General features: G+C 68.8%; 52 protein-coding genes and 2 tRNA genes (1 of these 54 running past the window's edge). 29 read left to right on the plus strand and 25 right to left on the minus strand.

Annotated features, from left to right (window positions below):
• Positions 1 to 376: 376 nt before the first annotated feature.
• Genes DDF67_RS15620 through cobA form a run of 5 tightly spaced genes read right to left on the minus strand, consistent with a single transcriptional unit; the run spans position 377 to position 4,506 of the window.
• On the minus strand, positions 377 to 1,120 hold the full coding sequence (locus DDF67_RS15620; protein WP_109101787.1) for a phosphoadenylyl-sulfate reductase: 744 nt from the start codon (positions 1,118 to 1,120) through the stop codon (positions 377 to 379).
• Positions 1,120 to 1,644: a DUF934 domain-containing protein gene (locus tag DDF67_RS15625; protein WP_109101788.1), complete on the minus strand. Its 525-nt coding sequence runs from the start codon at positions 1,642 to 1,644 to the stop codon at positions 1,120 to 1,122. Before DDF67_RS15625 ends, DDF67_RS15620 begins: the two co-directional genes overlap by 1 nt.
• Positions 1,628 to 3,286, minus strand: a complete 1,659-nt coding sequence (locus tag DDF67_RS15630; RefSeq protein ID WP_109101789.1) for a nitrite/sulfite reductase — start codon at positions 3,284 to 3,286, stop codon at positions 1,628 to 1,630. The genes DDF67_RS15625 and DDF67_RS15630 overlap by 17 nt, the downstream gene beginning before the upstream one ends.
• 9 nt (positions 3,287 to 3,295) lie before the next feature.
• Complete coding sequence (locus tag DDF67_RS15635) at positions 3,296 to 3,664, minus strand: DUF2849 domain-containing protein (RefSeq protein WP_109101790.1); 369 nt, start codon at positions 3,662 to 3,664, stop codon at positions 3,296 to 3,298.
• Positions 3,661 to 4,506 carry a uroporphyrinogen-III C-methyltransferase gene (cobA, locus tag DDF67_RS15640; RefSeq protein WP_109101791.1) on the minus strand — a complete coding sequence of 282 codons (846 nt, stop codon included), beginning with the start codon at positions 4,504 to 4,506 and terminating at the stop codon, positions 3,661 to 3,663. Before cobA ends, DDF67_RS15635 begins: the two co-directional genes overlap by 4 nt.
• A 218-nt stretch (positions 4,507 to 4,724) precedes the next feature.
• On the opposite strand from cobA, the gene gcvA reads away from it, so the two are divergent.
• The 3 genes from gcvA to DDF67_RS15655 are packed head-to-tail and all read left to right on the plus strand — an operon-like array spanning position 4,725 to position 6,335.
• The gene (gene gcvA / locus DDF67_RS15645; RefSeq protein ID WP_109101792.1) at positions 4,725 to 5,681 is read left to right on the plus strand and encodes a transcriptional regulator GcvA; all 957 of its coding nucleotides are present in this window, start codon (positions 4,725 to 4,727) and stop codon (positions 5,679 to 5,681) included.
• Between the two features lie 37 nt (positions 5,682 to 5,718).
• Positions 5,719 to 6,048: a chorismate mutase gene (locus tag DDF67_RS15650; RefSeq protein WP_109101793.1), complete on the plus strand. Its 330-nt coding sequence runs from the start codon at positions 5,719 to 5,721 to the stop codon at positions 6,046 to 6,048.
• A gap of 2 nt (positions 6,049 to 6,050) precedes the next feature.
• A complete protein-coding gene (locus DDF67_RS15655) occupies positions 6,051 to 6,335 on the plus strand; it encodes a hypothetical protein (protein ID WP_109101794.1) in 285 nt (94 codons plus the stop codon).
• Positions 6,336 to 6,419: 84 nt separating this feature from the next.
• Here DDF67_RS15655 and DDF67_RS15660 read toward each other — a convergent pair whose 3' ends face one another.
• Positions 6,420 to 7,154: a siderophore-interacting protein gene (locus DDF67_RS15660; RefSeq protein ID WP_109101795.1), complete on the minus strand. Its 735-nt coding sequence runs from the start codon at positions 7,152 to 7,154 to the stop codon at positions 6,420 to 6,422.
• 145 nt (positions 7,155 to 7,299) lie between these two features.
• On the opposite strand from DDF67_RS15660, the gene DDF67_RS15665 reads away from it, so the two are divergent.
• Positions 7,300 to 8,112, plus strand: coding sequence for an AraC family transcriptional regulator (locus tag DDF67_RS15665; RefSeq protein WP_109101796.1), 813 nt, complete (start codon positions 7,300 to 7,302; stop codon positions 8,110 to 8,112).
• 2 nt (positions 8,113 to 8,114) lie between these two features.
• Here DDF67_RS15665 and DDF67_RS15670 read toward each other — a convergent pair whose 3' ends face one another.
• On the minus strand, positions 8,115 to 8,453 hold the full coding sequence (locus tag DDF67_RS15670; RefSeq protein ID WP_109101797.1) for an Hpt domain-containing protein: 339 nt from the start codon (positions 8,451 to 8,453) through the stop codon (positions 8,115 to 8,117).
• A gap of 84 nt (positions 8,454 to 8,537) precedes the next feature.
• Here DDF67_RS15670 and DDF67_RS15675 point away from each other — a divergent pair.
• From DDF67_RS15675 to DDF67_RS15685, 3 genes are all read left to right on the plus strand, one after another.
• Positions 8,538 to 8,613: transfer RNA gene (locus tag DDF67_RS15675), tRNA-Lys, on the plus strand.
• A gap of 187 nt (positions 8,614 to 8,800) precedes the next feature.
• Positions 8,801 to 8,876: transfer RNA gene (locus DDF67_RS15680), tRNA-Lys, on the plus strand.
• 181 nt (positions 8,877 to 9,057) lie between these two features.
• Positions 9,058 to 10,389, plus strand: a complete 1,332-nt coding sequence (locus tag DDF67_RS15685; RefSeq protein ID WP_199229254.1) for an MFS transporter — start codon at positions 9,058 to 9,060, stop codon at positions 10,387 to 10,389.
• A 92-nt stretch (positions 10,390 to 10,481) separates the two neighbouring features.
• Here the strand turns inward: DDF67_RS15685 and DDF67_RS15690 are convergent, their stop codons facing one another.
• From DDF67_RS15690 to DDF67_RS15700, 3 genes are all read right to left on the minus strand, one after another.
• A complete protein-coding gene (locus tag DDF67_RS15690; RefSeq protein WP_109101798.1) occupies positions 10,482 to 11,483 on the minus strand; it encodes an MDR family NADP-dependent oxidoreductase in 1,002 nt (333 codons plus the stop codon).
• A gap of 122 nt (positions 11,484 to 11,605) precedes the next feature.
• Complete coding sequence (locus tag DDF67_RS15695; protein WP_109101799.1) at positions 11,606 to 12,445, minus strand: SDR family NAD(P)-dependent oxidoreductase; 840 nt, start codon at positions 12,443 to 12,445, stop codon at positions 11,606 to 11,608.
• A 2-nt stretch (positions 12,446 to 12,447) separates the two neighbouring features.
• Positions 12,448 to 12,762 (minus strand): REDY-like protein HapK, encoded by a 315-nt coding sequence (locus tag DDF67_RS15700; RefSeq protein WP_109101800.1) that lies wholly within the window; start codon positions 12,760 to 12,762, stop codon positions 12,448 to 12,450.
• A 121-nt stretch (positions 12,763 to 12,883) separates the two neighbouring features.
• On the opposite strand from DDF67_RS15700, the gene DDF67_RS15705 reads away from it, so the two are divergent.
• From DDF67_RS15705 to DDF67_RS15750, 10 genes are all read left to right on the plus strand, one after another.
• Positions 12,884 to 13,768 carry a polysaccharide deacetylase family protein gene (locus tag DDF67_RS15705; RefSeq protein ID WP_109101801.1) on the plus strand — a complete coding sequence of 295 codons (885 nt, stop codon included), beginning with the start codon at positions 12,884 to 12,886 and terminating at the stop codon, positions 13,766 to 13,768.
• Between the two features lie 5 nt (positions 13,769 to 13,773).
• Positions 13,774 to 14,574 carry an HpcH/HpaI aldolase/citrate lyase family protein gene (locus DDF67_RS15710; protein WP_109101802.1) on the plus strand — a complete coding sequence of 267 codons (801 nt, stop codon included), beginning with the start codon at positions 13,774 to 13,776 and terminating at the stop codon, positions 14,572 to 14,574.
• Between the two features lie 17 nt (positions 14,575 to 14,591).
• Positions 14,592 to 15,113, plus strand: coding sequence for a MaoC family dehydratase (locus tag DDF67_RS15715; protein ID WP_109101803.1), 522 nt, complete (start codon positions 14,592 to 14,594; stop codon positions 15,111 to 15,113).
• A gap of 1 nt (position 15,114) precedes the next feature.
• Positions 15,115 to 16,296 carry an acyl-CoA dehydrogenase family protein gene (locus DDF67_RS15720; protein WP_109101804.1) on the plus strand — a complete coding sequence of 394 codons (1,182 nt, stop codon included), beginning with the start codon at positions 15,115 to 15,117 and terminating at the stop codon, positions 16,294 to 16,296.
• Positions 16,296 to 17,450, plus strand: coding sequence for a CaiB/BaiF CoA transferase family protein (locus tag DDF67_RS15725; protein WP_109101805.1), 1,155 nt, complete (start codon positions 16,296 to 16,298; stop codon positions 17,448 to 17,450). The genes DDF67_RS15720 and DDF67_RS15725 overlap by 1 nt, the downstream gene beginning before the upstream one ends.
• Positions 17,447 to 18,556 carry a CaiB/BaiF CoA transferase family protein gene (locus DDF67_RS15730; protein ID WP_109101806.1) on the plus strand — a complete coding sequence of 370 codons (1,110 nt, stop codon included), beginning with the start codon at positions 17,447 to 17,449 and terminating at the stop codon, positions 18,554 to 18,556. Before DDF67_RS15725 ends, DDF67_RS15730 begins: the two co-directional genes overlap by 4 nt.
• A 368-nt stretch (positions 18,557 to 18,924) precedes the next feature.
• Positions 18,925 to 20,292, plus strand: a complete 1,368-nt coding sequence (locus DDF67_RS15735) for an MmgE/PrpD family protein (protein WP_109101807.1) — start codon at positions 18,925 to 18,927, stop codon at positions 20,290 to 20,292.
• A gap of 17 nt (positions 20,293 to 20,309) precedes the next feature.
• Positions 20,310 to 21,707 (plus strand): phenylacetate--CoA ligase family protein, encoded by a 1,398-nt coding sequence (locus tag DDF67_RS15740; protein WP_109101808.1) that lies wholly within the window; start codon positions 20,310 to 20,312, stop codon positions 21,705 to 21,707.
• Between the two features lies 1 nt (position 21,708).
• Positions 21,709 to 23,040: an amidase gene (locus tag DDF67_RS15745; RefSeq protein WP_109101809.1), complete on the plus strand. Its 1,332-nt coding sequence runs from the start codon at positions 21,709 to 21,711 to the stop codon at positions 23,038 to 23,040.
• Positions 23,037 to 23,819: an enoyl-CoA hydratase-related protein gene (locus DDF67_RS15750; protein WP_109101810.1), complete on the plus strand. Its 783-nt coding sequence runs from the start codon at positions 23,037 to 23,039 to the stop codon at positions 23,817 to 23,819. The genes DDF67_RS15745 and DDF67_RS15750 overlap by 4 nt, the downstream gene beginning before the upstream one ends.
• A 231-nt stretch (positions 23,820 to 24,050) precedes the next feature.
• On the opposite strand, the gene DDF67_RS15755 is transcribed toward DDF67_RS15750, so the two are convergent.
• On the minus strand, positions 24,051 to 24,773 hold the full coding sequence (locus DDF67_RS15755) for a DUF3108 domain-containing protein (RefSeq protein ID WP_109101811.1): 723 nt from the start codon (positions 24,771 to 24,773) through the stop codon (positions 24,051 to 24,053).
• Between the two features lie 13 nt (positions 24,774 to 24,786).
• Entirely contained in the window at positions 24,787 to 25,977 is a 1,191-nt protein-coding gene (locus tag DDF67_RS15760) for an acyl-CoA dehydrogenase (protein ID WP_109101812.1), read from the minus strand.
• A 118-nt stretch (positions 25,978 to 26,095) separates the two neighbouring features.
• Between DDF67_RS15760 and DDF67_RS15765 the strand changes: the two genes are divergently transcribed.
• The 5 genes from DDF67_RS15765 to DDF67_RS15785 are packed head-to-tail and all read left to right on the plus strand — an operon-like array spanning position 26,096 to position 30,579.
• A complete protein-coding gene (locus DDF67_RS15765; RefSeq protein WP_109101813.1) occupies positions 26,096 to 27,391 on the plus strand; it encodes an aconitase/3-isopropylmalate dehydratase large subunit family protein in 1,296 nt (431 codons plus the stop codon).
• Positions 27,391 to 27,879, plus strand: coding sequence for a LeuD/DmdB family oxidoreductase small subunit (locus DDF67_RS15770; RefSeq protein ID WP_233247672.1), 489 nt, complete (start codon positions 27,391 to 27,393; stop codon positions 27,877 to 27,879). Before DDF67_RS15765 ends, DDF67_RS15770 begins: the two co-directional genes overlap by 1 nt.
• Entirely contained in the window at positions 27,876 to 28,736 is an 861-nt protein-coding gene (locus DDF67_RS15775; RefSeq protein ID WP_109101814.1) for an isocitrate lyase/PEP mutase family protein, read from the plus strand. The genes DDF67_RS15770 and DDF67_RS15775 overlap by 4 nt, the downstream gene beginning before the upstream one ends.
• A 12-nt stretch (positions 28,737 to 28,748) precedes the next feature.
• Entirely contained in the window at positions 28,749 to 29,693 is a 945-nt protein-coding gene (locus tag DDF67_RS15780) for a polysaccharide deacetylase family protein (RefSeq protein WP_109101815.1), read from the plus strand.
• Positions 29,674 to 30,579, plus strand: coding sequence for a polysaccharide deacetylase family protein (locus DDF67_RS15785; protein WP_199229255.1), 906 nt, complete (start codon positions 29,674 to 29,676; stop codon positions 30,577 to 30,579). The genes DDF67_RS15780 and DDF67_RS15785 overlap by 20 nt, the downstream gene beginning before the upstream one ends.
• Before the next feature lie 24 nt (positions 30,580 to 30,603).
• Here DDF67_RS15785 and DDF67_RS15790 read toward each other — a convergent pair whose 3' ends face one another.
• The 7 genes from DDF67_RS15790 to DDF67_RS15820 all read right to left on the minus strand — a co-directional run bounded on the left by DDF67_RS15790 (position 30,604) and on the right by DDF67_RS15820 (position 42,214).
• Entirely contained in the window at positions 30,604 to 31,110 is a 507-nt protein-coding gene (locus tag DDF67_RS15790) for a GNAT family N-acetyltransferase (protein WP_109101816.1), read from the minus strand.
• Positions 31,107 to 32,447 carry an N-succinylarginine dihydrolase gene (locus tag DDF67_RS15795; RefSeq protein ID WP_109101817.1) on the minus strand — a complete coding sequence of 447 codons (1,341 nt, stop codon included), beginning with the start codon at positions 32,445 to 32,447 and terminating at the stop codon, positions 31,107 to 31,109. Before DDF67_RS15795 ends, DDF67_RS15790 begins: the two co-directional genes overlap by 4 nt.
• Positions 32,444 to 33,892 (minus strand): succinylglutamate-semialdehyde dehydrogenase, encoded by a 1,449-nt coding sequence (gene astD, locus DDF67_RS15800; protein ID WP_109101818.1) that lies wholly within the window; start codon positions 33,890 to 33,892, stop codon positions 32,444 to 32,446. Before astD ends, DDF67_RS15795 begins: the two co-directional genes overlap by 4 nt.
• Complete coding sequence (locus DDF67_RS15805) at positions 33,889 to 34,893, minus strand: arginine N-succinyltransferase (RefSeq protein ID WP_109101819.1); 1,005 nt, start codon at positions 34,891 to 34,893, stop codon at positions 33,889 to 33,891. The genes astD and DDF67_RS15805 overlap by 4 nt, the downstream gene beginning before the upstream one ends.
• Positions 34,894 to 36,153, minus strand: coding sequence for a hydrolase (locus DDF67_RS15810; protein ID WP_109101820.1), 1,260 nt, complete (start codon positions 36,151 to 36,153; stop codon positions 34,894 to 34,896).
• Positions 36,154 to 36,263: 110 nt separating this feature from the next.
• Entirely contained in the window at positions 36,264 to 40,436 is a 4,173-nt protein-coding gene (locus DDF67_RS15815; RefSeq protein WP_109101821.1) for a translocation/assembly module TamB domain-containing protein, read from the minus strand.
• Positions 40,433 to 42,214: an autotransporter assembly complex protein TamA gene (locus DDF67_RS15820; protein WP_456297804.1), complete on the minus strand. Its 1,782-nt coding sequence runs from the start codon at positions 42,212 to 42,214 to the stop codon at positions 40,433 to 40,435. The genes DDF67_RS15815 and DDF67_RS15820 overlap by 4 nt, the downstream gene beginning before the upstream one ends.
• A 261-nt stretch (positions 42,215 to 42,475) precedes the next feature.
• Here DDF67_RS15820 and DDF67_RS15825 point away from each other — a divergent pair, with 261 nt between their 5' ends.
• The 3 genes from DDF67_RS15825 to DDF67_RS15835 are packed head-to-tail and all read left to right on the plus strand — an operon-like array spanning position 42,476 to position 45,926.
• Positions 42,476 to 43,999 (plus strand): circularly permuted type 2 ATP-grasp protein, encoded by a 1,524-nt coding sequence (locus DDF67_RS15825; RefSeq protein WP_109101931.1) that lies wholly within the window; start codon positions 42,476 to 42,478, stop codon positions 43,997 to 43,999.
• A complete protein-coding gene (locus DDF67_RS15830; RefSeq protein WP_109101823.1) occupies positions 43,996 to 44,937 on the plus strand; it encodes an alpha-E domain-containing protein in 942 nt (313 codons plus the stop codon). Before DDF67_RS15825 ends, DDF67_RS15830 begins: the two co-directional genes overlap by 4 nt.
• 2 nt (positions 44,938 to 44,939) lie before the next feature.
• Positions 44,940 to 45,926, plus strand: coding sequence for a transglutaminase family protein (locus DDF67_RS15835; RefSeq protein ID WP_109101824.1), 987 nt, complete (start codon positions 44,940 to 44,942; stop codon positions 45,924 to 45,926).
• Between the two features lie 30 nt (positions 45,927 to 45,956).
• Here DDF67_RS15835 and DDF67_RS15840 read toward each other — a convergent pair whose 3' ends face one another.
• From DDF67_RS15840 to cysT, 3 genes are read right to left on the minus strand one after another with little or no spacing between them, the layout of a single operon-like run.
• Complete coding sequence (locus DDF67_RS15840; protein ID WP_109101825.1) at positions 45,957 to 46,976, minus strand: sulfate/molybdate ABC transporter ATP-binding protein; 1,020 nt, start codon at positions 46,974 to 46,976, stop codon at positions 45,957 to 45,959.
• Positions 46,977 to 46,994: 18 nt separating this feature from the next.
• Complete coding sequence (gene cysW, locus DDF67_RS15845; RefSeq protein WP_109101826.1) at positions 46,995 to 47,837, minus strand: sulfate ABC transporter permease subunit CysW; 843 nt, start codon at positions 47,835 to 47,837, stop codon at positions 46,995 to 46,997.
• Positions 47,837 to 48,706 (minus strand): sulfate ABC transporter permease subunit CysT, encoded by an 870-nt coding sequence (gene cysT / locus DDF67_RS15850; protein ID WP_109101827.1) that lies wholly within the window; start codon positions 48,704 to 48,706, stop codon positions 47,837 to 47,839. The genes cysW and cysT overlap by 1 nt, the downstream gene beginning before the upstream one ends.
• A 348-nt stretch (positions 48,707 to 49,054) precedes the next feature.
• Here cysT and DDF67_RS15855 point away from each other — a divergent pair, with 348 nt between their 5' ends.
• Both DDF67_RS15855 and DDF67_RS15860 read left to right on the plus strand, forming a co-directional pair.
• Positions 49,055 to 51,019 (plus strand): rhamnogalacturonan lyase, encoded by a 1,965-nt coding sequence (locus DDF67_RS15855; protein WP_158278064.1) that lies wholly within the window; start codon positions 49,055 to 49,057, stop codon positions 51,017 to 51,019.
• Positions 51,016 to 52,338 carry an oligogalacturonate lyase family protein gene (locus DDF67_RS15860; protein ID WP_109101828.1) on the plus strand — a complete coding sequence of 441 codons (1,323 nt, stop codon included), beginning with the start codon at positions 51,016 to 51,018 and terminating at the stop codon, positions 52,336 to 52,338. Before DDF67_RS15855 ends, DDF67_RS15860 begins: the two co-directional genes overlap by 4 nt.
• Before the next feature lie 60 nt (positions 52,339 to 52,398).
• On the opposite strand, the gene DDF67_RS15865 is transcribed toward DDF67_RS15860, so the two are convergent.
• Positions 52,399 to 53,328 carry a sterol desaturase family protein gene (locus tag DDF67_RS15865; protein WP_109101829.1) on the minus strand — a complete coding sequence of 310 codons (930 nt, stop codon included), beginning with the start codon at positions 53,326 to 53,328 and terminating at the stop codon, positions 52,399 to 52,401.
• Positions 53,325 to 53,711 carry a hypothetical protein gene (locus DDF67_RS15870; RefSeq protein ID WP_109101830.1) on the minus strand — a complete coding sequence of 129 codons (387 nt, stop codon included), beginning with the start codon at positions 53,709 to 53,711 and terminating at the stop codon, positions 53,325 to 53,327. Before DDF67_RS15870 ends, DDF67_RS15865 begins: the two co-directional genes overlap by 4 nt.
• 148 nt (positions 53,712 to 53,859) lie before the next feature.
• On the opposite strand from DDF67_RS15870, the gene DDF67_RS15875 reads away from it, so the two are divergent.
• Positions 53,860 to 54,258, plus strand: a complete 399-nt coding sequence (locus DDF67_RS15875) for a DUF805 domain-containing protein (protein WP_233247673.1) — start codon at positions 53,860 to 53,862, stop codon at positions 54,256 to 54,258.
• A gap of 72 nt (positions 54,259 to 54,330) precedes the next feature.
• On the opposite strand, the gene DDF67_RS15880 is transcribed toward DDF67_RS15875, so the two are convergent.
• Positions 54,331 to 54,867: a porin family protein gene (locus DDF67_RS15880; protein WP_109101832.1), complete on the minus strand. Its 537-nt coding sequence runs from the start codon at positions 54,865 to 54,867 to the stop codon at positions 54,331 to 54,333.
• 309 nt (positions 54,868 to 55,176) lie between these two features.
• Between DDF67_RS15880 and DDF67_RS15885 the strand changes: the two genes are divergently transcribed.
• Positions 55,177 to 56,096 carry the 5' portion of a beta-ketoacyl-ACP synthase III gene (locus DDF67_RS15885; RefSeq protein WP_109101933.1) on the plus strand. It continues 196 nt past the right edge of the window, so only the first 920 of its 1,116 coding nucleotides appear in the window; its start codon is at positions 55,177 to 55,179; its stop codon lies off the right edge, out of view.

Below are 56,096 nucleotides of genomic sequence, written 5' to 3' on the forward strand. Positions count from 1 at the left end.
ACCCTCTCCCGCCTTCCCGATACGCGCCTTGCGGCCCCGCTCGATGCGGTCCTCGCCACGCTTGGGCCGGTACCAAGAGCCCTCCCCATGGCGGGGACGGCTTTGATTATGGCCCAGGGCTGAGCGCGTCTGATAAGTTTGGGTGAGAAAGTTGCAAGGGATTGAGTTCGTTGGATTCTTTCACGAACTTACCGTGGATGGAGCCGCGTCTATCCCCGTGCGGCCCACAACTCCGTCCAATCCCCGCGAAAGCGGGGATTTTACGGGTGGGGGAAAACGGCCGACGTCTCAATTTCCCCTCCGGCCCTCCGGGCCGCCTCCCCCTTCAGGGGGAGGATCCTAAAGCCGCGCCACGGGGGCGAGGGAGATCCCAGGCCTAGATGTCACCGCCCATGTTCGGGGCCGCGCCCGGGGCGCGGGCGACGTGGATGCCGCATTCGGTCTTGTCCTGGCCCTGCCAACGGCCGGCGCGGACGTCGGCGTTGGGATCGTCGACCGGCTTGGTGCACGGCCAGCAGCCCAGCGACGGGAAACCCTGGGCGACCAGCGGGTGGGCCGGCAGCTGATGCTCGGCCGCGTAGGCGTCGAGCTCGGCCTTGCTCCAGTTGGCCAGCGGGTTGAACTTGATCTGGCCGTCGGCTTCCTCGACCACGGCCAGGCGCAGGCGATCCCCGCCATGGAAGCGCTTGCGGCCCGTGCACCAGGCGGTGAAGCCCTCCAGCGCCCGATCCAGCGGCAGCACCTTGCGGATATGGCAGCAGGCGTCGGTGTCAGTGCGCCAGAGATCCGACTTCGGGTCCTGCACGGCCAGGTCGGCGAAGGCCGGACGCAGGTCGCGCACGTCGGTGAGGCCCAACTGCGCGGCCAGGCTCTTGCGATAGTCCAGGGTCTGGCCAAACAGCATGCCGGTGTCGAGGAACAGCACCGGAATGTCCTTCGAGACCTGCGAGGCCAGATGCAGCAGCACGGCCGATTCCGCGCCAAACGAGCTGACCAGGGCCAGCTTGTCGCCAAAGGTCTCGTAGGCCTTGCGCAGGATGGTCAGCGGATGGGCGTCGCGCAGTTCGGCGTCCAGCCGCGCCGCCAGGGTCGGCGCGGCGTCGGTCTGGTCGTAGGCCATCAGAGAGCGCCTTCCTTCTGCTGCGCCCGCTCGTCCGCCGCGATCGGGCGGGCGTCGGCGGCGCGCTGATAGACATGGCGGAAGCGGGCCGCGGCCTTGGTCCAGGCTTCCGGCGTGGCGCCGTCGTTCGGCTCGAAAGCGTCGAAGCCGCAACGGACCATGAAGCCGGCCTGCTCCTGCAGGACGTCGCCCACGGCGCGGACCTCGCCCTCGTACCTGAAGCGCTCGCGCAGCAGGCGGGCCGAGGTGTAGGCGCGGCCGTCGCGGTACTTCGGGAAGGCCAGGGCCACCACCGACAGGCGCGGCAGGTCGTAGACCAGGGCCTCGACCTCCTCGGCCGGCTCGACGCGGACACCGACGCGACGGCTGTTGGACGACAGCAGCGTGTCGCCCTCGGCCTGGAAGCGGGTCAGCGACAGGATGACATCGCCGGCTTCCGGAATGGCGTCCTCGTCTGCGACGTGAACGAAGGCGTCGTCGGCCCACTGGGCCTCGGCGCCCGACAGCTTAATCAGCTTGGGCATAGACCGCTTCCTTGAAGGGTTCGAGACCGACGCGGCGATAGGTGTCGAGGAAGCGTTCCTCGCCCTGACGCGCGGCCAGATAGGTGTCGACCAGGGTGTCGATGGCGGGGGCGACCTTGTCGGCCGGCAGGGCCGGGCCGAGGATCTTGCCGATCGAGGCGTCTTCCGCGCCCGAACCGCCGAGCGAGAGCTGGTAGAATTCCTCGCCCTTCTTGTCGACGCCCAGGATGCCGATGTGGGCCACGTGGTGGTGGCCGCAGGCGTTGATGCAGCCGCTGATCTTGATCTTCAGCTCGCCGATCGTCTCGGCCCGGTCCGGGTCGGCGAAGGTCCTGGCGATGTCCTGGGCGATCGGGATGGCGCGCGCGTTGGCCAGAGCGCAGTAGTCGAGGCCCGGGCAGGCGATGATGTCGCTGATCAGGTCGATATTGGCCGTGGCCAGGCCGGCGGCTTCCAGCGCGGCGTGCACGGCCGGCAGGTCGTCGAGCTTGACGTGCGGCAGGACGAGGTTCTGGGCGTGGGTCACGCGCAGGTCGTCCAGGCTGTAGCGTTCGGCCAGATCCGCCACGACGTCGAGCTGGTCGGCGGTGGCGTCGCCCGGCGTCTGGCCGACGGCCTTCAACGAGACCTCGACGATGGCGTAACCCGGCTTCTTGTGCGGCTTGACGTTGTTGCGCGCGAAGCGGGCCAGGGCCGGGCTGGCGGCGCGGGCGACCTCGAAGGCTTCCGAGCGGGCCGGCAGGGTCTCGAACGGGGTCTGGGCGAAGGCGCCACGGATGCGGGCCAGCTCCTGGTCGCCCAGGTCGGCGCGGCCTTGATCGATCTTGGCCCACTCTTCCTCGACCTGGCGGCCGAATTCCTCGGCGCCCAGGGCGGCCACCAGGATCTTGATGCGGGCCTTGTAGATGTTGTCGCGGCGACCGTGGCGGTTGTAGACGCGCAGGACGGCTTCCAGGTAGCTCAGCAGGCTGCCGGCCGGCAGGTGATGCTTGATGGTCGGGCCGACATAGGGCGTGCGCCCCTGCCCGCCGCCGACGATGACCTCGAAGCCCAGCGAACCATCGCGGGCCCGGCGCAGGATCAGGCCGATGTCGTGCACCTTGACCGCCGCGCGGTCGGTCAGGGCGCCGGTGATGGCGATCTTGAACTTGCGCGGCAGGTAGCTGAATTCGGGGTGCAGGGTCGACCACTGGCGGATGACTTCGGACCACACGCGCGGATCGTCGATCTCCTCGGCCGTGGCGCCGGCATAGGGGTCGGCCGTGGTGTTGCGGATGCAGTTGCCGCTGGTCTGGATGGCGTGCAGGTCGACCTCGGCCAGGGCGTCCAGGATATCCGGCGCGTCCTTCAGCTTGATCCAGTTGAACTGGACGTTCTGACGCGTGGTCATGTGCCCGTAGCCCTTGTCGTAGGTGCGGGCGACCCAGGCCAGGCGGCGGGCCTGGCGGGAATTCAGCGAGCCGTAGGGGATGGCGACCCGCAGCATGTAGGCGTGGAGCTGCAGGTAGAGGCCGTTCATCAGGCGCAGCGGCTTGAACTGGTCCTCGGTCAGCTCGCCGGCAAGGCGGCGCGTGACCTGGTGGCGGAACTCGTTGGAGCGGTCCGTCAGGAATTCGCGGTCGATGACGTCGTACTGGTACATAGGGTCGGCCTACTTGCGGCGGATCAGGTCGACGCGGCCCGTGGAGCGGGCGGCGCCGGAAGCGTGACGGATGGCCTCGACGACGGCGCCGCCCTGGGCCTGCTTGCCGTGGAGAAGTTCATTGGTGGGTCCGAGCGCGCGGATGCGCTCGCGATAGCTGACGGGGGCCAGACCAAGACCTTCTACGGTGACGAGGTCGATCGGATAGGGATCGACGATCACGGTCGGAGCGGCCTTGCCGGAGGCTACGGCGGCCTCGACGGCTTCGCCCTGGTCGTCGTCGAACAGCTGGGCGTCGCCGAAGCCGTCCACCCACGCGCCCTCCTTCCAGAAGACGACCTCCCCGTCGATCAGGCGATTGGCGGTCACGGCTTTCATTGGCCCGAACTCACGTTTTGAACTTCGACGACGGCGAGCGTTGCGGTCTCGCCGGGAACTTTGATTTCGGCCATGGCCATGGCCTCGCCGACCATCAGCAGGGCCGGACCTTTAAGCCCCTCGGCGGCGGTCGCCAGACCGGCCAGGGTGGTCAGGATGCGGCGCTCGTCGGTGCGGCTGGCGTTCTCGACGATCAGGGCGGGCGTCGAGCCGGCGCGGCCGGCGGCGGTCAGGCGCTGGGCGATAAAGCCGGCGGTCGAGACGCCCATATAGACGACGACGGTCTGGTTCGGACGCGCCAGGGCGGTCCAGTCCAGGTCGGGTTCACCGTGAGCCGCGTGGCCGGTGACGAAGGTGACGGCCTGGGCGCTGCCGCGATGGGTCAGGGGCGCGCCGGCGCCGGCGCTGGCGGCGAGAGCCGCGGTGACGCCGGGAACCACGGTGCAGTCGATCCCCGCCTCGCGGCAGGCCGACAGCTCTTCGCCTCCACGGCCGAACAGGAACGGATCGCCGCCCTTCAGCCGCACGACCTCGAGACCTTCACGAGCGAGAGCGACCAGCAGCTGGTTGATGTCGTCCTGCGGCAGGGTGTGGCGCGACTTGCGCTTGGCCACGTCGATCCGGCGGGCCTGGGGCGCCAGGTCGAGAATCTCGGCCGAGACCAGGCCGTCATGCACCAGCACGTCGGAGGCCTGCAGGGCCTTCAGCGCCTTGATGGTCAGCAGGTCGGGATCGCCGGGACCGGCGCCGACCAGGGTCACGCGCCCCATGGCGCGCACGGCCTCGCCGCCGCTGAGCGCGACGAGACGATTGGCGGCGGTACGGTCCGGCGAAGACGCCATCCCAGGTCCTCTAACAGAGCGCGACGGACGCGCGAAAGCGGCGTGGGCCTAAATGGCCCCGCCGTGAAATCCAAACGAAATGCGGGACGAACCCTAGGGTCCGCCCCGCCTCGCGCTCGCCGATGAAAAGGGCCAATCCATCAGCGAACGCTTGCAAACTGGTCGCGGGCAGGCCAATTCGCAAACAAGGACTTCTGCCGGGGCGTTCAGTAAAACTCATGGAACGACAGACCGAACGGCGCCGCCTTCCGCCTCTCAACGCCCTTAGGGCTTTCGAGGCCGCGGCCCGTCACCTGAACTTCAGCCGCGCCGCCGACGAGTTGTCGGTGACGCCGGGCGCCGTCAGTCAGCAGATCCAGAATCTCGAAGACTATGTCGGCGCGGCCCTGTTCAAGCGCACGCCCAAGGGCCTGCTGCTGACCGACGCGGCCCAGACCGCCCTGCCCGCCCTGCGCGAGGCCTTCGACCGCCTGGCCGAGGCCGCGTCCCTGCTGACCGCCGCCGTAGACGGCCGCCGCCTGACCTTGACCGCCGCGCCCTCGTTCGCCGCCAAGTGGCTGGTGCCGCGCCTGGGCAAGTTCGAACAGGCCCAGCCGCAGGTCGACGTCTGGCTGTCGGCCGGCATGGAGGTCGTCGACTTCGCCGCCGGCGAGGTGGACCTGGCTATCCGCTACGGCTCGGGCCGCTATCCCGGGCTGGAAGTCACCCGCCTGCTGAACGAGACCGTGGTGCCGGTGGCCAGCCCGGAGCTCCTGGCCGATAACCCGCTGGAATCGCCCGAGGAGCTGGCCCGCCACATCCTGCTGCACGACGGCTCGCCGGACGCCGACGACTCGTGCCCCGACTGGGCCATGTGGCTGGCGGCGCGCGGCATCAAGGGCGTCGACGGCGCCCGCGGCCCGCGCTTCAACCAGTCGAGCCTGGTGATCGAGGCCGCCGCCAACGGCCGCGGCATCGCGCTCGCCAAGCGCACCCTGGCCCAGGCCGACCTGGACGCCGGGCGGCTGGTGATCCCGTTCGACATCGCCACCTCGGTGGACTTCGCCTACTACGTCGTCCACCCCAAGGCCAAGGGCCGCCTGCCGCAGGTGAAGGCCTTCGTCGGCTGGCTGAAAGACGAGGCCGCCGCCCATGAAGCGGCTCTTCTGACGATCGACAACGGGGCCGGCATCTAGGCTGGAACGGCGCAGCCAAACCGGCTTAAAGGGGCGCATGATCAAGACGACTCTCACCGTCGACGAGCGCCTAGCTCCCGCCGACTGCCAGACCATGCTCGACGTCCGCCAGGGCGTGGACGCTCTGGACCGGGCCCTGGTGGCTCTGCTGACCGAGCGCCAGGGCTACATGGACGCCGCCGCCCGCATCAAGGCCGACCGCTCCAAGGTGTTCGACCGCGCCCGCATCGAGGACGTGGTCGACAAGGTCAAGGCCGCCGCCCGAGAGGCCGGCCTGTCCGAAGCCATCGCCGAGCCGGTGTGGCGCACCCTGATCGACCGCTGCATCGCCTACGAATACGGCAGCTGGGACCGGACCAAGGGCTAGGCGTGACCAAGGAAGAGATCGACAAGCTCCTGGACGAGATGGCCGCCGAAGCCGCGGCCAAGGGCGACGACGACCTGCGCCCGGGGCTGCTCTACCTGAACGCCAGGCTCTACGGCACGCAGATCCGCACCGAGACCGTCTCGGCCGTTCGCGGCCAGCGCTATCGCGGCGTCCGGGTGTTCGTCGGTCGCGAGTACGACACCCGCGTCCTTACCCGCAAGGAGACGGCGGGGCTGGAGGTCGGGGCGTTCGAGGATCTGACGGAATCGATTCCGAATCCGACGTAGAGCCCTGCCCGCCTTCGCGGCGGCCGCTTCTTGTCGCGCCGGCGCCCTCGCGGAAGAGGCCGGCGGTGCGCCAGGTGATCGACATCAGTCCAGCCCCGTCTTGCCTTGGGCCCAGTAGGCCTTGGCGAGGATGCGCCTGGGCGCGACCGCCCGCCGCTTCAGCTCATGCCGAAGCTTCTGGATGGCGGCCGCCCGCCCCGTCAGCATGAAGGACGCGCCGGCTCCGGCCAGCGACGAGAACGCCTCGCCGATCGTGTCGAGGTGAGTCTCGTCGGCCGCCTTCCTGAACAGGGCCGCCCTCGACAGTCCCAATCGCTCCACGACGGCTTCGGCTTCCTTCAGGTCGCTCACCTCGAAGATGCAGGCCAGGCTTCGCGCGGGGTCATGCGCAGCCAGCGCGGCGGCCAGTCCGATCGAGGTCTCGTCGCCGAACACCACGAGCGGTCCCGCCAGATGCGCCGCGTTTAGCGAGGCTCGCGGGCCGAAGACGTCGCACTGCGCGCCCGGCGCCAGCGATCGCAGCCAGTCGCTGCCAGGCCCCTCGCCATGCGCATAGCCAAGGATGCGCGTCCGGCCCTGGCCGGCGTCCCAATCCATCGGCGTATAGGTGCGAGCCAGGAAGGCCGAGCCCATGGCGACCTGGATCTTCTGGCCGGGGGTCCAGGGCGCGCCCTTCAGCGCCGCCCCCTCCAGCGTGACGAGCCGGAAGCGGGCGCCCAGCGGCACACACGAAGCGATCCAGGCTGGCCGCATCATCAGGCGGATCAGGGTGCGGCCAAGGCGTCCGGGCGGCGCCTCGGTGCGTGTGCTTATCGTCATGGCCAGGACCGCTCCTTCTCGAAACGCCGAGCCGAGGCGATCTCGACTTGGCTGCAACGATCGGATAGCCAGAAGTGGAAATGGCGTCATTCCGAAGGATCGCCAGAATATTATCGAATTTCGCCATACGCGTCCGGAGCGATCCTTGCCCATCATCAGCGACCTGACGGCCAAGGAAGATTGGATCGAGCCCGACGAGATTCCCCGGCCGATCGTGGTGTTCGGCGCGATGATGGACGAGGTGGGCGACATCGAGCTGGACCTGCACCAGCACAGAAAGGGCCAGATCATCCTGGTTCAACGCGGCGCGCTGAGCTGCGAGGTCGAGGGCGGACTGTGGGTCGTGCCGCCCCGCAGCGCCATCTGGATTCCCGGCGGCGCGCTGCACGCGATCAAGGCCAGCGGCGCGCTGGAGGGCTACAACGCCTTCATCGATCCGCAGATGGGCGCGGACCTGCCCAGGACCTGCTGCGCGGTGTCGGTGACGCCGCTGCTGCGTGAGTTGCTGGCCCGGGCGGCGCACCTGCCCTACCTCTATGATGAAGCCGGCCCCAATTCTCGCCTGGTGTCGGTGCTGCTGGACGAGATCGCCGCCGCGCAGGTGGAAGACCTGCACCTGCCCATGCCCAGCGACCCACGCCTTCGCAGGATCGTCGACGAGATGATGGCCGCGCCTGCCGCGCGGGGCAGCCTCACGGCCTGGGCCAAGCACGCGGGCATGAGCGAGCGCACCCTGATGCGGCTCATCGACCGCGAGACCGGGATGAGCTTCGGGCGCTGGCGGCAGCAGCTGTGCGTGGTGCTGGCCGTCAAATGGCTGGCGGCAGGCGCATCGATCCAGAGCGTCGCCGCCGACCTGGGCTATGAGAGCACGCCCAGCTTCGTGACCATGTTTCGCAAGGCGCTGGGCGCGTCGCCGGGCCGCTACATGGCCGAACGCCACCCGGGACGCGCCTGAGACTATCCCTTCAGCGAGCGCAGCGCCTGCTCGTGGACGTAGGCGGCGATGTCGAGCAGCGCCCGGTCGAGGGCGGTCTTGACCTCGTCCAGGCTGGCCTGCCCGTCTTCGGCGCGCTGGCAGACCTCGCCCAGCGCATTGGCCCCGACGCCGCGCGCCGCGCCCTTCACCGTATGGACGGCGTCACGCCAGCCGGGATGGCTGGGATCCAGCATCGGCGTCCACAGCGCGGCCTGCTCGCGAAACAGGGCCAGCACCTCTTCGATCACCGTTGCGTCGCCCATCGCGAACCCTTCCAGGTAGGCGAAATCCACGGCTCCGCTGATATCTCGCCTGGCCATCGAAAAAGTCCTTGCGCTCTCAAATTCATTGCGTATGTTCCGCGCCTCGCCGCCGGGACGCTTCAGCGCTTCGGAATCGCGAATGGGTGTATAGCTCAGTTGGTAGAGCAGCTGACTCTTAATCAGCGGGTCCAAGGTTCGAATCCTTGTACACCCACCATTCTCCTCAATACTTGAACCGCTAAGAACTTCCCCCTCCGGGGAGGCGCTTTGGCGTATCTGCGTTTCGTCCGGGTGCGACGAATATATCCACACCTTCTTGTCTAAATCGGATTGCGCTCTCTGCGTCTTGGGGTATGTATCGCGCCTCGCCGTCGGGGACGCGAAAGCGACTTCGAAACGCGAACGGGTGTATAGCTCAGTTGGTAGAGCAGCTGACTCTTAATCAGCGGGTCCAAGGTTCGAATCCTTGTACACCCACCATTCTCTCTTCGATTTGTTGATCTGAAGCCGGATGGCCGCGAAAGCGGCCGGCGCCGCTGCTTCGTGCAAGCACACCAGACCTCAATCAACGATTGTCCGACTGTCGGGCGCCGCCATGGGCGGCCGCTTGCGGTGGCGTTTCACGCCTAGCGTCGCTGATCCTTTGCAACGGATCCGCGCCATGACCGCCGCCAAACCGCCCTCGCCTCACCGCCTGCCCCTGCTCGTCCACGCCGGCTATGGCGCGGGCCAGATCGCCGGCCAGGTGTTCCGCGACGCTCCGTCGCTGCTGCTGCTGTTCTTCATGACCAATGCGCTGGGTGTGGAGCCGGCGCTGGCCGGGGCGGCGATCTTCTTTCCCAAGCTGTTCTGGGGCCTGATCTCCGACCTGACCGTCGGCCTGGTCTCGGACCGCTGGAAGGCGAAGATTCCGCGCCGCCTGTGGCTGCTGGCCGGGGCCTTGCTGGCGCCGCTGGCGCTGATTCTGCTGTTCCACGTGCCGGAGGGCTCGCCCACCGCCAGCGCCGCCTACGTGGCCGGCGCTTTCAGCCTCTACATGATCGTGTTCGGGGCCTTTTCGGTGCCGTACCTGGCGATCGGCACGGAACTGTCGGACGATCCGAAGGAACGCACCGTGGTCATGGCCTGGCGGATGGGCTTCTCGGCCATCGGCCTCCTGGTCGGCAACGCCCTGGCGCCCGTGCTTGTGCAGACCTGGGGCGGCGGACGTCCGGCCTATTCGCAGATGTCGCTGGTGCTGGCTGGCGTCTGCGCGGCCAGCCTGCTGATCGCCTTCCTTGCCTCGCCCCGTCCGGTGGTCCAGGCCATCGCCCAGCCGGCGCTGCGCCTGAAGGCGATCCTCAGCGCCCTGACCGACAAGGCCTTCCGCCCCCTGCTGGGCGCCTACCTGCTGCAGTTGGTCGGCTCGGGCCTCGGCTACGCGGCGATGATCTACTTCCTCAGCTACAACATGGGCCGCAAGGACGCCCTGACCCAGATCGGCCTGATCGTGCTGGTTATGAGCGCCGTGGTCATCGCCGCCCAGCCGCTGTGGATCAAGCTGTCGGCCGCCTTCGGCCGCAAGCGGATCTACATCGCCGCCGCGCTGGGCCACGCCGTCGTCCAGGCGCTGTGGGGCGTGATGGCCGGCGCGCCGCTCGGCGCGATCTACGCCGTCGTCGTGCTGTTCGCCCTGTTCAACTCGGGCTGGAGCCTGATGGGCTACAGCCTGCTGTCGGACGTCATCGCCCAGGACGAGGCCGAGCATGGTGAGAGCCGGGCCGGCGTGTTCTCGGCGCTGTGGACCGGGGCCGACAAGATCGGCTTTGCTTTGGGCGGCACCCTGCTGACGGGTCTGGTCCTGTCGGCCTTCGGCTTCTCCAGCGCCCTGGCGGTGACCGGGGCTGCCCAGCCGGGCTCGGCCCTGGTCGGCGTGGCCGTGGCCTTCGCCTACGCCCCCGCGGCGTTCAACCTGGCCGCGGCGGCTCTATACGCGAAGTTCGGGAGGGCGTGAGGCCCCTCCCAAGGCAAAGGGGCCGACGCGATGCGCCGGCCCCTCGGTCCCGGACAGCCGCTGCGCGGCTTCCGGGATGACGAACGAAGCGGTTACTCGCCCACCTTCACCAGCGTCTTGCCAGTGTTGGCGCCCTTCATCAGGCGCTCGAACTGCGCCGGGGCCGACTCGACGCCCTCGCCCAGATCCTCGACCTGCACCAGGCGGCCCTCCTTGAGCCACGGCTCGGCGGTCTTCACCCACTCGCTCCAGCGCGGATAGAAGTCGTAGACCACCAGGCCCATGACGCTGGCGCGCTTGCCGACGATGGGGCCCAGGCCGAACTGCGGCGGCGGGCCGTCGGCATGGTGGTGGGCCGACAGGCCGCAGATCACCACGCGGCCGTAGGTCTTCAGCAGGCCGAACACCGAATTGAAGATCGGCTGGCCGACGTTCTCGAAGTGAACGGTGGGACCGCCGTCGGTCAGGGCCTTCAACTCGTCGACCCAGCCTTCCTTGCGATAGTCGACGGCGGCGTCGAAGCCGTAGCGCTCGACCACCTGCGCGACCTTGTCGGCCCCGCCGGCGATGCCGACGGCCTTGGCGCCGAGGATCCTGGCGATCTGGCCGGCCGTGCCGCCGACGCTGCCGGCGGCCGCGTCGACCGTGAAGACGTCGCCGGCGCCCACCTTGGCCAGCTGGGTTACGCCTGCCCAGGCGGTCAGGCCCGGCATGCCCAGCACGCCCAGGTGATTGGACACGCCCAGCGTCGGGTCGACCTTGCGGGCGAACCTGGCGTCCATCAGGCCGACCTGAGCCCAGCCGGCTTCGCCGATCACGTGGTCGCCCGGCGCGAAGTCCGGATGGCCCGAGGCGATGACCTCGGCCACGGCCGAGCCCGGCAGGGTCTCGCCGGGGGCCGGGCGCGGCTCGCCCATGTGCCGGCCGCGCAGGCGGGGGCCGAGATAGGGATCGAGCGACAGGTACAGCACCCGCACCAGCAGCTGGCCGGCGGGCGCCGTGGTCGGCGCGACGCGCTCGACCACTTCGAAATCGGCGGCGACGGGCACGTCCTCGAGCACGCGCTTGAGGACGACTTCCAGGGTCTTGGTCATGATCGATACGCTCCGGCGCCCCGGATTTGGGACTCTCGCCGGACCCTAGCGGCCGGGACGCGGTTACCGCGGCCGTCTCGTCGGATCCATCCGCCTGCCGGAGGAATGACCTCGCCGACCTCCTAGTGCGGCTCCTCGCCGCCGGAGACGTTCATGCTCTCGGCGGTGATGTACCTGGCCTCGTCCGAGCACAGGAAGGCCACCGCGTCGGCGGTGTCCTCAGGCTTGCCGGGGCGGCCCAGCGGGATGCGGGCGGCCATGGCGGCCAAGTAGGCCTCGACCGAGGCCGCGCCGGTGACCTTGGCGAAATACTCGTTCTGCCAGGCGCCGAGACCCGTGGTCACGTGGTTGGGGCAGACGTTGTTGACGGTGATCTGGTGCGCGCCCAGCTCGATGGCGGCCGAACGCGTCAGGCCGACGAGCCCGTGCTTGGAGGCGGTGTAGGCCTGGGCGTGCGGAAAGCCGGACTTCGCCGCCTGGCTGGCGATATTGACGATGCGGCCGCCCCTGCCTTGCGGGATCATCACCTCGGCGGCGGCCTTCAGGCCGAAGAAGCAGCCGGTCAGGTTGACGTCGATGACCGCCGACCAGTCCTCGGGCCGGACCTCCATCAGCGGCTTCATGATGTAGCCGATGCCGGCGTTGTTGACCCAGATGTCGAGCGAACCGTGGGTATCCACGGCATGGTCGGCCAGCGCCCGGACCTCGTCCCAGCGACGAACGTCGCAGGGTCGGATGCTGGCCGACCCGCCGTACTGGCGCAGATCGGCGGCGATCGCCTCCATCTCCTCGGTCCCGCCGATCATGCCGGCAGGCGTAGAAGGATCGACGGAGCGACCGATGTCGGAGACGACCACCGCCGCTCCCTCCTGCGCCAGGCGTCGTGCGATGGCCTCCCCCAGGCCTCCGCGCCGACCGGACCCGGTGACGACCGCCGTCTTGCCTCCGAAGCGTCCCGCCATGCTCAACCCACCTTCTCGGTGACGATGAAGGTGGTGTCGGCCAGGGCCTGGAACTCGGCGGCGATCGCCTGCATCGTTTCGCTCGACACGTCGGCCCCGAAGGCGTCCATGTCCGCGACGTCGATGATCTCCACGTACTGATAGGGCGGCGCAGCGTCGGTCCCGAGCAGGGCCGCCGAGCGGAAGACCTCGAACTTGTCGATGGACTTCAGGCCGTTGACGGTCGGCAGGTCGCGTTCCTTGGCCCAGGCCTCGTAATCGGCGACCGAGACGCCGGGCTTCAGGTTGAACAGGGCGACAATCCGCGTGACGGCCATCGGGCGCTCCCTCCGTTGCGGCTCTCATGCCGCCGTGAAGATTTGGAGGCCGCACGCTGGAGCGCCGCACCGGAAGGCGCGAGCGCCGCGAGCGAAGTGACCGCCTACTGGAGAAAGCCCCGTGCCCGCACCTGAAGACTTCCGCTGGCCTGACGGCTCGCGCCTGGCCCTGTCGATCGTCGTCAATGTCGAGGAAGGCGCCGAGCACAACATCCGCGACGGCGACAAGGGTCCTGAGCCGGTCGACGAGCTGGGCGCGGTTCCCAAGAAGCCGATGCGCATGCACGGCAGCGAGAGCAACTATCTGTACGGCATCAAGGCCGGGGCGCCACGCATCCTGCGCATCCTGGACCGGTACGGCGTCGAGGCGACCTGGACGGCCGCGGCCCTGGCCCTGGAACGCGCTCCAGATCTCGCCGCCGCCATCCGCGCCCGAGGCGACGAGGTCGCCGCCCACGGCTATCGCTGGACTCACCAGTTCTGGATGGACGAGGCCAGGGAGCGCGAGTTCATCACCAAGGCCGCCGACTCGATCGAACGTACGATCGGCGCCCGCCCGTCGGGCTGGCTGTCGCGCTACCTGCACACCGACAACACCCGCCGCCTGATCGCCGAGGCCGGCTTCAGCTACCACATGGACGACTATTCCGACGACTTCCCGTTCTGGGATCGGGTCGAGACCTCGGACGGGCAGGCGAAGCTCATGGTCATCCTGCCCTACGCCATGGACTCCAACGACATGAAGTTCTGGCTGGCCCCGTCGCTGACGGCCAAGGACTGGCTGGACTACGCCGTGGCCACCTTCGACGAGCTGCACGCCGAGAGCCAGGAGGTGGGCGCGCGAATGATGAGCCTTGGCCTGCATCTGCGGATCATCGGCCGCCCTGGCCGCATCGGCGCCTTCCGCAAGTTCCTCGACCACGTGACCGCCCAGGACGGCGTTTGGATCGCCTGTCGGAGAAAAATCGCCCAGGCGTTCGCTGAGGCCGTGCCGATAGGCGATTGACGCCTATGACCTTTCGCTCGCTGCTCTTCGTGCCCGGGACGCGCCCGGATCGCTTCGGCAAGGCGCTGGACGCCGGCGCGGACGCCGTCTGCATCGACCTTGAAGACGCCGTGCCGCCGGCCGGCAAGGGCGAGGCTCGCGCTTCCGCCCTCGCCTTCCTGGCCGCGCCGCGCACCGCCGTGGTCGGCCTGCGGATCAACGGCGTGCGTACGCTGGAGGGCCTGAAGGACCTCGTGGCGCTGGCCGAGAGCGACGTGCGCCCAGACTTCCTGATGATCCCCAAGGTGGCCGCGCCGGAAGACCTGCTGACCGCCGGAGAGGTGCTGCCGGGCCTGCCGTTATGGCCGGTAGTCGAGTCGGCCGAAGGCGTGCGCCGGGCCTTCGAGATCTGCGCCGCGCCCGGCGTGGCCGGCGCCCTGTTCGGCGGCGCGGACCTGTCTGCCGATCTCGGCTCGACCATGGACTGGGACGCCCTGCTCCTGGGCCGCGGCACGCTGATCGCCGCCTGCGGCCGGGCCGGCGTCGCCTCGCTGGACGTGCCGCACCTCAATCTTGCCGATCCGGACGACCTAGCCGCCTCGACGCTGCGGGCCAAGGCCCTGGGCTTCACCGGCCGGTCGTGCATCCACCCGGCCCAGGTGGCCGCGGTGAACGCCGCCTACACCCCCTCGCCCGCCGAGATCGAGCGCGCCCGGCGCGTGGTCGAGGCCTTCGACGCCGCTGGCGGGGCCGCCGCCCTGCTGGACGGCAAGCTGATCGAACTGCCGGTCATCCGCGCCGCTCGGCGCGTGCTCGACCGCGCTTAGACCTAGGAGACTCCCCCATGTCGCAGAACTGGAAAGAGGTCGGTCCTCAGCGCTACCGCGAGACCTTCGGCCGCTATTTCGAGGACTTCATCGTCGACGACGTCTACGAGCACCGCCCCGGAAAGACGGTGACCGAGTACGACAATCACCTGTTCACGCTGCTGACGCTGAACACCCACCCGATGCACTTCGACGCCGAGTTCGCCAAGGCCTCGGAGTTCAAGAAGAACCTGGTGGTCAGCCCCTACACCCTCGCTTTGCTGATCGGCATGAGCGTGACCGACGTCTCGCAGAAGGCCATCGCCAACCTCGGCATGGACGAGGTGAAGTTCAGCGCCCCGGTGTTCGCCGGCGACACGATCTATGGCGAGAGCGAGGTGCTGGCCAAGCGCGAGAGCAAGTCGCGCCCCGGCCAGGGCATCGTCACGATCCTGACCACGGGCATCAACCAGGACGGCACGGTCGTCTGCACCTTCAAGCGCAACATGCTGATCCCGGCGCGCGGCCACGCCGTCGAGGACAAGGTCGGGAACTATTAAGATGGGCGAGATCTCGGAAGCCGACGAACGCGCCATCCTCGACGCCATCGACAAGTGGCTCGAGAAAAAGGTCGCCCCCGTGGCGATGCAGCTCGAGCACGACGACGAGTATCCCCATGCCCTCGTCGAGGACATGAAGGAACTGGGCCTGTTCGGGGCCCTGATCGACCCCGAGTACGGCGGCCTTGGGCTTTCGGCCCTGACCTATTCGCGGATCGTCACCAAGATCAGCGCTGAGTGGATGAGCCTGACGGGCGTCTTCAACTCGCACCTGATGATGGCCATGGTCGTGCAGAAGTTCGGCACGCAGAAGCAGAAGGACTTCTGGCTGCCCCGCTTCGCCACCGGCGAGATGCGCGGGTGCCTTGGCCTCACCGAGCCGGACGCCGGCACCGACCTGCAGGGCATCCGCACTGTGGCGCGGCGCGACGGCGGCGACTACGTCGTCAACGGCGCCAAGACCTGGATCACCAACGCCATCGAGGGCCACGTCTCGGCCCTGCTGGTGAAGACCGATCCCGAGGCCCAGCCGCGCCACAAGGGGATGAGCATGCTCATCACCCCGAAGATCGATCCCGAGACCCGCGCGCCCATCGCCGGAGTCAGGAACGGCCGCAAGCTGGAGAAGCTGGGCTACAAGGGCATCGATAGCGGCGAGTTCATCTTCGAGGACTATCGCTGCGACGCCGAGCTTTGCCTGGTGGGCGGCGAGGAAGGCCAGGGCTTCCTGATGGCCACCGGCGGCCTGGAGATCGGCCGCATCAACGTCGCCGCCCGCTCGGTCGGCATCGCCAAGCGTGCGCTGGCCGAAAGCGTCAAATATGCCCAGGTCCGCAAGACCATGGGCAAGCCGATCGCCCAGCACCAGGCCATCCAGCTGAAGCTCGGCGAGATGGGGGCCAGGACCCGCGCCTCGGAGCTGCTCGTGGAAGACGCCGCCAAGGCCTATGACCGCGGCGAGCGCGTCGACATGGAAGCCGGCATGGCCAAGTACTATGCGTCGGAGACGGCGCTGTACGTCGCCACCGAGGCCATGCGCATCCACGGCGCCTACGGCTACTCCAAGGAATATCCGATCGAGCGGCTGTTCCGCGACGCCCCGCTGATGTGCATCGGCGAAGGCACCAACGAGATGCAGCGGATCATCATCGCCCGCCAGCTCGTGGCCCGGAACCCGGTCTGATGAGCCCGCGCCGCCCGCTCGCCGGGATCAAGGTGCTGGCCGTCGAGCAGTACGGCGCCGGCCCTTACGCCACCCAGCTGATGGCTGAACTGGGCGCCGAGGTCGTCAAGATCGAGGCCCCGGCCATGGGCGGCGACGTCAGCCGCGCCACTGGCCCGTTCTTTCTGGGCGCGGCCGACAGCCAGTTCTTCCAGACCTTCTCGCGGTCGAAGAAGTCCATCGCGCTGGACATCAAGTCGCCCGAGGGCCGCGCGGCCTTCGAGCGTCTGGTGGCCCAGGCCGACATGGTCGTCGACAACCTGCGCGGCGACCAGCCGGGCAAGATGCGGCTGACCTATGACGACCTAAAGGAGGCAAACCCGAAGATCGTCTGCGGCCATCTTTCCGCTTACGGGCGCAGCAACAGCCGGGCCGGCTGGCCGGGCTACGACTATCTGATGCAGGCCGAGGCCGGGCTGATGAGCCTGACCGGCGAGCCCGATGCGCCGCCGGCGCGGCTGGGCGTGTCGATGGTCGACTTCATGACCGGGACGATGCTGGCCTTCGGCGTGGTCAGCGCCCTGCTGTCGGCCCGGACGACGGGCCAGGGCTGCGACGTCGACGTCTCGCTGTTCGACGTGGCGCTGCACCAGCTGTCCTATCCCGCCGTCTGGGCGATGAACGAGGGCTACAAGGTCCAGCGGCTGCCGCGCGGCGCACACCCGTCGATCGCGCCTTCGCAGGCGGTGAAGACGGCCGACGGCTGGGGTCTGGTCATGTGCCAGACGCCGAAGTTCTGGGAGGCGCTGTGCAACCTGGCCGGCGCGGCCGAACTGAAGGCCGATCCGCGCTTTGCCGACATCCCCAGCCGCCACGCCAACCGCCCGGCCCTGAGCGAGGCGATGGACGTGCTGTTCGGCGCGCGCACGACAGCCGAATGGACCGCGCTGCTGGGCGGCAAGGTCCCGTTCGCGCCGATCCTGGAGATGATGGACGCGCTGGACAATCCGTTCGTGGCCGAGGTGGGCATGCGCGACGTGGTCGACCATCCTGACCGAGCGGAAGGCTTGGCCATGCTGGCCTGCCCCGTGAAGATCGACGGCGAACGGATGCCGGGAGCACGAGCCCCCAAGCTCGGCGAGCATACCGACGAGATTCTGGGAGTAGCCTCGTGAAGCTGGAAGGCGTCCGCGTCCTCGACCTGTCGTTCTTCCTGCCGGGGCCGATGCTGACCCTGATGATGGCCGATCACGGCGCGGACGTGCTGAAGATCGAGCCGCCGGGCGAAGGCGATCCGGCCCGCGAGATCGGCTATCGCAAGAACGGCGCCAGCGTCTGGTTCCGCAACACCAGCCGCGGCAAGCGCAGCCTGCAGGTCGATCTGAAGTCCGCCGAGGGCCGCGCCCTGCTGCTCGACCTGGCCGCGGAGGCCGACGTAGTGGTCGAGGCCTTCCGTCCCGGCGTCATCCAGCGCCTGGGGTTCGACTACGAGGCGGTGAAGGCGCGCAATCCAGGCATCGTCTATGTGGCGATCTCGGCCTTCGGCCAGACCGGCCCGTATCGCGACCGCCCCGCCCATGACATCGCGGTGCAGGCCCTGGCCGGCATGGTGTCCTTGAGCGAAGGCTTCGACGGCAAGCCGACCCCGCCGAACATGCCGGTCGCCGACGCCCTGGCCTCGCTCACCGCGCTCTCTGGCGTGCTGATGGCCCTGCTGCGGCGGGAGAAGACCGGGCTGGGCGATTATGTGGACGTTGCCATGTACGACAGCGTGCTGGCCTGGACCCCAAACGTCACCGGCAAGATCTTCGCCACCGGGCAGGCCCACGTGCCGAAGGACGAGCGCTCCTGGGGCGGCAACGCCATGTACGGCCTCTATGAATGCGCCGACGGCCAGTGGATCTGCCTGGGCGGCTCGGAAGTGAAGTTCGCCCGCAACCTGCTGGCGGGCCTGGATCGCCTGGACCTGTTGCCCTATGCCGAGCTTCAGCCGGGGCCGGGACAGGAGCCCCTGCGAGCCTTTCTGCGCGAGGCGTTCACCACAAGGACCCGGGCCGAATGGGAAGCCTGGTTCGAGGGCCGCGACGTCTGCTTCGCGCCGGTGCGCACCCTGAAGGAAGCGTTCGAGGATCCGGCCATGGCCGCGCGGGGGATGCTGGCCCGCGACGCGGACGGCAACGAGATCGTGGGCACGCCGATCCTGTTTGCTGAAGAGCCGGCCGTGATCGATCCGGTTCCCCCGGAACTGGGCGCCGGCCCGGCCGGATGGCGAGCGCGCTAGAGTCTCCTTCGCCAAAGCTCGTCATCCCGATCCGCGCCAGATCGCGATCGGGATGACGAGTTGGCAGTTGAGGAAGACGTCAGGAGCCCGTCCGTTCGCGCTCCATCTGAGCCAGAAGCATAGGCCCGGCTTCCATCATCAGGAACGCGCTGGTCAGCAACAACAGAACACGCATGAGCATGGCGGCTCTCCTGCCTAGCGAACCCTCCCCCCGGAAGGTCCGCAAACGGAAGGCTGGACCCGTCCGCCCCGCACGCGACGGGGATTTCGCATTTGGCCGACAGGCGGACAGCCGCGCCGTTGTCCGCTGTGCGCGCAAATCGCCAGGCCGCGCGAAGAGGCATCGGCGCCGCTGCTAGCGTCCTCCCATGACCGCCGCTGCAAACGCCCTTGTCGATCACGCCCTGTCGGTGCGCTGGGACGCCCTGCCCGCCGCCGTGAAGGCCGACGCCCGCCGGCTGCTGCATGACGCGGTGGCGGTGGGCGCGGCCGGGGCCGGCGCGGCCTACGCCGACGTCGTCCTCGCCGCCGCGCGCGGCTGGGGCGGCAGCCGAGATGCGGAAACCGGCCTGGTGCTCGGCCGCCCGGGCGTGCGCCTGCCGCCGGCCCAGGCCGCCTTCGTCAATGCCTTCCAGTTGCACGGCCAGGAGTACGACTCTGTCCACGAAAAGGCCGTGCTGCACCCGCTGCCGACCATCGTGCCGGCCCTGGTCGCCGAGCTCGGCCGTTCAGGTCCCTACAGCGGTGAGGAGGTGCTGGCGGCCATGGTCGCCGGGGTCGACGTCGCCATCGCGCTGGGGATCGCTGCAACGACGCCCCTGCGCTTCTTCCGGCCCGCGACGGCGGGGGTGTTCGGCGCGACAGCAGCCCTGGCGCGGCTGAAGCGCCTGCCGAGCGAGACGGCGATGGACGCCATGGGCTACGCCCTGGCCTTCAGCAGCGGCACCATGCAGGCCCACACCGAGGGCAAGCCCGCCTTGCCCGTCCAGGTCGCCGCCTCTGCTCGCTCGGCCCTGCAGGCGATCGATCTGGCGGAAGCGGGCCTGCCCGGGCCTCGCGACTGGCTGGAGGGACCGTTCGGCTACCTGCCGCTGTTCGAGGCAGGGTTCGACCTTGGGCCGGTCCTGGCCGACCTGAAGCACCGCCGCCGCATCGCCGAGGTCGCCTGCAAGCCCTTCCCGACCGGGCGCGCCTGTCACGGCGGGCTGGTGGCCGTGCGCAAGCTGGCGACCGAGCACGGCGTGACGCCGGCCGACCTCGACAGCCTGACCTATTCCGCCTCGCCCCTGATCCACCACCTGGTGGGCCGCGTCGCCAAGCCACGGATGGACACCGCCTACGCCCGCCTGTGCCTGCCTTATCTGGCCGCCGTCATGCTGACCCGCGGCCGTGTTGGCCTGGACGACTACACGCCGCAGCGCCTGAACGAGCCGGACGTCCTGGCCCTGGCCGCCCGCATCGTGGTCGAGAGCGACGGTAATCCCGATCCTGCCGCCTTCGTGCCGGCCCGCGCCACCGCCCGCCTGAAGGACGGCCGCAAGATCGTGCTCGACGTCACTGTCCAGCTCGGTTCGCCCGACTTTCCGATGAGCCGCGACGAGCATCTGGAAAAGACCCGATCGTGCCTGGCCTTCGTCGGCATGGAGGCCGTCCACGGCCCGCTGACCGACCTCTTCGACCGCTTCGACACCCTGACCGACGCCCGCGAGGCCTTCGTCCTCGCCAGCGGCGGCTGAGCTCCCCAAGGTTATCCATGTCCCACCAGACCTACTGGCAGTCGCTCGACTATCCCGCCATCGTCGCCGACCATCCGATCGGCGATGACTTCACGCGCTTCGCCACCCAGACCAGCCGCGACGCTCTGCGAGCCCACCAGAACCGGCTGTTCCTGCGCTGCGTCGACCGCGCCTGGAAGACGCCCTTCTATCAGCGCCTTTGGGGCGCGGCGGGGATCGAGGCCGGCGACATCCGCTCGCTCGACGACCTGCCCAGCCTGCCCAGCTTCGACAAGTCCGACATCATGGCCTCGCTGGAGCAGGCCCCGCCGTTCGGCGATTTCGCAGGCTTCGAGGGCTATCCAGAGGGCCGGCGACCGCCGGTGATGCTGCACACCACCTCGGGCACCACCGGATCACCACAAGTGCTGCTGTTCGGCCCCAAGAGCCGCGAGGTGCAGAACCTGCTGCTGGCCCGCAACTACCAGTTCCAGGGCCTGCGTCCTGACGACGTGGTCCACTCGGTCTACGGCCACGGCATGATCAACGGCGGCCACTATGTGCGCGAGGCCGTGACCCGCTGGACCAGCGCGGTCTTCCTGTCGGCCGGCACCGGGGTCGAGACCCGCTCGGCGCAGCAGGTCGAAGTGATGAAGCGCTTCGGCGCGACCGTACTGGTGGGCTTTGGCGACTACCTCAAGAAGCTGGCCGACACCGCCGTCGAGATGGGTATCGAGCCGGGCCGCGACATTCCGGTGCGGCTGATCTCGGCGCACCTGGGCCGCGAGGACCGGGCGGCGATGGAAGCCGCCTGGGGCGGCGCCAAGTGCTTCGACTGGTACGGCGTTGGCGACACCGGGCTGATCGCCGGCGAAGGCCCCGATCGCGACGGCCTCTACGTGCACGAGGACGCCCACTACCTGGAGGTCTGCGACATCGACACGGGGGCGGCCGTCGCCCCAGGCGAGCTGGGCGACATGGTGGTCACCTGCCTCTTCAAGGATGACCTCTATCCGCTGATCCGCTTCAACACCCACGACGTGACGCGGGCGATCCCCAAGCCGTCGTCGATCGGCGTGGCGTTCCAGCGGATCGAGGGCTTCCTGGGTCGGTCGGACAACATGGTCAAGATCCGGGGGATCAACATCTTCCCGCAGGGCGTGGGAGCGATGCTGGAGCACGCACCGGCCTTCGCGGGCGAGTTCATCTGCCGCGCGCGCCGCGACGCCACGGGCCGCGACAGCTTCGCGGTGACCGCCGAGACCACGGCCGACGCGGCCGAATGGCGCGACATTGCAGCCTTTTACGGCGAGATCCTCAAGCGCAAGATCGGCATCGAGGTCGAGGTCGAGCTGGCCCCCAAGGGCGGCACGGCCGGCCTGACCCAGATCGACGTGCGTCAGAAGCCGATCCGCCTGATCGACGAGCGCTACTGAGGTGGGCGGCTTCTCCGACCCCATCGTCACGGCCGGCGTGGCGGGCTTGCCGGCGCTCTACGCCGCAGGGATCAGCCCGATCGAGGTGGCCGAAGCCTACCTGGCGCGGATAGAGCGGCTGAACCCGGCGATCAACGCCGTGGTCGAGCTCGACGGGGCCAGCGCCCGAGCCCAGGCCCGGGCCAGCGCCCGGCGCTGGGCGGCCGGCGAGCCGCTGTCGCCGATCGACGGCGCGCCGATCGCCGTGAAGGCCAACATCGCCGTCGAGGGCCTGGCCCATACGGCCGGCATCAAGGCCTACGCCCGCCACCTCGCGCAGACCGACGCGGCCTGCGTGGCCAGGCTGCGAGCGGCCGGCGCGGTGATCCTCGGCACGCTCAACATGCACGAGGCCGCGCTGGGCGCGACCAACGATAACGCCTTTCTCGGACGCTGCGAGAACCCGCACCGCGCCGGCTTCACCCCCGGCGGCTCGTCGGGCGGCTCGGCGGCGGCCGTGGCGGCGGGCCTTTGCGCCGCGGCTCTGGGCACCGACACCATGGGCAGCGTGCGCCTGCCCTCGTCCTACTGCGGCGTGGTCGGCTACAAGCCGGCGCTGGGGGCGATCCCGACGGAGGGCGTCACGGCCCTGTCATGGACGCTGGACCATGTGGGCGTCCACGCCCGCTCGGTCGAGGACGCGGGGCTGGTCGCGCGAGCCTGCGGAGTCGAAGCGCCCGCCCCAGCCCAGGATCGGCCACTAGCGGTGCTGGATTTCGACGGCCTGGCGACATTGGAGCCGGCCGTGGCCGAGGGCTTCGCCCGGACGCTGGAGGACCTGTCCCGCGCCGGCTGGCGGCTGGAGAAGCTGCGGATCGACGATCTGGACCTCGGGGCCCTACGGCGCGCAGGCCTGCTGATCAGCGAGGTCGAGGGCGGGATCGAGCACCGTCGCGCCCTTGCGCTGGACCCGGAGGGGTTCACGCCGCAGCTGCGCTCGCTGCTAGCCTGGGGCGCGCGGCAGCCGCCGGCCAAGCTGGCCGAGGCTTATCGCCTAATTTGTGAAAGCAGGCGGAGAATCCTAGCATTGGCAAGGCTATACGCTGCGATCCTAAGCCCAACGACACCACAACAGGCCTTTGCTTTTGACCGCGCCGTTCCGGCCAGTCAGGCCGACCTGACGGCGCTGGGCAACGTGCTCGGCGCGCCGGCCCTCGCTCTTCCGAGCGGCGAGGCCAGCGGCCTGCCGCTGTCGCTGCAGGTGATCGGTATGACCGACGGTACTACCCAGGCGCTAGCCGCGCGACTGTCCGAGGCCCTGCCTTCAGCCGCCGTTCCGGAGGCCTTCCGATGAGCGCCCATGCCGACAGCGGGCTGACGCTGACCATCGACGGCGAGGTTGCGACCCTGGCCTTCGACCGGCCGGCCAAGCGTAACGCCATCACCCTGTCGATGTGGCGCGCCCTGCCCGACGCCTGCACGGCGTTCGCGGCGTCCGAGGCCAAGGTGCTGGTCGTCACCGGGCGCGGCGGGCATTTCGCCGCCGGGGCCGATATCAGCGAGTTCGAAGCGGTCTACGCGACGCCCGAGAGCGCCGCCGACTACAACGCCGCCATCGGGGCCGGGATCGGCGCGATCGCGGGGCTGGAGAAACCCGTGCTGGCGGCCATCGAAGGCGCCTGCGTCGGCGGCGGCCTGGCGGTGGCCCTGGCCTGCGACCTGCGGATCGCCGCGCCGGATGCTCGCCTGGCCATCACCCCGGCCAAGCTCGGCCTCACCTACAGCCTGGAAGACACCAAGCGCCTCGTCGACGCCGTCGGCGCTTCGGCGGCTCGGGATATTCTGTTCACGGGGCGGCTGCTTGGGGCCGAGGAGGCTCTGCGGCTGCGGCTGGTGGATGCGGTGGAGGCCGACGCTCCGGCGGCGGTGGCCACCAAGGCGGCCGAGATCGCGGCGCCTTCGCAGCGCTCGGTGCGGGCGATCAAGGCGACGATACGGGCGATCCTGGGCGGAGCGGTAGAGGACGACGAGGCGACCCGCGCGGCCTTCGTGGCGTCGGTGGCAGCGCCGGACTTCCTGGAGGGGCGCTCGGCGTTCCTGGAGAAGCGCAAGCCGGTGTTTCCGGAACGGTGAGCGCGCTCTTGCCCCCTCTCTCATCGAGAGAGGGAGGGGCCCGCGCCAAAGGCGTGGGAGGGTGAGAGGTTACATTCTCACCGGATGGAGCGCGGGCGTTCAGCGCGTGGCGGGTTCGTGAAAGGCCTCAGCGTCTCGGGATTTCTCCGGAAGCGCTGAAACCTCTCACCCTCCCACCGCTTCGCGGCGGGCCCCTCCCTCTCTCAAAGAGAGAGGGATCTTAGGGGCGCTCTACCGCTCCAGCTCGACCAGTTCGTACCAGGTCTGCATGTAGCCGCCGACGCCGCCCTTCACGAACAGGGAGTGCTCGTCGGCCGTGACCCACATGTCGTAGGTCGGGTGTTCGCCGTCCTTGCTGACCATGCCGCCGTCCTCGCCCAGGAAGCGGAAGCGGCGACAGGCGAAGGTCCCGGCCGGGGTCGTCGTCTCTTCCTCGCCGACATATTCCAGCGTGATGCTGCTCTCGACGATCTGCGGCGGGGTGGCGCCCCGGTGGTCGACGGACGGCAGGAAGATGCGCAGCTTGCGCTTGTGCGGTCCCTTGGCGACGTCCATCACCTTGCAGATGTAGGCGTCGCCGATGATCGGATGGGTGCCGAAGCCGTCGAAATAGCCATTGGTCGGCATCTTCTGCGACAGGCGGCCGATCGACGGGCCGTAGCTTTCGCACTCGATGAAGTCTTCCGAGAATCGGAACCAGCCCGAGCCCATGAACCGGTCGCCGACTGTCAGGCGCAGGTGCAGGTCCATCGGCCTACCGTGCTCGTCCAGAGAATAGATGGCGTCGCGCAGGACGGTGGGATCGGGCTCGTCGATCTCGCACTGGGCGCGGATCGTCACCTTGCCGTCGGTGTGACGGGTCATGGCGAAGTGCTCGCGCCCCCTCTCCTGGCCTTCGCGGCCGGGCTTGCGCGAGGTGTAGAGGATCTTGCCGCGGATGGTCTGATGCTTCATCGCTCGCCCTCCCCTAGAACGCCGCCAAGCCGGTGATGGCCCGGCCCAGGATCAGGGCGTGGACGTCGGCTGCGCCCTCGTAGGTGTTGACCGTCTCGAGGTTTGCGGCGTGGCGCATGACGTGACTGGCGCCGGAGATGCCGGCCCCGCCGTGGATGTCGCGGGCCTCGCGGGCGATGATCAGGGCCTTGCCGCAGTTATTGCGCTTCAAGAGGCTGATGGCTTCCGGAACCCAGTCGCCAGCGTCGAGCCTCCGCCCGAGAGCAAGCGCGCCTTCGAAGCCCAGGGCGATCTCGGTCTGCATGTCGGCCAGCTTCTTCTGGATCAATTGGCGGGCGGCCAGCGGACGTCCGAACACGACCCGGTCGGCGACATAGGCCGTGCTGGTCTCCAGGCAGAAGCGGGCCGCGCCCATCGCGCCCCAGGCGATGCCGTAGCGGGCCTTGTTGAGGCACGAGAACGGCCCCCGCAGGCCCTTCACGCCCGGCAGGATGGCGTCGTCGGCCACAAGCACGTCCTGCAGGACGATCTCGCCGGTGATCGAGGCGCGCAAGCTGAGCTTGTCGTCGATCTTGGGGGTGGTGAAGCCCTCGGTTCCGCGCTCGATCAGGAAGCCGCGGATTTCGCCGTCGAGCTTGGCCCAGACCAGGGCGACGTCCGAGATCGGACTGTTGGTGATCCACATCTTGGCGCCGTTGAGCACGTAGCCGCCATCGACCTTGCGGGCGACGGTGCGCATCGAGCCGGGGTCCGAACCGCCATCGGCTTCGGTGAGGCCAAAGCACCCGATCAGCTCGCCCCGCGCCATGCCCGGCAGCCACTTGCGCTTCTGCTCTTCGGAGCCGAAGGCGTAGATCGGGTACATCACCAGCGAGGACTGCACGCTCATGGCCGAGCGATAGCCGCTGTCGACGGCCTCGATCTCGGCGGCGATCAGGCCATAGGCCACGTGGCTGACGGCCGCGCCGCCGTATTCCTCAGGCAGAGTCGAGCCGAGCAGGCCCAGCTCGCCCATTTCCTTCATGATCTCGCGATCGAAGCGGCCTTCGGCGTAGGCGCCCACCACGCGCGGCAGAAGTTGTTCCTGGGCGTAGGCGCGCGCAGCGTCGCGGATCAGGCGTTCGTCCTCGGTGAGGCGGGCGTCGAGCGCGAGCGGGTCTTTCCAGTCAAAACCGGCGACTTGAGGAGCGGCGTCGAGGGGCATGGAAGTCCTCCGGCGGCCGGAAATGACCGCACAGCAATTGATCTGAACTTCCGCCTTTCTAGCCGGGGGCCCCGCGCCTACCCCGGTCGGCGCTGGATTTGACCGGGAGGCGATTAGGTTGGTTGGCCAAGCAGGCGGAAGGACTCTCGTCGAGAAGGTGATCGCCAAGGCTGCGGGCCTGCCGAGCGTGCGCGCCGGCGACCTCGTGACGGCCAAGGTGGATCTGGCCTTCGCGCACGACAGCAGCGGCCCGCGCCGCTGGCGTCCGCTGCTGGAAGAGCTGGGCGTGGGCCTGTGGGACCCGTCCAGGGTCGCCATCGTCTCCGACCACTACGTCCCGGCCGTCGACGCGGAATCGGCGGCGATCCTGAAGGCCACCCGCGATTTCGCCCGCGATTACCGCGTTTCCAATTTCTTCGACATGGTCGGCATCTGCCATCTGGTGCTGCCCGAGCACGGCCTCATCCGCCCGGGCGCCTTCATCGCCGGCGGCGACAGCCACACGCCGACGGCCGGCGCCTTCGGGGCCTATGCGGCCGGCTACGGCGCCACCGACATGGCCGCCATCGCCGCGACAGGGCAGACCTGGCTGGCCGTGCCCGAGACCATCCGCGTCGAGTGGACCGGCAGCTTCGCGACAGGGGTCGCCGCCAAGGACGTCATGCTGTTCCTGTGCCGTGAACTGGGCATGGACAACGCCTTCAGGGCCGTGGAATTCGCCGGGCCTCTCGTGGAGGCCATGCCGATGGCCGAGCGCATGGTGCTGGCCAACATGGCCGCCGAGCTGGGCGCCGAGACCGGGGTCGTGGCGCCCGACGCCGTGACCTTCGCCTATCTGGCCGCGCGCGGCGCGCCGGTGGTCGACGAGGCCGCCGCTTTGGCGCTGCACTCCGATGCCGACGCGACCTACGCCGCCTTATACCGCTTCGACGCTTCGAGCCTGGCGCCGCAGATCGCCGCCCCGCACTCGCCGGCCAATACGCGTGACGCGACCGAGTTTGCCGAGGTCCGCATCGACCAGGCCTATATCGGCGCGTGCGTAGGGGCCAAGATCGAGGACCTGCGGATGGCCGCCGACGTGCTGAAGGGCCGCCGCGTGGCGCCGGGCGTCAGGCTGCTGGTGGCCCCCGGCTCGGCCCGCACGGCGGAACTCGCCGCCCGCGAGGGCGTGCTGGAGACCCTGCTGGCGGCCGGCGCCGTGCTGATGCCGTCGGGCTGCGGGGCCTGCGCTGGTATGGGCGCGGGGATCCTGGCCGAAGGCGAGACCTGCATCTCGTCGACCAACCGCAACTTCCAGGGCCGCATGGGCCATGCGGGGGCCAACGTCTATCTCGGCTCGCCCTACGCCGTGGCCGCCGCCGCCACGGCTGGCCGCATTGTCGACCCTCGCCCCTATCTGACGGGAGCCGCCTGATGTCCCGCGCCTTCGTCTTCGGCGACGCCATCGACACCGACCTGCTGGCCCCGGGCAACCTGATGAAGCTGCCGCCGGCCGAACTGGCGCAGAATTGCCTCAAGGCGATCGCGCCGGACTTCGCCGCCACGGTGCGGCCCGGCGACGTGGTGTTCGCCGGCGCCAATTTCGGCCTCGGCTCGTCGCGCGAGCAGGCGGCCGTTTCCCTACGACTTCTTGGCGTCTCGGCGGTGCTGGCGACTTCTTTCGCCCGCATCTTCTACCGCAACGCCATCAACCTCGGCTTGCCGGCCTTCGTGTTTCCCCAGGTCGGCGAGGTGAGCGACGGCGACCGGATCTCTCTGGATCCGGTCGCCGGACGTCTCGAAAACATCACCACGGGCAAGACCTACGCCCTGACGCCGATCCCGCCGCACCTGATGGCGATGATCGAGGACGGCGGCCTGATTCCACACCTGAAACGCCGCCTGAAGGGAGCCGCCGCATGAGCCTGCGCGACCGCCTCGCCCAAGACACGCCGCTGCTGGCCCCTGGCGCCTATGACGCCCTCTCGGCCCTGCTGATCGAGCAGGCCGGCTTCGAGGCGATCTACCTGTCCGGCGCCTCGATCGCCTACACCCAGCTGGGCCGGCCCGACATCGGCCTGGTGTCTTTCGATCACGTGGCCGACGTGGTGGGCCGCGTGGCCGAGCGCGTGAAGCTGCCGCTGATCGTCGACGGCGACACGGGCTTTGGCAACGCCGTCAACGTGCAGCGGACGGTGCGGATCTTCGAGCGCATGGGCGCCAGCGCCATTCAGCTGGAAGACCAGACCTTCCCCAAGAAGTGCGGACACCTGGCCGACAAGAGCCTGGTCTCGGCCCAGGAGATGTCCGGCAAGATCCGCGCGGCGCTCGACGCCCGGGCCAGCGACCAGACCCTTATCATCGCCCGCACCGACGCCATCGGCGTCGAGGGCTTCGAGGCCGCGCTGGACCGCGCGCACGCCTATGTCGAGGCCGGCGCTGACGTACTGTTCGTCGAGGCGCCGCGCACGATCGGCGAGATGAGCGCCATCGCCCATGCCTTCGCAGGGAGGGTTGCGCTGCTGGCCAACATGGTCGAGGGCGGCAAGACGCCGTTGCTGGACGCCAGCGAGCTGGGCCGCATCGGCTTCAAGCTGGTGATCTCGCCCGGCGCTTTGGTGCGGGCCCTGGTGCCGACGGCCGAGGCGTTCCTGGCCAGCCTGAAGGCCAATGGCGCGACCCGTCCGTTCGCAGAGCGGATGATCGACATGGGCGGGGTGAACGACCGCATCGGCCTTGCTGATATGGCCGCTGCCGGCGCGGCCTACGCCGCCGGCTGAGTGGAGCGTCAGATGCAGGCCGATCCCAACCTCTACGATCACTGGCCCTATCGCGACCGACCCAGGATCGTCTGGCCCGGCGGCAAGAAGCTGGCCTTCTGGATCGCGCCGAACATCGAATACTATGAGTTCGATCCGCCCAAGAACCCGCAACGTCCCGGCTGGCCCAAGCCCTCTCCGGACGTCGTCGGCTATTCGCAGCGCGACTGGGGCAACAGGGTCGGCCACTGGCGGCTGATGGAGTTGCTCGACAAGTACGGCATGCGCGGCTCGATCTCGCTGTCGGTGGGGCTGCTCGATCACCATCCGGAGATCATCGAGGCCTGCGTGGCGCGGGACTGGGAGTTCTTCAGCCATGGCGTCTACAACACCCGCTACTCCTACGGCATGGACGAGGCCCAGGAACGGGCCGTGATCGAGGACTCGATCCGCTCGGTCGAGGCCGCCACCGGCCAGCGCATCCGCGGCTATCTGGCCCCAGCCCTGACCCACACCGAGAAGACCTTCGACCTCTTGGCCGAAAACGACTTCTGGTACACCTGCGACCTCTTCCAGGACGACCAGCCCCAGCCGGTGAAGACCAGGACCGGCAAGCTGGTCTCGATGCCCTATTCGCTCGAGGTCAACGACGTCATCACCTACGGCGCGCTGTCGATGAGCCCCTGGCGCTACGCCGACGTGCTCAAACGCCACTTCGACCAGCTACTGGAAGAGGGCGAAAAGTCGGGCACGGTGATGTGCATCCCGCTGCACGCCTATCTGGTCAGCCAGCCGCACCGCATCCGGCCGTTCGAGGAGGCCTTGCGCCATATCGCCGGCCACGACGAGGTGTGGATCACCACGGCCCGCGAGATCGCGCAGCACTATCGCGACAACTACTTCGACCAGACCGTGGCCGACATCGCCGCGCGCGGCCTGGCCACGCCGGGAACGGGGTTTGCCCATTCCGCTGCCTGACGAACACCTGATCTATCCGCACCGGTCCTACGGCATGGACCAGGACCGCTACGACTGGCGGCCTTCGACGCAGCGCCCCCCGATCGCCTCTCCCGGCGGCGCGGCGGTGGCGGCGATGATCGTCGTGCCGATCGAGCATCATCCGCTGAACCCGCCGGGCAAGCCTTTCAAGCATCCCGGGGCCATGGTCACCCCCTATCCGGACCTGCGCCACTACACGACGCGCGACTACGGCAACCGGGTGGGCGTCTACCGCATCCTCGACGCCCTGAACGCGACGGGGATGAAGGCGACCTTCCCGATCAACGCCGACCAGTTGGAGCGACTGAAGCCGCTGGTCGAGGCGATCCTGGCCGACGGTCACGAGATCGCCGCCTATGGCCTGTCGACTACCCACATCCACTGGGGCGGCCTGGATCGCGAGACGGAGTCCGCCTGGGTCGCCGAGGTTCGCGCACGTTTCGACGCGGCGGGCCTTAAGCCACGCGCTTGGCTGAGCCCGGCGCGGCAGCAGTCGTTCGCGACGCTCGACCTGATCCGCGCGGCAGGCTTCGAAATCTGCCTCGACTGGGAGCAGGACGAGGTTCCGGTAGCGATGAGAACCGAGGCCGGCGAAGTCATCGGCCTGCCGCTCTCCAACGAACTCGACGACCGCGCCCTGATGATCGACCGCCGGCAGACCGAGGACGAGTGGGCCAGTCAGGTGCTTGAGGCCGCCAGCTATCTGGCCGACGGGGCCGAGCGGTTCGGTGGGCGAGTGCTCGGGTTCAGCCTGACGCCGTACGTGACGGGCCAGCCGTTCCGGATTTGGGCCTTGAGGCGGTTGCTGGCGGGGCTGGGGGAGATGGGTGTCAAGGCGATGACGGCGAGCGAGATCGCAGGCTGAAATCCTCGCCCTTCGGAGGGAGGATCAGAGGATCAATCCCATGGCGATGTCGTCCTCGAACGCCCCGTCCGGGAACCGCCCGCGCTTCTCCAGCCGGCCCTCGATCCTGAACCCCAGCCGCTCGTAAAGCCGGATCGCGCCCGCATTGCCCGCGCCGGCATTCAACTCCACCCGCACGATCGGCGGGTCCATGGCGCGGGCGGCCGCAAACAGCGCCTCGAACAGGGCCGAGCCGACGCCCCTGCCCCGCCAGTCCGGATGCACGGCCACTGTCAGATCCGACAGCACATGCTCAAACAGCTTCACCGGGATGCGCACGGCGTGGATTTCGCCGCAGACGACACCGGCCGTGTCGACCGCGACCAGCCCTACGCCATCGGCCAGCGCCTCGTTCAGCACCCGATCGATGTAGGCGTCGGTGATCTCCTCTGGTCGGCGCGCGATACCGCCGGGGATGACGGCCGTGGCGCGATGGACCGCGGCTATCGGGCCTGCGTCGTACGGGCGGGTCTGGCGGATCGAGAAGCTCATCCGTCCCTCTGGAACGGATAGAACCCACCGCCGAGGTCGAGGATGGCGGTCAGTTCGTCGAGCGCTTCGCGGCTTTCGACCAGCAGGGCCGGATCGGTCAGATCGGTCGGGGCTAGGCGGTCGCGATAGCGGCGTGTTCCCCAGTCGGCCAGACGCTCGTGCAGCGCCGCGTCGAAGCGCTGGGCCTGATTGGCGGCGGTCAGTTCGTCGTCGGTCAGCACCACCCGCAAGCGCAGGCAGGCCGGGCCGCCGCCATTGCGCATGCTCTGGCGGACGTCGGCGTACTCCACCCGACCGATCGGGCCGTTGGAGACGACCAGCCGTTCGGCGACCGCACGGGCGCGAGGATTGTCGCGGGTCTCGCCGGGAGCCAGCAGCACCAGGCGATCCTCGCCCGGCAGCACGAGAAGCTGGGAGTTGAAGAGGTAGCTCTTCACCAGGTCTTCGATCGGCAGGTCGGCCTCGGAGACCTCGACGAACACCGGCTCGAACAGGCCTTCGGCGGCGCGGCGGACTCCGTCCTCCATGCCGGCCCGATCCTCGAAGGCGGCTTCGTGGAAGAACAGGGTCTCGCGCGTGCCCACGCAGACCACGTCGTTGTGGAAGGCCCCGCCCGCGATCGCCCGGCGGCCCTGGCGGGGGAAGACGGCGCGGGCGGCGGCGTGGCGGCGCTGGATCGCCTCAAACGCCTCGCGGGTCTGGCGGGCCGGATAGGCGCTGCTCCAGTGTTCCCACGCCTCGCGCCCCCAGACGAACAGGTTCACGCCCGGCGCGCCGTGTTCGGCGCAGAGCCGCACGTGGTTGGCCGCGCCCTCGTCTGCGAAGTGCGGCTGGGCCGGCAGAGGGTCATGGACGGCGAAGCGGGTTTCGTCCGGGAACAGCCGACGCAAGGACCGAACGGTTTGGGGGCCTTCCAGGCTGCGGTGCAGGTTGGTCAGCAGGTTGGCGGGCGTTAGATGCACCCGGCCATCGGCCGCATCTGCGCTGGGCGTGACGGTGGCGGCGTTGGCGGCCCACATCGGCGAGGCCGAGCAGGCGGCGGCGGCCAGGGCCGGGGCGGTCTTCCAGGCGCCTTCGATGACCTCACTATCCGAACCTGCAAAGCCGATAGACTTCAGGAAGCCGACGGCCGGGCGCTCATGCGGCGGCAGCACGAACTGCGGCACGCCCCAGTCGGCCAGGCGCCGCATCTTAGACAGCCCCTCCAGGACCGCCGCTCGCGGGTCCGAAACCTGGCCGGCGTTGACCTGGCTGGCGATGTTGCCGGGCGACAGGCCGACATAGGAATGGGTCGGCCCGACTAGGCCGTCGCAATTGGCCTCGACCGCGAAACTCACGGGCGCAGGCCCTTGATGTCGCCCGTGGTGTCGAGCACCGCCCCGGCCTCGAAGCTGGCTACCGGATAGGCGCAGTAGTCGGCGGCGTAGTAGGCGCTGGGCCTGTGGTTGCCGGAAGCCCCGAGGCCGCCGAACGGCATGGTGCCGGCCGCGCCCGTGGTCGGGCGATTGAGGTTGACCACGCCGGCCCGGATGCGAGCAAGGAAGCGATCCCACAGGGCCGGATTCTCGGTCAGAAGACCCGCCGACAGGCCGTAGCGAGTGGCGTTTGCGGCGGCGAGCGCCTGGTCGAACGAAGCCACGCGACGCACCTGCAGGATCGGGGCGAAGATTTCCTCATCCAACGCGTCGACGCCGGTGACGTCGATCAAGCCCGGCGAGACGAAGGCGCCCGACAGGCCCTCGACGCGGCCCGGCTCCAGCAGGCGCTGGCCCTCGATACGGCCGGCGGCGGCCAGGGCGTGGCCGGCCGCGTGCTCGGAGATCAGCGGGCCCATGAAGGGCTCGACGCCGTTCCAGGGACCGATCGACAGGCGCGGGACGAGGGCGAGCACCGCGTCGATGATCGCCTGGCCCTCGGCGCCGTCGGGTACGATCAGCCGGCGAGCGCAGGAGCAGCGCTGGCCGGTGGTGATGAACGCCGATTGCGCCACCAGGGCGGCGACGGCGGCCGGATCGCCGGCCTGCCAGGCGACCAGCGGATTGTTGCCGCCCAGCTCCAGCGCCAGGATCACGTCGGGCCGGTCGGCGAAGTGGCGGCGGAAGAAGGTCCCCGCCTGGGCCGAGCCGGTGAACAGCAGGCCATCGATCTCCTGGTCGATCAGGGCCTGGCCGACCTCGCGCCCGCCCTGCACCAGGTTGACCACGCCGGAGGGGACGCCAGCGGCCTCCAGCGCCTCGACCAGCAGTTGACCGGCCAGCGGCGTCTCTTCCGAGGGCTTGAAGACCACGGTGTCGCCCGCCAGCAGGGCCGGCACGATGTGGCCGTTGGGCAGGTGGCCGGGGAAGTTGAACGGTCCCAGCACCGCCATCACGCCATGCGGTCGGTGGCGCAGCACCGCGCGGCCGAAGGGCATGACGTTTTCGGCCACGCCGGTGCGCTCGTCATAGGCCTTGATCGAGGCGTCGACCTTGCCGGCCATCGAGCCGATCTCGGCCTTGGTCTCCCACAGCGCCTTGCCGGTTTCGCGGCTCAGGGCCTCAGCATAGGCCGTCGAGCGCTCGATCAGCACCTCCTTGTAGCGCCGCAGTATGGCGATCCGCTCTTCGCGCGGCAGGTCGGCCCAGGGATGGAAAGCGCGCCTGGCGGCGGCGACGGCCGTCGCGACGTCAGCAGGCGAGGCCGTCGCCTCGCGCCAGACGACCTCGCCGGTCGCCGGATCGGTGGAGACGGCTTCCGGCCCCTGCCCGCTTTTCCAGACGCCGTCGATAAACACGCCGCTCATGCCTTCACCCGCACGCTGTCGCCTTCAGCCACGCCCAGGGCGTCGGCCACGGCGCGATCCAGGATCGCCGCCTCGCCGTCGATCAGCACGGCCGCCCGAACGGCCCGAAACCGCGAAACCTCGGCGGTCGAGATCAGCGCCTCTTCGCCGAACGCGTCCTCGCCGATCTTCACGCGAAGCCGGCGAGCGTCGCGCACGGTGCGGATGTCGTCGCGGGGCGCGGCCACGGTTGGACCGGCGTCGAACAGGTCCACCAGCCCCTGATAGCGGAAGCCCTCCCGCTCCAGCATGGCCCGGGCGGCCTCGCCGTCGCGGTGCACCTTGCCGATCACGTCGCGTGCGGCCGGGGCCAGCAGTTCGGTGTAGATCGGATGGCGCGGCGCCAGGTCGAGGATGAACTGGCCGTTGGTCGAGGCGCTCATGAGATCGGCCTGATCGAACTCCAGCCGGAAGAACTTGCTGGCCGCGTGCTCCCAGAACGGGCACGAGCCGTCCTCGTCGAACCAGCCGCGTAGTTCGGCCAGCACCATCTCGGCGAAACGCTGCGGCTCGATGCCGATCAGCATATAGCGCGACTGGGCCAGCAGACGGCCCGCCCCGCCCTTGCGTTTCTCTGGGCGCAGGAACAGCGAGCCCACCTCGGACCAGCCCGCGCACTCGTTCACCAGGACGAGCGCCTTGTGGTCGAAGCGCATCTCCAGAACCGGCGAGGACTGGGCCAGGGTCACGACCCGGAACGAGAAGAACGGGCGCTTGAGGCCTACGCTGGCCTTGACCCCGGCAACACCGTCGACAACGCCGGTCTCAAGATCTTCCAGCATCAGGGTATACCAGGCCTCGGGCGGGGCGACGCCCGCCTGGAAGCTGGCTTCCGACAGAGCAAGGCGTTCGCGCAGGGTAGGCTCGTCCTCGGGCAGGCTGGTGAAGCCTCTCCCCGACAGCACCGCCAGCTCCATCAGGGACTCGAAATCCGCCGATCCGGCGGGACGCACGACGAGCATTCAGTTGGTCTCCGGCATGGCGGCCATGGCCGCGCGGATCGCGTGGGCGTCGATGTCGCCGCTCGCCAGTTTCATAAGGGTGAGGGCCGACAGCTGGGCGCGCTCGACGAAGCTGGCCGGCCAGGCGTGCTCGGCCTCGCTGTGGATGTCGCCGCCCCGCACGCCGAGGCTGTCGATGTTGGGCAGGCCGGAGGCGAAGAGGTTGTTGCCTTCGCAGACGCCGCCCGACGGCTTCCAGGCGATGTCCTGGCCAAGCAGCGCACCGATCTCCTTGACCGCGCCGAACAGCTTTTCCTGGGCGGCGTTGAACGGCTTGGCGCCGCGGGTGATGCGGCCGTGCAGGTGGGCGTGCAGACCATCCGCCGAGGTCGAGGCGACGATGGCGGCGATCTCGGCCTCCAGCCAGGCCGCGTCGGCGGCCGAGGGAAAGCGGACGTTGAAGCGCAGCACAGCGATGTCGGGCACCATGTTCAGCGGCGATCCGCCGTCGATCTTGGCGATATTGAGCGTGACGCCTTCGCGGCGGCCATTGAGGTCATGCAGAGCCTGGGCCAGCCGCGCGGCCGCCATCACCGCATTGCGGCCTGAGGCGAAGTCGCGGCCGGCATGGGCGGCGCGGCCATGAACGACGACGTGGAAGTTACCTGAGCCCTTGCGCACGCTGGCCAGGGCGCCGTCGGCCAGGGCCGGTTCGTAGGTCAGGCCCACATGACCCAGGCGAGCGAAGTCCGCCAGCACCGGCGCCGAGGCGATCGAGCCGATCTCCTCGTCGGGCGAGATGAGCACGCGATAGCCGACATTGCCGGCCTTGGGATGGCGCTCGAAGGCCTCCAGCGCGCCCAACATCACCGAGAGGCCGCCCTTCATGTCGGCGATGCCAGGGCCGTGCAGCGCCCCGTCCGGCCGGGTGCTGACAGTCTGGAAGCCAGAGGTCTCGGGATAGACGGTGTCGTAGTGGCCGGTCAGCACGACCTGCACCGGCGCCTCGGGCCGCACGACGACGGCGATGGCCGGCGGGTGCAACTGCTCGACCTGGCGGCCGTCGGCGGCGATCTCCGGAGACGCGGTCAGCGGGACTTCGGCCGGCGCGGCCGGCAGCACTGAGAACGCCTCGACAAGAACCTGCCTCTGGCGCTCCAGCCCCGCGATATGGCGGCTGCCCGAGTTGATGGCGCACCAGGCGACGGCCCGGTCGATCATCCGGGGCCCATCGGCGGCCAAACTCCCCAGGACAGCCCGATCTTCGTCGTCGATCCGCATGGATTCGCTGTCTCCCTTGGCCAAAGCCTAGTCCAGGGAGCGCGGGCAAAACGTTGTTTCCTTTGGCGGGGAAACCGGGCGGCCGCGCAACAGCCTTGCCCTGGCGCTCTCTACCTGTAGTCCTTTCGCCATTTCACGGAAAGCTTGGCGTCGCCGTCGCCGCCGAGGCGCGAGACCAGCGACAGGGCCCGGCGTATGCGCCATTCGACCTGCGCCGCCGGCCCCTCACGACCGCCGCCGATGATTTCGACGTAGACATCGTCGGTGACGTACTTGCCGCCAGCCACGGTCATGCCCGTGCTGCTCTCGGCGAAGGCCAGGCGGTCGAGCCGCGCGAAGCTTCTCAGATTGCCGATCACGTCGAAGCCGCCGCCGCCGGCAAGCGACGCGAGAGCCGAAGCCAGCTGCGCCGCCTCGATCGGCGACAGCTGGGCCGCCGACGACCCGAACAGCACCTGCGACAGCACCTCGTCCTGCGGCAGTTCAGGCTTGGAGGTCAGGGTGATCTCCGGCTTTGCGGCCGTGCCCTTGACCTGGATGATCGCCGTCAGGGCGTCGTCCTCCCGGGTCGCGGTCAAATCGAGGCGGATGCGGTCCAACTGGGTGGCCAGACGCACCACCCCGTCGTCGTCGAACTCGAAGCGCTTGCCGGCGAAGTCGTACTCGCCGCGCACCACGCGGGCGACGCCGTCCAGCACGGGGCTTGCGGTGGTGCCGCCGACATGGGCGTCCAGCGACAGTTCGACGTCCAGGCCCCTGCCCTTCACGAAGATCCGGCGCGGCGCCTTCAGGGTGACGTCCAGCGCCATGCCCGAGTTCGGTTTGCGAGCCTGCACCTCGACGCCCTGCACCAGGTCCTGCGGGCGATTGCGCTCGATCACGTCCATAGAGACAACGCCGGCGGGGGTCTTGGACTGGGCCGAGACGTCGGCACGGTCGATGGTCAGGGCGCCCGACAGCTTCACCTTGCCGTCGGCGGCGCGGTTGATCGTGGTCTGGCCGGTGGCCTGGGCCTTGGCCAATTCGTTGTCGATGACCTGGAAGTTCTTCATGTCCAGGCGGAAGCTGCCCACGCCGTCGCGCGCCAGGCTGATGCGGCCTGCGCCCGAGGCCGTGCCGCCGCGGCCGTCGCCGGCTTGGGCCTGGCTGACGTCGATGGCGTTGTCGGCGAGGTTGGCGGTGATCGCCACGTTCTGCAGGCGCAGGCCCGTCTGGCCATCCTCGAACCGTCCGCCCGAAAGCGAGGCGCGGCCGACCAGGCGCGGATCGGCCAGGGTGCCGGCCAGCGCGCCCTCGGCGTCGATCTTGCCCGACAGCCCCCGTTCGGGACCGATCAGAAGGTCCCACAACGGCTTGATCTCGCCCTGGGCCAGGAAGCGCCCCTGAACGGCGCGCGTCCGGTCGATGGCCAGGCGGAACGGCTTGGCGGACGCTTCGGTCGGCAGGGTCAGGTCCGCTTCGGCCTTCAGGCCCTGCGGGTTGCTGCCGCTGGCGCGGATGGTCATCACCCTGTCGCGCAGATCGCCGTGGATGGTGGCGTCCAGCGACTGCTCGGCCTTGGCGCCGCGCTCGCGGGCGCCGGAGAGGTTGGCGTCGAGCTCGCCGTCCAACGCTGCGCCCTGCCCGCGCATGGAGACGCGGGCGTCGATGCGGCCGGTAAGATCGGGATTGAGCGCCGTCAGGCTGACGCCCACGAGGTCCGCGCGAAGATTGGCCAGATCGCCGCCGACGTCGAGGTCGAGGTCGGCGCGTCCGTCGCCAAGGTTCAACCGCACCTTGCCCGTCGTGCGCGGGCCGCCAAGACGGATCTGGGCGGTCTCTCGGGTCGAGATTTCGGTGCGGGCCATGCGGCCCCTGGCGTCCAGGGTCAGCAGGTAGTCCTCGGGTTGCTCGGTCAGCAGGCCGGTCCCGCCCAGGCGCCAGCGGCCGGACGGGCCGTCGCCCCTGGCATCCAGCGTCAGCGGTAGACGGGCCATCGGTCCCGAGGCCTTGATGGCGGCGTTGCGGATCTTCCAGGCGCCGCCGGTGACGTCCTGCGCGGCCAGGTCGAGGGTCGCGGTCGGCCCGCCGGCGGCGTCGACGATCTTCACCGAGCCACGCACCGAGCCCTGGGCGAGGAAGGCGCCGGGGCCCACGTTGACGATCAGGTCAGCGGTGGCCGGACGGCCGTTGCGCAGCGAGGCCGCGCCGCCGGCCTTGAGCCCGCCGGCGTCGACGTCGAGGCCGGAAAGCTCCAGGCCGCCCGGCGCGAAGCTGAAGGCCGTCTTGGCGCGGGCTGGGCCGTACTGGCTCGTCGCCTCCAGGGCGGCCGTACCGTCAGCGCCGTCGGCGCGCCTGGCGAAGGTCAGGGCCAGCCTGGCGTCCTTGAGAGGCAGACGCGGAAGGTCGATGCTGTCGAAGGCCGCCTGCAGGTCGGCGCGCGGCGCGGTCAGCGTGCCGGTGATCGCGCCCGTTCCCGAAGCCTTGCCCGAAACCTCGACGGGGCCTGCGCCGAACGGCCCCTCAGCCGACCAGTCGAGCTTGAAGGCCAGGGCGCCGCCGGGGTTCATGACGCCCGAGGTGCGCGCGCGAGCGGCCGCGCCGTCCAGCTTACCGTCAGCGACCGAAAGCTTGCCGTTGTCCCAGGCCGCGCGGGCCGAAACGTGCGGCGCCGCGCCCAGCAGGCGGTCGAGTTCGGACAGGCCGCTGGCGAAGCCCGCGCCCCGCGCTTCGGCGTTGAAGTTCCAGGGCTTGTCGCGGGCCTGGCTGGCCGACCACTTTATCGAGGCCGAGCCCTTCATGCCCGAACGGATCGGCGCCAGGGAGGCGACCTTGGCTGTGCCGTCGAACGACAGGCCGCCCAGCAGGCCGCGTTCGCCCCTGCCCTCGACCACCACATTGGGCGCGACGATCTTGGCGCGCTTGATCAGGAAGCGACCGTCCTTGAGGCGCGCGCCCTCGAAATCGGCCTTGGGCGCCCGGCCCAACGGGGCCAGCAGGCCCTCGCCGCCCCCGCCTTCGCCGGCAGCCGAGGCGCGGATGGTCAGCTCGCCCTTGTTCCAGCCGACAAAGACCGGCCCCTTGGCCCGGGCAATGCGATAGCCGAACAGTTCGAGATTCGAGACGTCGCCCGGCCCCTCGACGGAGAAGCCGCCGTCGCCGAGTTTGAAGACGCCCTGCGCCTTGGCCGCACCCATCTTGGGCATGGGGGTGATCTTGGAGAGGTCCTTCACCGCCGCCGAGAAGGTCACGCCTTCCGGCGCGGTGCGGCGCTTGGCCAGATCGGCCGGACCGCGCGCGTCGAGCGACAGGTTGGGCGCGCGCAGCTCCAACGACAGGTCGGTCAGGGCGCCGGCCTTGCGGCCGATGACGTCGAGGTCGACTGACGCGCCGAACATGCGCTCGTAGAGGTCCGTGTGGGTGGAGGCCGAGAGGTCGACGTGACCGCTTGCCGAACCGCCCTGCGCGGTCCACGCGCCGCCAGCGCGCAGGGGTACCTCGTCGCCAGTCTGGGCCTTGATGGTGAAGGCGCCGGCCTCTGTGGTCCCGTTTGCCTTGGCGTCGAGCATGAACGGGCGATCGGCCGGGAGGCCGAGGCTTCCGGCGAGGGCGCCGCCCTTGGCTTCGCGTCCGACGGCGGTCAGCAGCAGGGACTTGTCGCGCCCCAGGTCGAAGACCAGGTCGAGATGGTCGCCCGGGTGCAGCCGGCTGGCCGCCGACAGGCGCCCGGCCTGACCGCCGGCCCGCGCCATCTCGTAGGCGCCCGACAGGTCGAAGTCGCCGGCGACGTTGCTGAACGCCGGGCGGGTGACCAGCCGAAGCTTGAAGGCGTCGAGGTCGGCCGAGATCGGCGCCGCGCCGGACTTGCCCTTGGGCCCCAGGGTCGGGCGGCGCATCAGGATCACCTGGCGGGCCTCGATGTTTTCGGCATGGAAGCGCCGCCACCACAGCTCGCGCGGCTTCCAGACGACGCGCAGGTCGGCCCCTTCGAGCCAGACGCCCTTCTCGTCGGAAATGGTCAGGCGGCGGACGCCGAAGTCGCGCCAGATGTCGCCCGACAGGCCCTCGATCTTCAGCGTGCCGATGCGGCCCAGCTTCAGGCCGCTGGTGCGCGCTTCGAGGAAGGCGCGCCCCTGGGGCGTTATCACGCCATAACGCACGACGCCCAGCACCAGAGCGACGATAGCGACCAGGGTCACAGAGATGATGATCAGCAAGCCGGGGCCGCCGACGCGGCGCGCGACCTTGGCCGCGGCTTCGGCGACTTGTTCGACGGGTTCGGGCGGCGGCGCGGCGTCGGTCAAAAGCTCTGCCCGATGCTGAGATAGATCTGGAATGCCGAGTCGCCTTTGCGCTTTTCGAGCGGAAAGGCGATGTCGGCGCGGATCGGCCCGAAGCCGAGGTCGTAGCGGACGCCGAAGCCCGCGCCGACGCTGAAGTCCTGGGCGTTCGGCGTCGGCTGGGTTCCCACCGCGCCGGCGTCGATGAAGACCACGCCTCCCCACTGCTGGGTGAACTTGCGCCGCAGTTCCAGCGAGGCCTCGACCAGCGACAGGCCGCCTTGCGGGGTGTTGTCGGCCAGGCGCGGGCCGATGGCCTGGTAGGAGTAGCCCCGCACCGAACCGCCGCCGCCCGAGTAGAAGCGCCGCGAGGCCGGCACTTCGGGCATGGTGCCGCCGAGCATCGCGCCAACCTTCAGGCGTCCGGCCAGCACGGTGTCGGCTTCCTTGCCGAACGGGATGTAGGCCGAGCCCTGGGCCTGGGTGCGAATGTAGACCAAGCTGGTCTCGCCGGTGATGGCGGTGGGCTCGGCCCGGGCCTCCACCCGCCAGCCACGGCGCGGATCGAGGATATTGTCCGAATAGTCCCAGGCATAGGCGCCGAGCGCGGTAAAGGTGGCCAGGTTCAGGCGCTGGCCCACCGGCAGGCCGTTGGCGGTGGTCAGTTCCTTGGTCTGCGACAGGTCCACCGACAGGCCGTAGGTGCGGTAGCGGGTCGTCTGCAGGCGGCGCGTCAGGTCGGCGCTCAGCGTGGCGCCGGTTTCGTCGTAGGCGTCGGTGGTGTCGGCGAAGACCCGGCTGGTCAGCTTCAGGGTCTGCTGCGGACGCCCCCAATGCGGCAGCGCCACCGAGCCCTCCAGGCTCTTTTCCAGCTTGGCGATGCGGGTGGTGATCGTCGTGGTGTCGGCGCGGCGCAGGCGATTGTAGCGGATCCACTTGGCGTCGACGCCGGGACCTTCGCTGGTGGAATAGCCCGCGCCAAGCTCCAGCGTGCGCGAGGCCCGGTCGGCCAGGGTGACCTGGATCGGCCGCAGGCCGCTCGGCAACGCCTTGTCCTTGGGCGCCAGAGCCACCGAGACGGTGTCGTAGACGCCGGTGTCGCGCAGGCGGCGCTCAAGCTCGGCGATGTCTTCCGGATCGTAGACGTCGCCTTCCTTCCATGGCGCCAGGCGGTGCAGCCACTCGATCCGGGTGCGGCCCTTGGTCGACAGCTCCACGCCGTCGACCTTTACAAGGTCGCCGGCGGCGATGACGAAGGTCGGGCGGACGGTGTGGTCGGCGTGGTCGACGATCACCTGGCGCGGATCGGCCATGGCGTCGGCGTAGCCCAGCTTCTGCACCTGGGCGACAGCGCGGCCCTCGGCGCCCAGAATCTCGGCGGCCCGTCCGGCGGCCCCCTCGGTAAGGCCGAGGACCGAGAAGGCGCGTTCGCGCACGCCCTCGTCCGGCGGCTCACCCGACCAGTCGATTCGCGGATCGGCTATGACGAAAAGCTGGCCCGGCGTGACCTTGACCGTGCCGCGCGGCGGGTCGGTTTCGGTGACGTCGGGATCGACGACATAGGCGTAGTAACCCTCCGCGCGCAGCACGGCGACGGCGTCGTCCGCGGCGTCACGGGCGCGGCGGCGGGCTTCGGAACGGCTGGCAGGCGGACCGTCTGACTGGGAGAGGACGCGCTGGATCGCTTCGCGCAGGGCGCGATCCTCGACGCCGGTGATGGTCGCCGATGGTTCGTCCGCTTGCGCCTGGGCCGCTACCGCCGCGATAGCGGCGGCCAAGCCCAGGACTGTCGTCTTACGCACCAAGCCTAGTCCCCGCACGGAGCGCCCCCGAACCTCGTGTAGTCGGGCGCTTCACGGCTGTCACCCGGCGAAATGCTGCGGGAGCGAACGTTCTCGACTTCTCAGCCCTGGCAATCGGCGCCCAAATGCTGGGCAGTCATGCGCAAAGGCGGAGCGAAGGTCGAAATCCGCCGCGAACCTTTTCGAGGCGTTCTAGGTTTCCATCGACCAGCGCCGCTTCGGCGTGGGTCCAAGAGACGGATAATCAGCGTGGACACCGGCGTGGCGGCGAAAATACAGAGCCTGGACGAGGCCCCAACCCTGCCGATGACGGGCGCGGCCTATCTGCCAGGCGTGGCTTACGACGAGATGTTCGCCGCGGGCGGCGACGTGCGGGCCCACTACGCACCTTTGCAGTCGCGGATGGCGACCCTGGGCGCCTCGGCCCTGGCCGACCGGCAGAGGACGCTGGAGCGCTCGTTCCTGCTGCAGGGCATCACCTTCACCGTCTACGGGGCGGGCAGCGCCACCGAACGGATCATCCCCACCGATCTCTTTCCGAGAATCATCCCCGCGGCCGAATGGGCGCGGATCGAGTCGGGCCTGACCCAGCGCCTGCAGGCGCTGAACATGTTCCTCGCCGACATCTACGGCGAACAGAAGATCCTGATGGACGGCGTGGTGCCGCGCGAGCTGGTGCTGGGCGCGCCCTCGTACCGGCGCGAGATGCAGAACCTGTACGTGCCGCACAAGTCGTACGCCAATGTCTGCGGCAGCGACCTGATCCGCGGCCAGGACGGCGAGTTCGCCGTGCTGGAGGACAATCTGCGCGTCCCCTCGGGCGTCTCCTACATGCTGGCCAACCGCGACGCGGCCAAGCGCACCTTCCCGGGCACCTATCGCGAGGCCGGCGTGCGGCCCGTGGAGCGCTATCCCGACCTGCTGCTGGCCACGCTGAAGAGCATGAGCGCCGACTGGCGGTCCGACCCGCAGGTCGTGGTGCTGACCCCCGGCGTCTACAACAGCGCCTATTACGAACATGCCTATCTCGCCCGCCTGATGGGTGTGCCGCTGGTCGAGGGCCGCGACCTCGTGGTCCACGACAACATGGTCTACATGCGCACCACCACGGGCCTGCGCCGGGTGGACGTGATCTATCGCCGGGTCGACGACGACTTCATCGATCCCCTCACCTTCCGCCGGGATTCGTCACTGGGCGCCGCGGGCCTGTTCAACGCCTATCGCGCCGGCAACGTGGTGATCTGCAACGCCCCGGGCACGGGCGTGGCCGACGACAAGGCCGTCTACGCCTTCGTGCCGGACATCATCCGCTACTATCTGGGCGAGGATCCGATCCTGCCCAATATCGAGACCTATCTCTGCCGCGAGAAGAGCCAGCTCAGCCACGTGCTCGACAATCTCGACAAGCTGGTGGTCAAGGCCGTGGGCGCCTCAGGCGGCTACGGCATGCTGGTCGGCCCGCACGCCAGCGCCCAGGAGCGCGCCGAGTTCGCCGAGGCCCTGAAGGCCGATCCGGCCAACTACATCGCCCAGCCGACGATCCAGCTGTCGACCGCGCCCTGCCTCGTGGACGGCCGCATCGAGCCGCGTCACGTCGACCTGCGCCCGTTCATCCTGTCGGGCGAGAAGACGATCGTCACGCCAGGCGCCCTCACCCGCGTGGCGCTGAAGCGCGGCTCGCTGGTGGTCAATTCCAGCCAGGGCGGCGGCTCGAAGGACACCTGGGTGCTGGCCGAGGAGAACGGCCACAACAACGGCAACGGCCATAAGGGGAGCGGCCAATGATGCTGGCGCGGGTTGCCGACAGCCTCTACTGGCTGGGCCGCTATATCGAGCGCGCCGAACACCTTTCGCGCCTGTCGAGCGTGATGCTGAACGCCACGCTGGACCAGACCGACTCAGGCATGCAGGCGGTGTGGATCGCCCTCTCGGCCGTCGGCGACGACGGCGCGGGCAAGGTCTCGCCGTTCGAGGCCGCGCGGGCGCTGGTGCTCGACCGCTCCGACCCCAACTCGGTGGTCTCGTCCCTGACCATGGCCCGCGAGAACGCCCGCCAGGTGCGCGACCAGATCACCACCGAGACCTGGGAGCGGCTCAACGTCCTCTATCTGCGCGTTACCGATCCGGGCGCCGAGGCCGAGTTCGCCGACAATTCGGTATCGTACCTGCACGACGTCATCGCCGACGTGCACCTGTTCAAGGGCGCGGCCGACGCCACCATGAGCCATGGCGAAAGCTGGCGTTTCATGATGCTGGGCATGTACCTGGAGCGGGCGCAGCTGGTCTCCAGCCTCTTGGAAGTGTGCTTCGCCCAGGCGCCCAGCCGCGAGATCCACGACCATCTGGCGCTGGTCAGCCTGCTGCGCATGGCCTGCGCCCTGGAACCGTATCTGCGGGTCTACACCGCCGAGATCGAGCCCCGGCACATCCTGGAGTTCCTGGTCTTCGACGAGGACTTCCCGCGCTCGATCCGCTTCACCACCTCGCGCATCGAGGAGCACCTGACGGCCCTGGCCCGCCACGTCGAGGCGGCCGGCCGCGCCGCGCCCGAACGCCTGGCCGGCAAGCTGAAGGCGCGCCTGCAGTACGCCGACGTGGACGAGCTCGAGACCATCGGGGCCGGCGCCCTGCTGACCACCGTCGTCAACGAGTGCGCCCGCATCCACGACGCGATCTACGAGACCTTCGTCGCCTATCCCCTCGAACTCCGTCTGCCGGCCTGACCATGCTGCTCGAAATCCGCCACGTCACCCAGTACCACTACGAGCGGCCGGTCCGCGAAAGCCTGATGGAGCTGTGGATGCAGCCCCAGAAAGGCGCGCGCCAGCGGCTGGTCAGCTTCGAGCTGGACGTCGATCCCGCCGCCCAGCTGTTCTCCTACCCCGACAGCTTCGGCAACGCCGTCTATCACTTCGACGTGCCCCACCCGCACGACCGCCTGACCATCATCGCCCGCTCGGCGGTCGAGACCGAGCATACGGCCGAACTGCCCGACAAGCTGGACATTGGCGAATGGGACCGCCTGCGCAGCGAGTTCGTGCGCGGCGAATGCTTCGACTTCCTGCGCCCGCACGGCTTCGTGCAGACGACCGAGCGCCTGCAGGCCTTCATCGCCCAGCATGACCTGGAGGCCCTGCGTCGCCAGGATCCGCTGACGGCCCTGAAGCGGTTGAACGAGACGCTCTACCAGTCCTTCGGCTACCAGCCCGGCGTCACCGACGCCGACAGTCCGATCGACCTGGCCCTGGAAGCCGGCAGCGGCGTCTGCCAGGACTTCGCCCACATCATGCTGGCCATCTGCCGCAGCTGGGGCCTGCCGGCGCGCTACGTGTCGGGCTACCTGTTCACTGACCGCGACGCCGGCGACCGCTCGGACCCGGACGCCACCCACGCCTGGATCGAGGTGTTCCTGCCGAGCCTGCGCTGGGTTGGGTTCGATCCGACCAACAACTGCCTGACGGGCGAGCGTCACGTGGCCGTGGCCCTGGGCCGCGACTATGCCGACGTCACGCCTTCGCGCGGGGTCTACAAGGGCGACGCCGAGAGCCACCTGGCGGTGGGCGTGACCGTTCGGCGCGCCCGGGCGGCCCTGGCCGAGCCGGAATTCCTGCGCCTGGCCAAGCCGGCCTCGTTCGGCGCGCGCCGACGCGGCGACGCGGCCGCGGTCCATCAGGACCAGCAGCGTCAGCAGCAGCAGCAACAACAGCAGTAGAGGGCCAGGGACCCACGGGTCCCCGGCTCGTCACGCCCCGTAGACGTGGCTCTTGGCGATCTCCAGCTTCACCGAGCCGGTGAAGCGATCGGCGTCGGCGCGCGAGGCGGCGACCTCGATCCGGGTTCCGTCGGCCAGCACCGCGTCGACCCGCGCCAGGGCGCCCTGGGCGTTGACGCGCTCGACGCGGGCCTCGACGCCCTGATCGGCCAGCACGAAATCATGCGGCCGCACGAAGCCCACGCCCGCCCCATCAGCCAGGTTCGGGGCCGGCAGGACCAGCGGACCGGAGACGAACCTGTCGCCCTCGATCCTGCCCTCGAAGCGGTTGGATTCGCCGACGAAGCCGCAGACGAAGGCCGAGGCTGGGTTGTCGTGCACCTCGCGCGGACTGCCGATCTGCTCGATCTGGCCCTTGTTGAGGATCGCCACGCGGTCGGCCAGTTCCAGGGCCTCTTCCTGGTCGTGGGTGACGAAGATGGTGGTCACGCCCGTGGCGTCGTGCACGCGGCGCAGTTCCTTGCGCAGCGACTTGCGGACTGTGGCGTCCAGGGCGCCGAACGGCTCGTCGAGCAGCAGCACGCTGGGCTGCACCGCTAGGGCGCGCGACAGGGCCACGCGCTGGCGCTGGCCGCCCGACAGCTGCGAAGGATAGCGCCCCCCCAGGCCGTCCAGCTCGACCAGCTTCAGCAGTTCGTCTACGCGCCTGGCGATCTCGGCCTTCGGCGGCTTGTCCTTGCCCTTCCGGACGTCGAGGCCGAACGCGATGTTCTTGGCCACGGTCATGTGCTTGAAGAGCGCATACTGCTGGAAGACGAAGCCGACCCGGCGCGCGGCGGCCGAGGCGTAGGTGACGTCCTTGTCGTGGAACAGCACCTGGCCGGCGTCGGGGAATTCCAGGCCCGCGATGGCGCGCAGCAGCGTGGTCTTGCCCGAGCCAGAAGGCCCCAGCAGCGCCAGCAGCTCGCCATCGGCGATCTCGAGGTCGACGTTGTTCAGCGCCGGATAGCGGCCGAACTGCTTCTGGACGGAACGGATGGAGATGGTCATGGCGTCTTCGCGTTCCGTTTAGTGTCCGCCCCGGCGCACGGCCGGTTGGGCGACTTCGAGGGCGGTCTTCAGCACGAGGGTGACGATGGCGAGCAGGCACAGCAGGGCCGCCACCGCGAACGCCCCCACGAAATCGTACTCGTTGTAGAGAATCTCGACGTGCAGCGGCATGGTGTTGGTCAGGCCGCGGATGTGGCCGCTGACCACCGACACGGCGCCGAACTCGCCCATGGCGCGGGCGTTGCACAGCAGCACGCCGTACAGCAGGCCCCAGCGCACGTTGGGCGTGGTCACCCGCCAGAAGGTGTAGAGGCCCGAGGCGCCCATCGAGATGGCCGCCTCCTCTTCGCTCGTGCCCTGCTCCTGCATCAGCGGGATCAGTTCACGGGCGACGAACGGGAAGGTCACGAACACCGTGGCCAGCACGATGCCGGGCACCGCGAAGATGACTTTCAGGTCGTTGTCGAGCAGCCATTCGCCCAGCCACCCCTGCATGCCGAACACCAGCACGTAGATCAGGCCGGCCACCACGGGCGAGACCGAGAACGGCAGGTCGATCAGGGTGATCAGGAACGACTTGCCCGGGAAATCGTGCTTGGCCACGGCCCATGAGGCGCACAGGCCGAAGATGGCGTTGAACGGCACGGCGATAGCCGCCGTCAGCAGGGTCAGCTTCACGGCCGCCAGGGCGTCCTCGTGCAGCACGGCGTCGATGGCCGCATGCACGCCCTTGCGCAGGGCCTCGGCGAAGACGGCCACCAGCGGCAGGATCAGCACCAGCGCCAGGAAGACCATGACGACGCCGATGACCAGGGCCTTGACCCAGGTCGGATCCTCGGTGGGGTGACGGGCGCGCGCCATCAGACGAACCTCCGCGAAAAGGCCTGGATGGCGTTGATGACGAACAGCATCACGAACGAAACCACCAGCATGACCACCGCGATCGAAGCGGCCTGGGCGTACTGGAACTGCTCCAGCTGGATGATGATCAGCAGCGGGGCGATCTCGGACTTGTAGGGCATGTTGCCGGCGATGAAGATCACCGAGCCGTACTCGCCCACCCCTCTGGCGAAGGCCATGGCGAAGCCCGTCAGCCAGGCCGGACCCAGGGCCGGCAGGATAACCCGCCAGATGGTCTGCAGCCGGCCTGCGCCGAGGCTGGCCGACGCCTCCTCGACGTCGGCCGACAGGTCGCGCATCACCGGCTCGATCGTGCGGACCACGAACGGCAGGCCGATGAAGATCAGCGCGATGGTCACGCCGACGGGGTTATAAGCGGCCTTGATGCCAAGAGGCGTCAGGAACTGGCCGATCCAGCCGTTGGGCGCGTAGAGGGTGGCCAGGGCGATGCCGGCCACGGCCGTGGGCAGGGCGAACGGCAGGTCGACCAGGGCGTTGATGACGGTCTTGCCCGGGAAATCGTAGCGCACCAGCGCCCAGGTGGTCAGCACGCCGAACACGCCGTTGGCGATGGCCGCCACCAGCGCCGCGCCGAAGGTCAGGCGATAGGCGGCCAGGGCGCGCTCGGAAAAGGCGGCGGCCACGAATTCAGACGGCGACAGCTCGGCCGCCTTCAGCGCAACCGCCGACAGCGGAATCAGCACGACCAGCGACAGGATCGACAGCGTCACGCCCAGGGTCAGGCCGAACCCGGGAATCGCGGATCGACGACGGAACAGAGGACGGCGCGCCGCGGCGGGGCGTTGCGCGGCGAGGGAGTCGGCGGTCATGTCCTGATCGTCGTCCTGTTTCCGGCTGCGGCTCGCGGCCTTTATTGAACAAACGCGCGTGCGGCGCCACGATGCCGAAGCGGCACCGAGTTGGAGCGCTTAAATCTCCACTGCGCCGATGGGGTCAATTGAGTTTTCTCAGGTCGCCCCCGCAGAAAAACTGTCCCTTCCGCAATCTGGCCCGCCTGGATCAAACCGCGAAGCGAAATTGCGGCCCAAACTCAACCCGCAAGATCGAAGTTCCAATATATGAAACAACACCGCAATTTATGGGAAACATCTTGCGACTTTCGGGCGGCGTGCGAAGATCGGCCCAACAACGCGCATAATCCCTCGGGGGGAAGCAAAATGCCTCATCGCCTTCGCAAGGCCGCCATGCTGGCTTCGGCCGCCGTTTCGCTGCTGGCGCTGCCCGCCCTCGCCGCCCCGCGTCAGGTCGAATACCTCGACCGGGGCCTGGTCGCCGCCCCCGCCATCGACGGGGGCGTGCTGGTCTCGTGGCGCATCAGCGGCGATGATCCGCTGGCCCTGGCCTTCAACGTCTATCGCGACGGCAAGAAGCTGAACGCCAAGCCGCTCGCCTTCGCCACCAACTTCGTCGACAAGACCGGCGTCGCAGGCTCGCGCTACACGCTCAAGACCGTCATCAAGGGCAAGGAAGGCCCGAGCGTGGCCGAGACCGCCGCCCTCAAGGACGGCTTCCTGACCATCCCGCTGGACAAGCCGAAGGGCGGCGTGACTCCGGACGGCGTGGCCTACGAGTATACCGCCAACGACGCCTCGGTCGGCGACCTCGACGGCGACGGCCGCTACGAGATCGTCCTGAAGTGGGATCCGACCAACTCCAAGGACAACGCCTTCTCGGGCTATACGGGCCCCGTGCTGCTGGACGCCTATACCCTGGACGGCAAGCGCCTGTGGCGCATCGATCTGGGCCGCAACATCCGCGCCGGCGCCCACTACACCCAGTTCCAGGTCTTCGACTTCGACGGCGACGGCCGCGCCGAGATCGCGGTGCGCACCTCCGACGGCACGGTCGACGGCACGGGAAAGGTGCTGGGCGACGCCAACGCCGACTGGCGCGGCGGTCCGATCGAGACCCCGACCAAGGACAAGACCGGCGCCGAGATCAAGCCGGACGGCGCGATGGTGGCCAAGCTGACGGGCCGCATCCTCAAGGGTCCCGAATTCCTGACCGTGTTCGACGGCCGCACCGGGGCGGCGCTCGATTCCGTTCCGTTCGCCGCCCCGCGCGACCCCACCACCGACGCCCCCGCCACCGAGCAGATGACCAAGCTCTGGGGCGACGGCTACGCCAACCGCTCCGACCGCTTCCTGGCGGGCACGGCCTATCTCGACGGCGTGCACCCCAGCATCATCATGGGCCGCGGCTACTACGCCCGCACCACGGTCAGCGCCTGGGACTTCAGGAACGGCAAGATCACCCAACGTTGGCTGTTTGACAGCGCCGCCCCCGGCGTGCCGGAAGGCTTCGGCGGCCAGGGCAACCACCAGCTGGCGATCGGCGACGCCAACGGCGACGGCCGCGACGAGATCGTCTACGGCTCGATGGCGCTGGACGCCGACGGCAAGCCGCTGTGGACCGCCAAGCTCTATCACGGCGACGCCCTGCACCTGGGCGACCTTGATCCCGAACGTCCGGGCATGGAGCGCTTCGGCGTCAACGAAAGCCCCAAGGCCAACGGCGGCATCGGCTCGGCCATGCTCGACGCCAAGACCGGCGAAGTGCTCTGGACCACGCCGACCGAAAGCGACACCGGCCGCGGCGTGGCCTTCGACATCGATCCGCGCTTCCCCGGCGCCGAGGCCTGGGCCAGCAACTCCAGCACGCTCTACACGGTGAAGGGCAAGCCGATCGAAGGCGTCAAGCACCCGCCGCAGATGAACTTCGGCGTCTGGTGGGACGGCGACGAACTGCGCGAACTTCTCGACCGCAACAAGATCTTCAAGTGGGACTGGCTGAAGGGCGAGAGCAAGGTGCTGCTGAACGCCGAGGGCATGACTTCCAACAACGGCACCAAGGCCACGCCGACCCTTTCGGCCGACATCCTGGGCGACTGGCGCGAAGAGGTGATCCTGCGCTCGGAAGACAACACCTTCCTGCGCATCTACGTCACGCCCTACCCGACCGACCGCCGCCTGGTCACGCTGATGCACGACCCGGTCTATCGCGCCGGCATCGCCTGGCAGAACACCGCCTACAACCAGCCGCCGCACACCAGCTTCTACCTGGGCCACGGCATGAAGAACCCCGAACGTCCCAACATCGTGACCATCAAGGTGAAGCCGTGAAGAGCGTCCTGATCGGCCTGGCGACCGCCTTCGCCATCGCCCTGCCCGCCCTCGCCCAGGCGCCGGCCCCCAAGGCTCCTGCAACCGAGCCGCCGCGCGAATGGATCGACAAGGACACCGGCCACCGTGTCGTGCGCCTGTCGGACGAGCCGGGATCGAGCAGCCTCTACTTCAACTACAACGGCTATACGCCCCAGGGCGACAAGCTGGTCATCGCCACGCCCAAGGGCCTCAGCACGGTGGACCTGGCCACCCGCAAGCTGTCGCCGCTGGTCGAGGAGAACGGCAAGTTCCTGTTCGTCGGCCGCAAGACCCGCTCGGCCTACTTCATCGTCGAGGAAGGCAAGACCAAGGTGGTCAAGGCCGTCGACATCGACAGCAGGAAGGTGCGCGTGGTCGCCAGGTTCGATCGCGGCGACATCCAGACGATCAACGCCGACGAAACGCTGCTGGGCGGCGTCGTGGTGACCAAGCCAGAGGTCGAGACCCGTCCCGACGGCATGCTCAAGCGCGACAACCGCTTCGATCAGGCCGCCTACGAGGCGCTCGGTCCTGACGGCAAGCCGCTATCCTTCGCCGAAGCCAAGGAAGTGCGGCTGAACGAGCGGCTCGAGTCGAAGATCCCGATGGAGATGTTCGTCATCGACACCCGCACGGGCGAAAAGCGCGTGATCCATGCCGCGACCGACTGGCTGAACCATCTGCAGTTCTCGCCGACCGAGCCGAACCTGCTGATGTTCTGCCACGAAGGACCCTGGCACAAGGTCGACCGGCTGTGGCTGCTGCGCACCGACCAGCCGAACGCCAAGCCGGTGAAGATCCACGCGCGCACCATGAACATGGAGATCGCTGGGCACGAATGGTTCAGCGCCGACGGCAAGACCGTCTGGTACGACCTGCAGACCCCGCGCGGCGAAGACTTCTGGGTGGCTGGCTATGAGGTCGCGACCGGCAAGCGCGCCTGGTACCACGTCGAGCGCAACGCCTGGTCGGTGCACTTCAACTCCAGCCCCGACGGCAAGCTGTTCGCCGGCGACGGCGGCGACAGCGAGATGGTCGCCCACGCCCCGGACGGCAAGTGGCTTTACCTGATGCACCCGCGCGGCGTCCCGGACGTCGCCGGCATCCATGCCCCCGACTCCGAACACCTGATCCGCCCTGGCGTCATCGACGCGGAGAAGCTGGTCAACATGAGCGCCCACGACTACCGCCTGGAGCCGAACGTCAACTTCACGCCTGACGGCAAGTGGCTGGTGTTCCGCTCCAACATGCACGGCGCCAACCACGTCTATGCCGTGGAACTGGCGAAGGCGAAGTAGCCCTCGCTCCCGACCTGGACGGATCTCTTCACCGTAATATCCCCCGCTTTCGCGGGGATATTACGGATGGGGCAGTGTTGAGTTCGCCTCGCCCTTCCCCTCCTCCCGCGCCCGCCACCTGGCCTTCAGCGTATGGGAAGTTTCGCGCGAGCCGTCGGGGCTCCAGCCGGGCGGACCGAAGAGATAGCCAAGCACCTCGCGCGGCGAGCGGCTTCCCGCCAGATCCTTCCCGATGCCGATCCACTCGTGGAAGACGTTGGTGAAGAGATTGAAATTCGGCAGGTTGCGCACGATGCCGTAACGGCACGGCTCGGCGTCGTCCTCAGGGATGAAGGTGCCGAACACGCGGTCCCAGATGATCAGGATCCCCGCGTAGTTGGCGTCGAGGTAGCGGGCATTGCGGGCGTGGTGCACCCGGTGATGCGAGGGCGTGTTGAACACCGCCTCGAACCAGGCCGGCATCCGCCGCACGGCCTCGGTGTGGATCCAGAACTGGTAGACGAGGCTGATCCCCTTCTGGATCGCCACCATGGCCGGTGGAAAGCCAAGCAGCGACAGCGGCAGCCACAGCAGCCACGTGCCCGCCACCCCGCCCGTCCAGGTCTGTCGCAGGGCGGTGGTCAGGTTGTAATGGGTGGAGCTGTGATGGTTGACGTGGCTGGCCCACCAGAACCGCCGTTCATGGCTAAGCCGGTGGAACCAGTAGTAGGTCAGGTCCTCGGCGAAGAAGAGCACCACCCAGGCCCAGACGGCGGTCATCGGGATCGTGAACAGCCGGTGCTCCCAGACCCACAGGCTGGCGGCGAACACCGCCCCGCCGGTCACCAGGCCCGCGATCGTGCTGCCCAGGCCCATCATCAGCGAGGTGGCCGCGTCGCGCGGCTCGTAGTTGGCGCGCGCCTTGCCGAAGCGGGCCAGCAGGATTTCCAGCACAATGGCGATCACGAAGAACGGGATCGCCATCTGGACGGGATCGAAAGCCGGCTTCATGCGGCAGCCTCCGCCGGCGGCCAAGCGCGGTCGCCCAGGGAAAGGCGCGGCGCTCCATCGACGGCCGCCAGGCGCACCCGTCCGTCCACCACCCCTGCCGCCGCAACGTCACGCCAGGGCGCAGAACGGGCCACGTAGCCATCGCCCTTGCGCCAGAGCACCAGCGCCTGGTCCGCCGACCGGGCGACGACGCTGGCGCTGTCGCCGCCGATCCAGACGGCATCGATTCGATGATCCGGAAACTCGTCCGCCAGCAGCCGCCGCGCGGCCTCCTGATCGAGCGGCGCCGTCGGCCGCGCCAGCCTCGCCCAGGCCGCCAGCCCCACCAGCAGGGCGACGGCGAGCGCCGAGCCCAGCAACTGTATCAGCAGCGCCTTGTCCATCGCCGCCTCCTCCCCGTCTTTTGGAGTGAAGGTCTGGCCGCCATGCGATCACGTCAAGCGTCAGAACGGGGGTTTACGCAACCGGATTCACCCCTCAAGTTGCGAGCCACACGCATTACGCGGGGCAAGGGAAACAACTATGTCTCTAATGTTCGAACCGCTGCGCAAGTACGCGCAATTCTCGGGACGCGCTCGTCGCTCGGAATACTGGCTCTTCGCGCTCTTCACCTTCGGCGTCGGCGTCGCCATCTCGATCCTGCGCCTGATCATCAGCGGTCCGCAGAGCCTGGAGAGCGGAAACTTCGACGCTCTGGGCCTGGTTAGCCTGGCCTTCTCGCTGGCCACTTTCATTCCCAGCCTGGCGGTCGGTTTCCGTCGCCTGCACGACACCGATCGCTCGGCCTGGTGGATCCTCATCGCCTTGATTCCGCTGATCGGCGTGATCGTGCTGCTGGTCTTCTACATCCTGCCGGGCACGACCGGTCCGAACAAGTACGGCCCCGATCCGAAGCAGACCATCAAGGACGCCGCCGAAACCTTTGCCTGAGGCATCGATCGGACACAGCAAGGCGCGCCGCTCTCGACGAGAGCGGCGCGCTTTTTCTTTGGGCCTTAGGCGTTAGAACTTTCGGGCGTAGCCCACCGACACGACGTTGGCGTCATCGGCGTCGTTGTCGCGGAACTGCTGGCGCGTGTAGTCGACGCGCACGCCGTTCTTGTCGTCGAACTTGTATTGGGCGCCGACGCCGTAGTTGACGCTGTCGGCGTCGAACTTGCTCTCAACGCCGGCCAGCTTCTGCTTGAACTGAGTGTTGCCGTAGCCGACGCGGCCGATCAGGTCGATGTTGGGGGTCACCGGCAGGAAGCCCACGCCATAGACGGCGGCCGAGTGGGTCTGCTCGATGCTGGAGCGGACGCCGGCGCGGTCGATGTTGTCGTCCTTCACGCCGCCGGACAGTTCGCCCTCGACGCCGAAGTGCGGGGTCAGCTTGGCGCCCAGGCGGCCCTGGACAGCGCCCGTATCGGCGCCTTCGGCGCGCGAGCTGTTGTAACCGAGGTTGCCATAGATTTCCGGCGAGCTCGATTGAGCGTGGGCCAGAACCGGAACAGCAGCGACCGACATGGCGGCGATAGCCGCAGACATGAGAACCTTCATTATTTTTACTCCTGATACTGGGATTTCTTGTGCTCCCTCAGCCTCCTCTGGGTATTGGGGCAACGAGGCCCGGATTTGACCGTACCCTGACCTGTTTGGGGCCATTGCGTGACGTTTCCGACATTTGAACGAGTGATTGTGGCCGCCAGCCTAAAGTTCCGCTGCGGGAGGTCGAATAGCCGCGGGCGATGCGGCGAAGACACGCCCTCCGGGGAGGTGACGGCGGCGCGGGGCGTGCTATTGATCGCGTCCAAACAGTGATCAGATCGGCGCGCCCATGTCGTGCGCCGGCCCATCGGGACCGCCGCCTTGCATCAAGCCGTCATCGCCGCCACGGGGCTCTTCACCCCGCCGTTCAGCATCTCGAACGTAGAACTGGTCGACGCCTTCAACGCCTATGTCGAACGCTTCAACACCGCCAACGCCGAGGCCATCGCGGCCGGAGAAGCCACGGCGCTGGCCCCGTCCTCGCCCGAGTTCATCGAGAAGGCGTCGGGCATCAAGGCCCGCTACGTGATGAACAAGGACGGCATCATCGACCCCGAGGTCATGAGGCCCAATCTGCCCGAGCGCCCCAACGACCAGATCTCGATCCTGGCCGAGATGGCCGTGAAAGCCGCGCAGCAGGCCATAGCCGCTTGGGGCAAGCCTGTTTCGGAGATCGGTGCGGTGATCTGCGCGGCCTCGAACATGCAGCGCGCCTATCCGGCCATGGCCATCGAGGTGCAGCAGGCCCTGGGTATCGAGGGCTTCGCCTTCGACATGAACGTGGCCTGCTCGTCGGCCACCTTCGGCATCAAGACCGCCGCCGACTTCATCGCCACCGGCAGCGCCAAGGCCGTGCTGATGGTCAATCCCGAGATCTGCTCGGGCCACCTGAACTTCAAGGACCGCGACAGCCACTTCATCTTCGGCGACGTGGCCACGGCCGTGATTCTGGAGGAGGCCTCGCAGGCTGCGGGCGGCTGGGAAATCCTGGGCACGCGCCTGAAGACCCAGTTCTCCAACAACATCCGCAACAACTTCGGCTTCCTCAACAACGCCGCCCCCGAAGGGATCGGCGCGCGGGACAAGCTCTTCGTGCAGGAAGGCCGCAAGGTGTTCCGCGAGGTGGTGCCGATGGTCAGCGAAATGATCGTCGAGCACGCCGGCGACATCGGTCTCGACGCCACCGCTCTCAAGCGACTGTGGCTGCACCAGGCCAACATCAACATGAACGACCTGATCGC

Origin of the sequence: Caulobacter endophyticus (assembly GCF_003116815.1) — a bacterium.
GTDB lineage: Bacteria > Pseudomonadota > Alphaproteobacteria > Caulobacterales > Caulobacteraceae > Caulobacter > Caulobacter endophyticus.

Bases quoted from the DNA above. Each gene is read 5' to 3' on its own strand.
- DDF67_RS15620 (WP_109101787.1), bottom strand. From the start codon at position 1,120: ATGGCCTACGACCAGACCGACGCCGCGCCGACCCTGGCGGCGCGGCTG.
- DDF67_RS15625 (WP_109101788.1), bottom strand. From the start codon at position 1,644: ATGCCCAAGCTGATTAAGCTGTCGGGCGCCGAGGCCCAGTGGGCCGAC.
- DDF67_RS15630 (WP_109101789.1), bottom strand. From the start codon at position 3,286: ATGTACCAGTACGACGTCATCGACCGCGAATTCCTGACGGACCGCTCC.
- DDF67_RS15635 (WP_109101790.1), bottom strand. From the start codon at position 3,664: ATGAAAGCCGTGACCGCCAATCGCCTGATCGACGGGGAGGTCGTCTTC.
- cobA (WP_109101791.1), bottom strand. From the start codon at position 4,506: ATGGCGTCTTCGCCGGACCGTACCGCCGCCAATCGTCTCGTCGCGCTC.
- gcvA (WP_109101792.1), top strand. From the start codon at position 4,725: ATGGAACGACAGACCGAACGGCGCCGCCTTCCGCCTCTCAACGCCCTT.
- DDF67_RS15650 (WP_109101793.1), top strand. From the start codon at position 5,719: ATGATCAAGACGACTCTCACCGTCGACGAGCGCCTAGCTCCCGCCGAC.
- DDF67_RS15660 (WP_109101795.1), bottom strand. From the start codon at position 7,154: ATGACGATAAGCACACGCACCGAGGCGCCGCCCGGACGCCTTGGCCGC.
- DDF67_RS15670 (WP_109101797.1), bottom strand. From the start codon at position 8,453: ATGGCCAGGCGAGATATCAGCGGAGCCGTGGATTTCGCCTACCTGGAA.
- DDF67_RS15685 (WP_199229254.1), top strand. From the start codon at position 9,058: ATGACCGCCGCCAAACCGCCCTCGCCTCACCGCCTGCCCCTGCTCGTC.
- DDF67_RS15690 (WP_109101798.1), bottom strand. From the start codon at position 11,483: ATGACCAAGACCCTGGAAGTCGTCCTCAAGCGCGTGCTCGAGGACGTG.
- DDF67_RS15695 (WP_109101799.1), bottom strand. From the start codon at position 12,445: ATGGCGGGACGCTTCGGAGGCAAGACGGCGGTCGTCACCGGGTCCGGT.
- DDF67_RS15700 (WP_109101800.1), bottom strand. From the start codon at position 12,762: ATGGCCGTCACGCGGATTGTCGCCCTGTTCAACCTGAAGCCCGGCGTC.
- DDF67_RS15710 (WP_109101802.1), top strand. From the start codon at position 13,774: ATGACCTTTCGCTCGCTGCTCTTCGTGCCCGGGACGCGCCCGGATCGC.
- DDF67_RS15715 (WP_109101803.1), top strand. From the start codon at position 14,592: ATGTCGCAGAACTGGAAAGAGGTCGGTCCTCAGCGCTACCGCGAGACC.
- DDF67_RS15720 (WP_109101804.1), top strand. From the start codon at position 15,115: ATGGGCGAGATCTCGGAAGCCGACGAACGCGCCATCCTCGACGCCATC.
- DDF67_RS15725 (WP_109101805.1), top strand. From the start codon at position 16,296: ATGAGCCCGCGCCGCCCGCTCGCCGGGATCAAGGTGCTGGCCGTCGAG.
- DDF67_RS15735 (WP_109101807.1), top strand. From the start codon at position 18,925: ATGACCGCCGCTGCAAACGCCCTTGTCGATCACGCCCTGTCGGTGCGC.
- DDF67_RS15740 (WP_109101808.1), top strand. From the start codon at position 20,310: ATGTCCCACCAGACCTACTGGCAGTCGCTCGACTATCCCGCCATCGTC.
- DDF67_RS15750 (WP_109101810.1), top strand. From the start codon at position 23,037: ATGAGCGCCCATGCCGACAGCGGGCTGACGCTGACCATCGACGGCGAG.
- DDF67_RS15755 (WP_109101811.1), bottom strand. From the start codon at position 24,773: ATGAAGCATCAGACCATCCGCGGCAAGATCCTCTACACCTCGCGCAAG.
- DDF67_RS15760 (WP_109101812.1), bottom strand. From the start codon at position 25,977: ATGCCCCTCGACGCCGCTCCTCAAGTCGCCGGTTTTGACTGGAAAGAC.
- DDF67_RS15770 (WP_233247672.1), top strand. From the start codon at position 27,391: ATGTCCCGCGCCTTCGTCTTCGGCGACGCCATCGACACCGACCTGCTG.
- DDF67_RS15775 (WP_109101814.1), top strand. From the start codon at position 27,876: ATGAGCCTGCGCGACCGCCTCGCCCAAGACACGCCGCTGCTGGCCCCT.
- DDF67_RS15780 (WP_109101815.1), top strand. From the start codon at position 28,749: ATGCAGGCCGATCCCAACCTCTACGATCACTGGCCCTATCGCGACCGA.
- DDF67_RS15790 (WP_109101816.1), bottom strand. From the start codon at position 31,110: ATGAGCTTCTCGATCCGCCAGACCCGCCCGTACGACGCAGGCCCGATA.
- astD (WP_109101818.1), bottom strand. From the start codon at position 33,892: ATGAGCGGCGTGTTTATCGACGGCGTCTGGAAAAGCGGGCAGGGGCCG.
- DDF67_RS15805 (WP_109101819.1), bottom strand. From the start codon at position 34,893: ATGCTCGTCGTGCGTCCCGCCGGATCGGCGGATTTCGAGTCCCTGATG.
- DDF67_RS15810 (WP_109101820.1), bottom strand. From the start codon at position 36,153: ATGCGGATCGACGACGAAGATCGGGCTGTCCTGGGGAGTTTGGCCGCC.
- DDF67_RS15830 (WP_109101823.1), top strand. From the start codon at position 43,996: ATGATGCTGGCGCGGGTTGCCGACAGCCTCTACTGGCTGGGCCGCTAT.
- DDF67_RS15835 (WP_109101824.1), top strand. From the start codon at position 44,940: ATGCTGCTCGAAATCCGCCACGTCACCCAGTACCACTACGAGCGGCCG.
- DDF67_RS15840 (WP_109101825.1), bottom strand. From the start codon at position 46,976: ATGACCATCTCCATCCGTTCCGTCCAGAAGCAGTTCGGCCGCTATCCG.
- cysW (WP_109101826.1), bottom strand. From the start codon at position 47,837: ATGGCGCGCGCCCGTCACCCCACCGAGGATCCGACCTGGGTCAAGGCC.
- cysT (WP_109101827.1), bottom strand. From the start codon at position 48,706: ATGACCGCCGACTCCCTCGCCGCGCAACGCCCCGCCGCGGCGCGCCGT.
- DDF67_RS15855 (WP_158278064.1), top strand. From the start codon at position 49,055: ATGCCTCATCGCCTTCGCAAGGCCGCCATGCTGGCTTCGGCCGCCGTT.
- DDF67_RS15865 (WP_109101829.1), bottom strand. From the start codon at position 53,328: ATGAAGCCGGCTTTCGATCCCGTCCAGATGGCGATCCCGTTCTTCGTG.
- DDF67_RS15870 (WP_109101830.1), bottom strand. From the start codon at position 53,711: ATGGACAAGGCGCTGCTGATACAGTTGCTGGGCTCGGCGCTCGCCGTC.
- DDF67_RS15875 (WP_233247673.1), top strand. From the start codon at position 53,860: ATGTTCGAACCGCTGCGCAAGTACGCGCAATTCTCGGGACGCGCTCGT.
- DDF67_RS15880 (WP_109101832.1), bottom strand. From the start codon at position 54,867: ATGAAGGTTCTCATGTCTGCGGCTATCGCCGCCATGTCGGTCGCTGCT.